This is a genomic window from Pseudomonas sp. MEJ086, from assembly GCF_030209025.1.
Classification (GTDB): domain Bacteria; phylum Pseudomonadota; class Gammaproteobacteria; order Pseudomonadales; family Pseudomonadaceae; genus Aquipseudomonas; species Aquipseudomonas fulva_A.
Genome location: NZ_JARVSV010000026.1, coordinates 169249 through 222696, shown reverse-complemented (window position 1 = coordinate 222696; position 53448 = coordinate 169249). Strand labels below are relative to the sequence as shown.

61 protein-coding genes and 1 tRNA gene are annotated in these 53448 nt (G+C 63.0%); 21 read left to right on the top strand and 41 right to left on the bottom strand.

All coding sequences use genetic code 11. The features are described from left to right. The first annotated feature begins 156 nt into the window (after positions 1-156). The 4 genes from QRN22_RS18110 (at position 157) to QRN22_RS18095 (ending at position 2134) form a co-directional block, all read left to right on the top strand. Positions 157-996, top strand: a complete 840-nt coding sequence (locus QRN22_RS18110) for a CvfB family protein (RefSeq protein ID WP_042554406.1) — start codon at positions 157-159, stop codon at positions 994-996. 68 nt (positions 997-1064) lie between these two features. Further along, a tRNA-Thr gene (locus QRN22_RS18105) sits at positions 1065-1140 on the top strand. 98 nt (positions 1141-1238) lie between these two features. Then, positions 1239-1676, top strand: a complete 438-nt coding sequence (locus tag QRN22_RS18100) for a VOC family protein (protein ID WP_042554405.1) — start codon at positions 1239-1241, stop codon at positions 1674-1676. Positions 1677-1855: 179 nt separating this feature from the next. Further along, positions 1856-2134 carry a hypothetical protein gene (locus tag QRN22_RS18095; protein ID WP_042554404.1) on the top strand — a complete coding sequence of 93 codons (279 nt, stop codon included), beginning with the start codon at positions 1856-1858 and terminating at the stop codon, positions 2132-2134. 165 nt (positions 2135-2299) lie between these two features. Here QRN22_RS18095 and QRN22_RS18090 read toward each other — a convergent pair whose 3' ends face one another. Further along, positions 2300-2680, bottom strand: coding sequence for a winged helix-turn-helix transcriptional regulator (locus tag QRN22_RS18090; RefSeq protein WP_042554403.1), 381 nt, complete (start codon positions 2678-2680; stop codon positions 2300-2302). Between the two features lie 97 nt (positions 2681-2777). On the opposite strand from QRN22_RS18090, the gene QRN22_RS18085 reads away from it, so the two are divergent. Both QRN22_RS18085 and QRN22_RS18080 read left to right on the top strand, forming a co-directional pair. Next, the gene (locus QRN22_RS18085; protein WP_042554402.1) at positions 2778-3185 is read left to right on the top strand and encodes a DoxX family protein; all 408 of its coding nucleotides are present in this window, start codon (positions 2778-2780) and stop codon (positions 3183-3185) included. Positions 3186-3200: 15 nt separating this feature from the next. After that, a complete protein-coding gene (locus QRN22_RS18080; protein WP_042554401.1) occupies positions 3201-3944 on the top strand; it encodes an SDR family NAD(P)-dependent oxidoreductase in 744 nt (247 codons plus the stop codon). 44 nt (positions 3945-3988) lie between these two features. Here QRN22_RS18080 and QRN22_RS18075 read toward each other — a convergent pair whose 3' ends face one another. Together QRN22_RS18075 and QRN22_RS18070 are read right to left on the bottom strand one after the other, a co-directional pair. After that, entirely contained in the window at positions 3989-5200 is a 1212-nt protein-coding gene (locus tag QRN22_RS18075) for an MFS transporter (RefSeq protein WP_042554400.1), read from the bottom strand. A gap of 182 nt (positions 5201-5382) precedes the next feature. Continuing rightward, complete coding sequence (locus QRN22_RS18070) at positions 5383-6348, bottom strand: alpha/beta hydrolase (protein WP_231570174.1); 966 nt, start codon at positions 6346-6348, stop codon at positions 5383-5385. 311 nt (positions 6349-6659) lie between these two features. On the opposite strand from QRN22_RS18070, the gene QRN22_RS18065 reads away from it, so the two are divergent. After that, complete coding sequence (locus QRN22_RS18065; RefSeq protein ID WP_042554398.1) at positions 6660-7604, top strand: AraC family transcriptional regulator; 945 nt, start codon at positions 6660-6662, stop codon at positions 7602-7604. 6 nt (positions 7605-7610) lie between these two features. Here QRN22_RS18065 and QRN22_RS26485 read toward each other — a convergent pair whose 3' ends face one another. The 7 genes from QRN22_RS26485 to QRN22_RS18035 form a co-directional block, all read right to left on the bottom strand. Then, entirely contained in the window at positions 7611-7757 is a 147-nt protein-coding gene (locus QRN22_RS26485; protein ID WP_156152715.1) for a hypothetical protein, read from the bottom strand. 141 nt (positions 7758-7898) lie between these two features. Next, positions 7899-8036, bottom strand: coding sequence for a hypothetical protein (locus QRN22_RS26480; RefSeq protein ID WP_156152714.1), 138 nt, complete (start codon positions 8034-8036; stop codon positions 7899-7901). 45 nt (positions 8037-8081) lie between these two features. Then, the gene (locus QRN22_RS18055; protein WP_042554397.1) at positions 8082-8762 is read right to left on the bottom strand and encodes a DsbA family protein; all 681 of its coding nucleotides are present in this window, start codon (positions 8760-8762) and stop codon (positions 8082-8084) included. A 129-nt stretch (positions 8763-8891) separates the two neighbouring features. Beyond that, entirely contained in the window at positions 8892-9818 is a 927-nt protein-coding gene (locus tag QRN22_RS18050) for a cation diffusion facilitator family transporter (protein ID WP_042554396.1), read from the bottom strand. Between the two features lie 340 nt (positions 9819-10158). Continuing rightward, complete coding sequence (locus tag QRN22_RS18045) at positions 10159-10473, bottom strand: AzlD family protein (RefSeq protein WP_042554395.1); 315 nt, start codon at positions 10471-10473, stop codon at positions 10159-10161. After that, complete coding sequence (locus tag QRN22_RS18040; protein WP_179540091.1) at positions 10470-11183, bottom strand: AzlC family ABC transporter permease; 714 nt, start codon at positions 11181-11183, stop codon at positions 10470-10472. Before QRN22_RS18040 ends, QRN22_RS18045 begins: the two co-directional genes overlap by 4 nt. 304 nt (positions 11184-11487) lie before the next feature. Continuing rightward, positions 11488-13200 (bottom strand): amidase, encoded by a 1713-nt coding sequence (locus QRN22_RS18035; RefSeq protein WP_042554394.1) that lies wholly within the window; start codon positions 13198-13200, stop codon positions 11488-11490. 191 nt (positions 13201-13391) lie between these two features. Here QRN22_RS18035 and QRN22_RS18030 point away from each other — a divergent pair, with 191 nt between their 5' ends. From QRN22_RS18030 to QRN22_RS18015, 4 genes are all read left to right on the top strand, one after another. Beyond that, positions 13392-13964 carry a flavin reductase family protein gene (locus QRN22_RS18030; RefSeq protein WP_042554393.1) on the top strand — a complete coding sequence of 191 codons (573 nt, stop codon included), beginning with the start codon at positions 13392-13394 and terminating at the stop codon, positions 13962-13964. Positions 13965-14042: 78 nt separating this feature from the next. Then, positions 14043-14384 carry a hypothetical protein gene (locus tag QRN22_RS18025; RefSeq protein WP_042554392.1) on the top strand — a complete coding sequence of 114 codons (342 nt, stop codon included), beginning with the start codon at positions 14043-14045 and terminating at the stop codon, positions 14382-14384. A gap of 123 nt (positions 14385-14507) precedes the next feature. Further along, the gene (locus QRN22_RS18020) at positions 14508-14819 is read left to right on the top strand and encodes a DUF485 domain-containing protein (RefSeq protein WP_042554391.1); all 312 of its coding nucleotides are present in this window, start codon (positions 14508-14510) and stop codon (positions 14817-14819) included. Next, the gene (locus tag QRN22_RS18015) at positions 14816-16471 is read left to right on the top strand and encodes a cation acetate symporter (protein ID WP_042554390.1); all 1656 of its coding nucleotides are present in this window, start codon (positions 14816-14818) and stop codon (positions 16469-16471) included. Before QRN22_RS18020 ends, QRN22_RS18015 begins: the two co-directional genes overlap by 4 nt. 153 nt (positions 16472-16624) lie before the next feature. On the opposite strand, the gene QRN22_RS18010 is transcribed toward QRN22_RS18015, so the two are convergent. The 9 genes from QRN22_RS18010 to QRN22_RS17970 all read right to left on the bottom strand — a co-directional run bounded on the left by QRN22_RS18010 (position 16625) and on the right by QRN22_RS17970 (position 23077). After that, positions 16625-17656, bottom strand: a complete 1032-nt coding sequence (locus QRN22_RS18010) for a GGDEF domain-containing protein (RefSeq protein WP_042554389.1) — start codon at positions 17654-17656, stop codon at positions 16625-16627. 174 nt (positions 17657-17830) lie between these two features. Beyond that, complete coding sequence (locus QRN22_RS18005; protein WP_042554388.1) at positions 17831-18229, bottom strand: GNAT family N-acetyltransferase; 399 nt, start codon at positions 18227-18229, stop codon at positions 17831-17833. Positions 18230-18301: 72 nt separating this feature from the next. Continuing rightward, on the bottom strand, positions 18302-18634 hold the full coding sequence (locus tag QRN22_RS18000; protein WP_042554387.1) for a DUF2025 family protein: 333 nt from the start codon (positions 18632-18634) through the stop codon (positions 18302-18304). A gap of 177 nt (positions 18635-18811) precedes the next feature. Beyond that, a complete protein-coding gene (locus tag QRN22_RS17995; protein ID WP_042554386.1) occupies positions 18812-19066 on the bottom strand; it encodes a hypothetical protein in 255 nt (84 codons plus the stop codon). 123 nt (positions 19067-19189) lie between these two features. Further along, positions 19190-19594, bottom strand: coding sequence for an NUDIX hydrolase (locus QRN22_RS17990; protein ID WP_042554385.1), 405 nt, complete (start codon positions 19592-19594; stop codon positions 19190-19192). Positions 19595-19599: 5 nt separating this feature from the next. After that, positions 19600-20187 carry a hypothetical protein gene (locus QRN22_RS17985; RefSeq protein ID WP_042554384.1) on the bottom strand — a complete coding sequence of 196 codons (588 nt, stop codon included), beginning with the start codon at positions 20185-20187 and terminating at the stop codon, positions 19600-19602. A 165-nt stretch (positions 20188-20352) separates the two neighbouring features. Next, positions 20353-21054 carry a YebC/PmpR family DNA-binding transcriptional regulator gene (locus tag QRN22_RS17980; protein WP_042554383.1) on the bottom strand — a complete coding sequence of 234 codons (702 nt, stop codon included), beginning with the start codon at positions 21052-21054 and terminating at the stop codon, positions 20353-20355. 159 nt (positions 21055-21213) lie between these two features. Further along, positions 21214-21726 (bottom strand): hypothetical protein, encoded by a 513-nt coding sequence (locus tag QRN22_RS17975; protein WP_042554382.1) that lies wholly within the window; start codon positions 21724-21726, stop codon positions 21214-21216. A 94-nt stretch (positions 21727-21820) separates the two neighbouring features. Further along, positions 21821-23077 carry a serine hydrolase domain-containing protein gene (locus tag QRN22_RS17970; RefSeq protein ID WP_042554381.1) on the bottom strand — a complete coding sequence of 419 codons (1257 nt, stop codon included), beginning with the start codon at positions 23075-23077 and terminating at the stop codon, positions 21821-21823. A 155-nt stretch (positions 23078-23232) separates the two neighbouring features. Between QRN22_RS17970 and QRN22_RS17965 the strand changes: the two genes are divergently transcribed. Continuing rightward, positions 23233-23478 (top strand): DUF2789 domain-containing protein, encoded by a 246-nt coding sequence (locus QRN22_RS17965; RefSeq protein ID WP_042554380.1) that lies wholly within the window; start codon positions 23233-23235, stop codon positions 23476-23478. 119 nt (positions 23479-23597) lie between these two features. Here QRN22_RS17965 and QRN22_RS17960 read toward each other — a convergent pair whose 3' ends face one another. Further along, complete coding sequence (locus tag QRN22_RS17960) at positions 23598-24218, bottom strand: LysE family translocator (RefSeq protein WP_042554379.1); 621 nt, start codon at positions 24216-24218, stop codon at positions 23598-23600. A gap of 65 nt (positions 24219-24283) precedes the next feature. Here QRN22_RS17960 and QRN22_RS17955 point away from each other — a divergent pair, with 65 nt between their 5' ends. Then, entirely contained in the window at positions 24284-25213 is a 930-nt protein-coding gene (locus QRN22_RS17955; protein WP_042554378.1) for a LysR family transcriptional regulator, read from the top strand. Between the two features lie 36 nt (positions 25214-25249). On the opposite strand, the gene QRN22_RS17950 is transcribed toward QRN22_RS17955, so the two are convergent. Further along, positions 25250-25444, bottom strand: coding sequence for a hypothetical protein (locus QRN22_RS17950; protein ID WP_042554377.1), 195 nt, complete (start codon positions 25442-25444; stop codon positions 25250-25252). A 118-nt stretch (positions 25445-25562) separates the two neighbouring features. Between QRN22_RS17950 and dgt the strand changes: the two genes are divergently transcribed. Next, on the top strand, positions 25563-27035 hold the full coding sequence (gene dgt / locus QRN22_RS17945) for a dGTPase (protein WP_042554376.1): 1473 nt from the start codon (positions 25563-25565) through the stop codon (positions 27033-27035). A gap of 4 nt (positions 27036-27039) precedes the next feature. On the opposite strand, the gene QRN22_RS17940 is transcribed toward dgt, so the two are convergent. Beyond that, complete coding sequence (locus QRN22_RS17940; protein ID WP_042554375.1) at positions 27040-27774, bottom strand: sulfite exporter TauE/SafE family protein; 735 nt, start codon at positions 27772-27774, stop codon at positions 27040-27042. Positions 27775-27871: 97 nt separating this feature from the next. On the opposite strand from QRN22_RS17940, the gene QRN22_RS17935 reads away from it, so the two are divergent. After that, entirely contained in the window at positions 27872-28702 is an 831-nt protein-coding gene (locus tag QRN22_RS17935) for an inositol monophosphatase family protein (protein ID WP_042554374.1), read from the top strand. A gap of 7 nt (positions 28703-28709) precedes the next feature. Here the strand turns inward: QRN22_RS17935 and QRN22_RS17930 are convergent, their stop codons facing one another. From QRN22_RS17930 to QRN22_RS17915, 4 genes are all read right to left on the bottom strand, one after another. After that, positions 28710-29126 carry a GFA family protein gene (locus QRN22_RS17930; protein WP_042554373.1) on the bottom strand — a complete coding sequence of 139 codons (417 nt, stop codon included), beginning with the start codon at positions 29124-29126 and terminating at the stop codon, positions 28710-28712. Between the two features lie 53 nt (positions 29127-29179). Further along, complete coding sequence (locus tag QRN22_RS17925) at positions 29180-30328, bottom strand: zinc-binding metallopeptidase family protein (protein ID WP_042554372.1); 1149 nt, start codon at positions 30326-30328, stop codon at positions 29180-29182. Between the two features lie 145 nt (positions 30329-30473). Continuing rightward, positions 30474-30755: a peptidylprolyl isomerase gene (locus QRN22_RS17920; protein ID WP_042554371.1), complete on the bottom strand. Its 282-nt coding sequence runs from the start codon at positions 30753-30755 to the stop codon at positions 30474-30476. Between the two features lie 115 nt (positions 30756-30870). After that, positions 30871-31794 (bottom strand): LysR family transcriptional regulator, encoded by a 924-nt coding sequence (locus QRN22_RS17915; protein ID WP_042554370.1) that lies wholly within the window; start codon positions 31792-31794, stop codon positions 30871-30873. A 148-nt stretch (positions 31795-31942) separates the two neighbouring features. Here QRN22_RS17915 and QRN22_RS17910 point away from each other — a divergent pair, with 148 nt between their 5' ends. Further along, positions 31943-32209: a DUF2798 domain-containing protein gene (locus QRN22_RS17910; RefSeq protein ID WP_042554369.1), complete on the top strand. Its 267-nt coding sequence runs from the start codon at positions 31943-31945 to the stop codon at positions 32207-32209. A gap of 121 nt (positions 32210-32330) precedes the next feature. Then, a complete protein-coding gene (locus tag QRN22_RS17905; protein ID WP_042554368.1) occupies positions 32331-33380 on the top strand; it encodes a DUF2167 domain-containing protein in 1050 nt (349 codons plus the stop codon). A gap of 104 nt (positions 33381-33484) precedes the next feature. Here the strand turns inward: QRN22_RS17905 and QRN22_RS17900 are convergent, their stop codons facing one another. The 4 genes from QRN22_RS17900 to stpA all read right to left on the bottom strand — a co-directional run bounded on the left by QRN22_RS17900 (position 33485) and on the right by stpA (position 37270). After that, positions 33485-34045 (bottom strand): MFS transporter permease, encoded by a 561-nt coding sequence (locus tag QRN22_RS17900; RefSeq protein ID WP_042554367.1) that lies wholly within the window; start codon positions 34043-34045, stop codon positions 33485-33487. Between the two features lie 163 nt (positions 34046-34208). Then, positions 34209-34535 (bottom strand): hypothetical protein, encoded by a 327-nt coding sequence (locus QRN22_RS17895; protein WP_042554366.1) that lies wholly within the window; start codon positions 34533-34535, stop codon positions 34209-34211. A 485-nt stretch (positions 34536-35020) separates the two neighbouring features. Then, positions 35021-35917 (bottom strand): bestrophin family protein, encoded by an 897-nt coding sequence (locus QRN22_RS17890; RefSeq protein ID WP_042554365.1) that lies wholly within the window; start codon positions 35915-35917, stop codon positions 35021-35023. 84 nt (positions 35918-36001) lie between these two features. Next, positions 36002-37270 carry a glucosylglycerol 3-phosphatase gene (gene stpA / locus QRN22_RS17885; RefSeq protein WP_042554364.1) on the bottom strand — a complete coding sequence of 423 codons (1269 nt, stop codon included), beginning with the start codon at positions 37268-37270 and terminating at the stop codon, positions 36002-36004. A gap of 108 nt (positions 37271-37378) precedes the next feature. Here stpA and QRN22_RS17880 point away from each other — a divergent pair, with 108 nt between their 5' ends. After that, positions 37379-38257, top strand: a complete 879-nt coding sequence (locus QRN22_RS17880) for a CAP domain-containing protein (protein WP_042554363.1) — start codon at positions 37379-37381, stop codon at positions 38255-38257. Positions 38258-38467: 210 nt separating this feature from the next. Here the strand turns inward: QRN22_RS17880 and QRN22_RS17875 are convergent, their stop codons facing one another. The 11 genes from QRN22_RS17875 to napE all read right to left on the bottom strand — a co-directional run bounded on the left by QRN22_RS17875 (position 38468) and on the right by napE (position 50208). Next, on the bottom strand, positions 38468-40351 hold the full coding sequence (locus QRN22_RS17875) for a M48 family metallopeptidase (RefSeq protein ID WP_042554362.1): 1884 nt from the start codon (positions 40349-40351) through the stop codon (positions 38468-38470). Between the two features lie 14 nt (positions 40352-40365). Beyond that, complete coding sequence (locus QRN22_RS17870; RefSeq protein ID WP_042554361.1) at positions 40366-40962, bottom strand: LemA family protein; 597 nt, start codon at positions 40960-40962, stop codon at positions 40366-40368. Positions 40963-41066: 104 nt separating this feature from the next. Continuing rightward, the gene (locus QRN22_RS17865) at positions 41067-43268 is read right to left on the bottom strand and encodes a mechanosensitive ion channel family protein (protein WP_042554360.1); all 2202 of its coding nucleotides are present in this window, start codon (positions 43266-43268) and stop codon (positions 41067-41069) included. Between the two features lie 49 nt (positions 43269-43317). Then, the gene (gene lpcA, locus QRN22_RS17860) at positions 43318-43905 is read right to left on the bottom strand and encodes a D-sedoheptulose 7-phosphate isomerase (RefSeq protein WP_042554359.1); all 588 of its coding nucleotides are present in this window, start codon (positions 43903-43905) and stop codon (positions 43318-43320) included. Between the two features lie 7 nt (positions 43906-43912). Further along, the gene (locus QRN22_RS17855) at positions 43913-45202 is read right to left on the bottom strand and encodes a M18 family aminopeptidase (RefSeq protein ID WP_042554358.1); all 1290 of its coding nucleotides are present in this window, start codon (positions 45200-45202) and stop codon (positions 43913-43915) included. 200 nt (positions 45203-45402) lie between these two features. After that, positions 45403-46125, bottom strand: a complete 723-nt coding sequence (locus QRN22_RS17850) for a 4'-phosphopantetheinyl transferase family protein (RefSeq protein WP_042554357.1) — start codon at positions 46123-46125, stop codon at positions 45403-45405. Between the two features lie 21 nt (positions 46126-46146). Beyond that, positions 46147-46743, bottom strand: a complete 597-nt coding sequence (locus QRN22_RS17845) for a cytochrome c3 family protein (protein WP_042554356.1) — start codon at positions 46741-46743, stop codon at positions 46147-46149. A 9-nt stretch (positions 46744-46752) separates the two neighbouring features. Continuing rightward, positions 46753-47238, bottom strand: a complete 486-nt coding sequence (locus QRN22_RS17840) for a nitrate reductase cytochrome c-type subunit (RefSeq protein WP_042554355.1) — start codon at positions 47236-47238, stop codon at positions 46753-46755. Between the two features lie 11 nt (positions 47239-47249). Beyond that, positions 47250-49754: a nitrate reductase catalytic subunit NapA gene (napA, locus tag QRN22_RS17835; RefSeq protein ID WP_042554354.1), complete on the bottom strand. Its 2505-nt coding sequence runs from the start codon at positions 49752-49754 to the stop codon at positions 47250-47252. Beyond that, positions 49751-50011: a chaperone NapD gene (locus QRN22_RS17830; RefSeq protein ID WP_042554353.1), complete on the bottom strand. Its 261-nt coding sequence runs from the start codon at positions 50009-50011 to the stop codon at positions 49751-49753. Before QRN22_RS17830 ends, napA begins: the two co-directional genes overlap by 4 nt. A gap of 29 nt (positions 50012-50040) precedes the next feature. Next, complete coding sequence (gene napE / locus QRN22_RS17825) at positions 50041-50208, bottom strand: periplasmic nitrate reductase, NapE protein (protein ID WP_042554417.1); 168 nt, start codon at positions 50206-50208, stop codon at positions 50041-50043. A gap of 299 nt (positions 50209-50507) precedes the next feature. On the opposite strand from napE, the gene QRN22_RS17820 reads away from it, so the two are divergent. The 3 genes from QRN22_RS17820 (at position 50508) to QRN22_RS17810 (ending at position 53323) form a co-directional block, all read left to right on the top strand. Further along, the gene (locus tag QRN22_RS17820; RefSeq protein WP_042554352.1) at positions 50508-51116 is read left to right on the top strand and encodes an outer membrane protein; all 609 of its coding nucleotides are present in this window, start codon (positions 50508-50510) and stop codon (positions 51114-51116) included. A 162-nt stretch (positions 51117-51278) separates the two neighbouring features. Continuing rightward, positions 51279-51956: a response regulator gene (locus QRN22_RS17815; protein ID WP_042554351.1), complete on the top strand. Its 678-nt coding sequence runs from the start codon at positions 51279-51281 to the stop codon at positions 51954-51956. Beyond that, a complete protein-coding gene (locus tag QRN22_RS17810) occupies positions 51953-53323 on the top strand; it encodes an ATP-binding protein (protein WP_042554350.1) in 1371 nt (456 codons plus the stop codon). Before QRN22_RS17815 ends, QRN22_RS17810 begins: the two co-directional genes overlap by 4 nt. Positions 53324-53448: the final 125 nt, after the last annotated feature.

Genomic DNA, 53448 nt, shown 5'->3' with positions numbered 1-53448 from the left:
CGAGAATCAAGATGGCCGCCTATTGTACCACCGTGAGGCGCTTCGCTGTTCATTCAATGACCAGTGGGCAGAAAATGCGTCGCACCTGGTCCGCACAGCCGAGAATCCGGCGGGCGAGTCGGGTAAACTGCCGGCCTGAAAATGAGGGTAGGCACCATGGCTGTTATCGGACGTATGAATTCCTTGCAGGTCGTCAAGCACACCGACTTCGGTCTGTATCTGGATGGCGGGGCGGATGGCGAAATCCTGCTGCCCAAACGCTACATCCCCAAGGAGACGCCGAGCGAGGTGGAAGACTGGCTCAACGTGTTCGTCTATCTGGACAGCGAAGACAAGCTGATCGCCACCACCGAGAAACCCAAAGTGCAGGTCGGCGAGTTCGCCAGCCTGAAGGTGGTCGACATCAATCGCGTTGGCCTGTTCCTCGACTGGGGGTTGCCCAAGGATCTGCTGCTGCCACACTCCGAAGAAAAGCGCCCGCTGCAGATTGGTGATTACTGCGTGGTCCACGTGTTCGTCGACAAACGCAGCCGTCGCATCACTGCGACCGCACGCCTGGACCGCTATCTGGACAAGCTGCCGGCCACCTACAAGGCTGGCGAGGAAGTCGATCTGCTGGTGGTCGAGCCCACCGACATGGGCTTCAAGGCGATCATCAACGGCAAGCACTGGGGGCTGATCCACAAGAACGAAGTGATCGGCTTCATGCGCCCCGGCATTCGCCAACCCGGCTTCATCAAGGAGATGCGCGGCGACGGCAAGATCAGCCTCAGCCTGCAACCGATCGGTCAGCAGGCAGCCGGTGGCCTCAGTGAGCAGATTCTCGATCGCCTGCGCGAAAGCGGCGGCGTTCTGGAGCTCAGCGACAAGAGCTCGCCGGAACGTATCAGCGCCATGTTCCGGGTCAGCAAGGGCAACTTCAAGAAAGCCATTGGTGGCCTGTACAAGCAGGGGCTGATCCATATCCACGAAGACCGTATCGAACTGGTCGGCTGATAGCAGGTGCCGTGCCGGCGAAAAAGCGCTTGAGTGGCGTGCTTGGCCTGCTGAATAATGCGTCTCCCGCCGGTGTAGCTCAGTCGGTAGAGCAGCGCACTCGTAACGCGAAGGTCGTAGGTTCGATTCCTATCTCCGGCACCAGACATTGATCTCCATTGAAACCCGCATGAAGCGGGTTTTTCTGTTTCTGGAATGCCCCGCGAGTGTGACGATCGCCCTTGATGGCATGGAGGCCGCTCATGTTTCATCGCAACAAGCTGGTCCCCGAACTGATGGTCACCGACCTGCAAAGCAGCCTGGCGTTCTGGGTCTCCTGCCTGGGGTTCAGGGTGGCGTACCAGCGGGCCGAAGACGGATTCGCCTATCTGGATCTGGATGGCGCTCAGGTCATGCTCGAGCAGGTTGACGTCTCGGCAGGCCAATGGCTCACAGCGCCATTGGCCAGGCCATTCGGAAGGGGCATCAATCTGCAGGTGGACGTTCCCGCAGTCGGCCCCGTCATCCATCGCCTTGGCCTGGCGGGCTGCAGCCTGTTTCGAGGCTGCACCGATACCTGGTACAGGGTTGACGCCCTGGAGGTCGGCCAGCGCGAGTTGCTCATCCAGGACCCCGACGGCTACCTGATCAGGCTGGTAGAGCGGTTGGGGGAGCGGCCTTTGCATCCCGCCATAAGCTAGCGTGGTTCAGGCCAGGTCGACGTCTCGAACGCCTGATGGCCCCACATATGTCGATACAAAGGCGGGCGCCTCGGACCGGCTGTTTTAACGAATTTTTTACATTCGCCATCGCCATAATCGCCGCGTTTTCGAGGGCTGCACGAGCAGCTTCGTTTCGACTATCGATGAGTGAGGCGTATATGAAGTTCGCAATGAAGTATCTGGCTATCGGTGCCATCAGCGTCATCGTGCTCAGTGGCTGCGATGCCGCGGAAAACGCGGCGAACAAAGCCGTTGAAGACGCCAAGGAAAGTGCCGCGCAAATTGCCAAGGACACCTTCAGCGATTCCGCGAAGCAACTCAGCGAGCAGATAGACAGTGCTCAGGAGTCCACCCAGTCGTGGCTCAATGGCGAGAAAGCCGAGGATGAAAAGTCCGAAGACAAGGAAGCCGCGACCCAGGACCGCGATGAAGCCTGAAGGCACGGATTCGCTTCCGATTCAGTGATCGTCACGGCCCGAGCAGGGGCTGATTGGCATTGTCGATGGATAGGGAGCTTCAGCTCTCAATCCGTTAGTCCACCTGCTGGCTTGCAGCCCCCGTAGGATGGGCTTCAGCCCGCCGACCGCACTGCCATACGCGTTTCAAGCATCCCTCGGCTTGCGGCCTCTAGGGTTGGGCTTTACCGGCACGCTGTTGCCGTATTCGCTCCACCATTGCATCAGTGCCTCCATGGTCGGGCCGAGGGCGCGTGCCTTGGTGGTCATTTCGTATTCGACTCGGGGTGGCACTTCCGCGAACACGGTGCGTGTCACCAGCCCGTCGCTTTCCAGCTCGCGCAACTGCGCTGTCAGCATGTGCTGGGTGATACCGGGGATGGCTTTGCGCAGCTCGCCAAAGCGATAGACACGCTGGTTCAGCAGCCACATGACTTCCAGTTTCCACTTGCCCGAGAGCAGCGCGAATGCGCGGCGCATTTCCTCGTGCATGTTGACCTGTTCGGCGTCTTTAGTCTGGTTTTCCATACTAACTATCACTTTTTCATCCTACTTGTGGCTTTTCATCTTAGACGACATCGTAGCCCCGGTTCGATGCGAAAACCCTATCCAGGAATGAAATAGCATGATCGAAAGTTACCTCTATTGGTTCAGCACCGCGCTGCTGTCTCTGCTCTACCTGGCTTCCGCCACGCTGTACATCGTCAAGCGTGACTGGGTTCGTCAGGCCCTCGCTGATCTCGGTTACCCGGCCTACCTGGTGCCGCTGCTCACCGCCGTGAAGCTGCTGGCGGTGGCCACGATGTTGTCGCGTTTCAGTGTGGTGCTCAGTGATCTTGCCTATGCCGGCATGTTCTTTCATCTGTTGCTGTCCGGGCTTGCGCACATCGGTGTGCGCAAGCCCGGTGGCGCGCTGCCGGCACTGATCGGTCTGCTACTGCTGGGTGCTTCCTTCGTCACTCAGAACGCTGCCCGCGAGCTTGCATCCCCCTACGGGCCGATGGTTGTCGCCCAGCAAACTTCCCCCAACTGAATTGGAGATCGAGCTATGTCCCGGCTCAACGGAAAAGTTGCCATCGTCACTGGCGCTGGTCGCGGCATCGGCCGCGCCACCGCCAAGCTGTTCGCTGCAGAAGGTGCCAGTGTCGCGGTGCTGTCGCGCACACCTGAAAACGTCGAGCGCGTGGTCGCCGATATTCGTGCGGCTGGCGGCGTGGCCCTCGGTGTGGTCTGCGACATCGCCGATGCCGGGCAGGTCAGCGCAGCGGTGGACAAGGTGGTAGCGGTCTATGGCCGTATCGATATTCTGGTCAACAACGCCTTCGACCCCGCGGCAGTGACGTCATCGGTGCTCGAACTCTCGGTCGAGAAATTGCAACGCAACTTCGCCATGGGGCCGGTCGCCTACCTGTGCACCATGCAGGCCTGCTATCCGTACCTCAAAGCCAGCGGGGAGGGGCGGGTCATCAACTTCGGCTCGTTGGCCGGTGTGGTCGGCCTGCCGGGCTATGCGCCCTACAACATGGCCAAGGAGGCGGTGCGGGCCCTGACGCGTTCGGCGGCGCGGGAATGGGGGGCAGACAGGATCACCGTCAACAACGTGCTGCCGATTGCAGACACCTGGGGAGCTGCGGTCGATGTGCCCACGCCTAGCAATGCGCTGGCCCGTCATGGCTCGCCGGAACAGGACATCGCACCGGTGGTGCTGTTTCTCGCCAGCAAGGATGCGCAGTTCCTGACTGGTTACAGCCTGACACCCGATGGTGGCCAGATCATCGACAGCGCCCGTTGAGGGTCGAGGCAAGGCACGCAGGCGTGTGCCTTGCCTCGATTGCGTCACGCCGCAGTACGCGATGCCATCGATGGTGCCTGTAGCGCGGCACGCCCCGCCAGGCAGGCGAGAACAGCGGCGACCACCAGCAGTGCTGCACTCGATTCGAAGGTTGCCCGATAGCCACTCAGGTCGAACACCAGCCCTCCAACGGTGGCGCCCAGGGCTATCGCCAGCTGGATGATCGCCACCATCAGCCCTCCGCCCGCTTCGGCATCGTCTGGCAGGTTTTTCGCCAGCCAGGTCCACCAGCCGACTGGCGCAGCCGTCGCCACCAGCCCCCAGAGGCCAAGCAATAGGGTCGTGGTGGCGGCCGAGCCACCGAAATGAATCAGCGCCAGTGCAATTGCCGCCATCAGCAGCGGGATGGCGATGAGCGTGCGATACAGGCCTCTTTTCAGAAATACCTCGATCACGAAGGTGCCCACCAAACCGGCCACGCCCAGTACCAGTAGCATGAGCGACAGTATGCTGATACCGACCTGAGTGACGGTTTCCAGAAACGGGCGCAGGTAGGTGAACAGCACGAACTGGCCCATGAAAAAGACACTCACTGCGACCATGCCCAGCGCCACGGGCAGGTTCTTCATCAGCCGAAAGACATTGCTGCTTTTGCCGCTGCGCTCCGTTTTGATCGAAGGCAGGCTAAGCAGCAGCCAGACAGCGGCAAGTGTGGCGACCGGCACGATGCAGAAAAATGCGCCGCGCCAACCGATCAGCGAGCCGAGAAAACTGCCCAGGGGTGCTGCAACGACTGTCGCCAGAGCGTTGCCGCCGTTGACGATGGCCAGTGCCCGGGGCACCTGATCCTTGGACACCAGGCGCATCGCCGTCGCCGCCGACAACGACCAGAAGCCACCGATGGCCACGCCGATCAGGGCGCGGCCCAGCATGAAGATCAGGTAGTTCGGTGCGAACGCCACCACCGTTCCCGAGACGATCATCAGCAGCGTCAGTGAGAGCAGCAGCCTTTTGCGATCGACACGTGCTGCTATGGCCGCGATGACCAGGCTGGTGAGCAGGGCGAACAGCCCCGACACGGCGATACCCTGGCCAGCCTGGCCCTCGGTGATCTGCAGATCCGCTGCAATCGGCGTGAGCAGGCTGACCGGCATGAACTCGGAGGCGACCAGGGCGAATGCGGCGAGCGACATGGCAAGCACTGCGCCCCAGCCGTGTGGAGCCTGGGGCGGTAACGAAATGGGTGTAGGGGACATAAGTGAGTCCTGTGTTTCGTGAACGCTATTCGGTAGGGCAGTGTTCAGCCGCAACGGGCCGGCGAATGGCGTATTCGGGGTGGATCGAAGGCTGGGGCGGGCGCACTGAGAGGGCGTTTGCAACTGAAACGTGAAGCCTGGCCGGGCGCAGGCATGTTGCGCTCGGTCAGGCTTGGCAGTGGTTACTTGAGATTCTTGTCGAAGAAATGGGTGATCGTCTCGAAGGGGATTTTGTCCATGCGGTCATAAAGATCTACATGGTTGGCGTCCCTGACGATCAACAGATCCTTGGGGTGTGCAGCCGCCTTGAAGGCGTCCTCGCTGAAGTAGCGCGAATGCGCATGTTCACCGGCGATGATCAGAATCGGCCGTGGTGAAATGTCCGCGATGTTGGTCAGCAGCGGCAAATTCATGAACGGCAGCGGTGTGGTGGTGGTCCAGGCGCCATTGGAGTTCGGCGAGTTCTTGTGGAAGCCGCGTGGCGTGCGGTAATAGTCGAAGAACTCCTCGATGACCGCGCCGTCGCTGCCGCTGAGCTTCTCAGGCAGGATGCGCGGCCCCGGCATTGCAGTGCCATTCTGCGCGTCGACCCAGCGCTGCTGGCTCAGCTGCTCCAGCGTTTGTGCGCGTTGTTCTGGCGTCAGGCTGTCGTTCAGGCCCTTGGCCATGACACGGGACATGTCATACATGACGGTGGTGACCACGGCCTTGATACGCGTGTCGACTGCCGCTGCACTAAGGCCCATACCGCCCCAACCGCAAATCCCGATGATGCCGATGCGTTCGCGATCAACCGACTTCTGTAACCCCAGAAAATCGACCGCGGCGCTGAAGTCCTCGGTATTGATGTCCGGCGAGGCCAGGTCGCGGGGCTCGCCGCTGCTTTCGCCGGTATAGGAGGGGTCAAACGCCAGCGTCACGTAGCCGCGCTCGGCCATGGTCTGCGCATACAGGCCGGACGACTGCTCTTTCACCGCACCGAACGGGCCACTTACAGCCAGTGCCGGGAGCGGCTGGCTGCCGCGCTCCCTGGGCAGGTACAGATCGGCTGCCAGGGTGATGCCATAGCGGTTCTTGAAGGTCACTTTCTGATGGTCGACCTTGGTGCTTTGCGGGAACGTCTTGTCCCACTGCTGGGTAAGCGTCATGGTCTTTTCTCCTGGCTCGCGTTGCGCTTCCTGGGCCAGTGCGGCCGACACGCTGGCGAAAGCTGTGATGCCGGCAAAAAGGGCGCTCTGGATCAGCCCCAGGCGTGAAAACGAGTTGTTCATTGAATGCACTCCGGTGGTGATGCGATCGCTGTTCTGTCGCAGTCCGTGCCATTCTGCGCAGCCGCCCACGCGGTCTGTAGCGCATTTCGCTGGATTACTTGCCCGATCCGATGGGCTTGCCGGCTTTCGATGGGAAGGGCGGAGCGAGCGGGTTAGAGTGCGATGACGAAGCAGATACAGGCTTGACGATGAACAGACACAACGCGCCAATCGCATCGCTACATGAGTCGCTCACGCAGCATATTGGAGCGCGCATTGCCCGCCCGGGTGATGAGAAAACCGCTATTGCCGGGCTCGGCTTCTTCAGGCGAGAAGAGCCCTCGCCGCCGGTAGTGTGCATGGTCGAGCCGAGCATCATCCTCGTCGCTCAGGGAGAGAAGCGCCTGTGGGTCGGCGGCGAAGGCTACCCGTATGATCCTTCGCGTTTCCTGGTTACTTCGCTGAACCTGCCCGCCAATTCCGAAGTGCTGGTGGCGAGCCCGCAGCGGCCCTGCCTGGGGCTGACCCTGAAGCTCGATCTGCGCGTGTTGGCCGAGCTGATCGCCGAGGGCGGTCTGCCGACCAGCCGTGATCGATCTGCGGGCACGGGGGTGGGGATCGGCGGGGTCACCGCGCCGCTGCTGGCATCTTTCGAGCGGCTGCTGGCGTTGCTCGATGAGCCGGAGGCCATCCCCGTACTCGCACCGTTGATCCAGCGTGAGATTCACTACCGGCTGTTGATGAGCGATCAGGCTGGCAAGCTGCGCCAGATCACCTCCGTCGATGGCCAGGGTTACCGCATCGCCAAGGCCATCGACTGGTTGAAACTCAATTTCGCCATGTCACTGCGTGTCGAGGAGCTGGCCGCCCGCGTGCAGATGAGTTCACCGACCTTCCATCATCATTTTCGCCAGCTCACCGCCATGAGCCCGCTGCAGTACCAGAAGTGGCTACGCCTGAACGAAGCCAAACGGCTGATGCTCAACGAGCATCTGGACGTTTCCAGCGCTGCTTTCAAGGTCGGCTACGAAAGCCCCTCACAATTCAGCCGCGAATACAGCCGCCTGTTCGGCGCGCCGCCCAAGCGGGATATCGCCGTGTTGCGCGGGCTGGCAGATAGGCAAGCGTCTGAACAGGGCCAGCTCGCTGGCTAGAGAGGCTTAACTGTCGCGTGCTCCAATCAGCGGAAGCCTGGCCAGCATCGTTTTGAGCGCCAGGGCGTCCCAGGGCAGATGTTCGGCGATTCCGATGCCGACTACATCGGCGTTGGCTGAGAGATCACTCAACACCTCGACGACCTGCGCCATGCTCAGTTGGCCTTGCGCTACGCCATCGAAGGTGCCTTTGGGCATTGCGGGGTTAGCGAACAGCAGCCCTCGGAAAAGCGCTGGATCCAGCGCATCGAGGTTGAAGTGAATGGCCAGGTGCCTGGCGCCTGTGGCCTTGAATCATTCGATCACCGGCTGGCTGCCTGGCTCGGCGAGCGAAGAGGGGCTGACAGTGCCGAGCCCCATGAGATCCGGTTGGGGGCCGCCCTGCCATTGCGGCAAAGGCAGGCGCAGCGTCTTGCCGGTGAAGTCGGGCATGGGATCTCCCGAGGTTCGTGGGCTCGAAAACGCGCAGAGGCGCGATCAGCCCAGTGCGCTTCCAGCCACTTTGCGCAGCTCGCCCAGCAGTACGTCACGCCCTTGATACAGCGCCGCCGAGGGAATGGCGTGAAGCGTCTCATCGACCTGTACCAGCAGTTGCGGTACGCCACGGATGCCAAGTCTGTTCATCAATTGTTGAGTGGTGTCGATGCGTGTTTGCGTCTGTCGGGTCAGCGCGTCATCCGTTTCCAGGCGCTGACCCAGCTCCGTGGCGTCGATGGTGTGGCCGGCGTCGCCGAGAAACCCTGCCGTCACGTCGGCGACGACCTGAACGATGGCGGTGTTGCTGCCCGCCACGTACCTGGCGACCTGCAGCTGCCTGAGCAGGCCGGGCTCCAGCTCGGCGCCGATCTGCTGGACGGCGGTCAGCGCCCGGTTGATGTATGTCGAGTCGAATGGCGTGGCGTCATCCATCAGCACCTTGTCGCGGTATGCCTCGCTGAACGCTTCGCCGGTCGCCGCGGCAATGCGTTGATCGTTGCTCCACGCGTAGCCCGCCCACTCGGCGGACATCGCCCGCGCACCCGGGCCGGAAAACAGACCACTGGGGCGCATTTCGAGGCGTTCAGGCCAGGCCTGTGCCAGCGTGGCCAATGCAGGGGAGCTGGCGTAGCACCAGCCACACAGGGGGTCGAAGATGTACTGGAAGCGAACGGATGCCATGGCCAAAGCCCTCGTGGAATGCTAGTGGCCGCACCTTAATAGCTGGCTCGGGAGTGATCTACAGCCCCGAGGTTGACGCTTTGTTGCTTGGAGCGTGCATATCGATCTGCTCACTCGCCAGCAGGGCCGCTACCTGGCCCATTGCGGATCGGTGGTGAAGGCGATGGTCAGCCAGCGGTTGGGGCCTTCGTCGCCAATCGCTTCGCCGATGGCGTCGCGCAGCCGGTCCCAGTCGTCCAGGGTCTGGGCTGGCCAGTCGGCAGGCACGATGAAGTACAGCTCGACCTGCAGGGCACGGCCCACCTTGGCGACGTAGGCTTCATAGCCGACGAAGCCCTGTTGGGCGACCACGCCGGAGGCTACCTCGTCGACGTGCATCTTCAGCGCTGGCGGCGTGACCAGCAGGATATCGGCCATTGCCTGGCGGATGGTCAGCAGCGGCATGGGCAGAATCACCAGGCAGATGATCGCCAGCACCGCCGGGTCGATGTAGGGGCCAAGCCAGCCATAGGTGGTCGAGGCGGTAACCTCGCCCAGCATGAAGGCGATCAACAATGCCAGCGAGATGCTCCCGGACATCACCCAGGCCTTGGCATCCAGGGCCACGAAGTCCGAGCGGATGAGTTTGTTGGCGCGAAACTCCAGGGCGGCCAGGCTGAAGCAGGCGATGGTTGCCACGAGCGCGTAGATGATCGCGAAGCCGAAGTCGAGAGGTTTGCCGCCTGCCAGCAGGCTGCCGACCGCATTGATCAGCGCGTACAGCGTCACGCCGCACAGCAAGGTGCCGTTGAGCGCCAGCACCATGGGCTCCAGGTGCCAGAACCCCATATTGAAGCGCTCGGCGAGGCGGCGGTTGGCGTCGCTGTTGGACGTGTGCTTGCGGATCAGCGTGGCGACGATCAGTGCCAGGCCACTCATGCTGGCATCGGCGAGCGAGTAGACCCCGTCGAAGACGATGGAGAAGGACCCCGACAAGAGACCAAAGAGGATACCGCCACCCGCTAGCAGCAGGGTGACGGCGATGGATAGGCGCAGGATGCCTTGTTCTGTTTTCATGATCGATTACCGGATACTGGGACGAGATGCCAGGCGTGGCCTGTCATTTCGGAGACTCAAAAAACTATCTTTCGGCTGGCCTGAGCGATGGCGCCTGGCGCCTGGCGCCTGGCGCCAGGAACTGGGCCTGGAGTGGCTTGTGACGGGCTCTGACTGAGCAGTTCCTGCCCCTGCATTGCAGGAGTCCGGGAAGGCGAGAGTGACCAGCACGATGATATTCGTCAGCCAGTATAGGTGAGCGCTCGCGCATAAAAAATTGGCGAATTGGCAAGTATTCAATGCGCTGGCGCAATGTTGGATGCCGCGCTGACCACGCGTGATGGCAGCGCCAGGCTGCGGTTTAAAGCCCCGTTTGCCTGACGAGAGCGGCAACCAGTATCCCCGCGGCAATCGCCGGCAGTGGTTTCTTGACCAGCAGCATGACAACCGCCGTGCTCGCCAATGCCAGCCGTGCACCGTTGTCGCCTTCAAGTGCCAGGGGCGCCAGCAGTGCCACCAGTACCGAGCCGGACATGGCACTGATGAACTGCTGGGTTCTGAGGTTTATCGGCACGAACGACATGACGAAAATACCGCCCCAACGGGTGGCGAGCGTCACCACCGCCATCACGATGACGACGATCATGGCGCCGGAACCCGTCGATTCGATCATCATGCTTGCTTCTCCATCCACAAGGCACCGAGCACGCCGCCCGCCAAGGCACCGACCACCACATGGCTGTTGCTGGGCAAATACCAGTAGGCCAGCAGCGAGGCGCACGCAGCGACCGTCCAGATGATCAAAATCCGCAGATCCTTCTTGCCACCGACCACCATGGCCAGCAGGAAACAGCCCATGACCATGTCCAGGCCAAAGCTCACGGGGTCGTCGATTGCACTGCCAAAATAGATACCCAGCCAGGTTCCCAGCAGCCAGGCTGACCACAGCGCCAGGCCGCCACCGAGCAGCAGCCCCAGTCCTGGCTTGCCAGAACCGAAGGCCTGCATGGACATGGCCCAGTTGGCATCGGAGGCGACCAGCATGACGCCGTAGCGTTTGGCTGGCGGCAGGTTGCTCAGCCAGGGGTACAGCGTGGCACCCATCAGCAGGTGACGGGCATTGATCGCGAACACCGTCAGCGCCAGAGGCACTAGTGGTATGTGCGTGCCCCACAGATCCAGCGCCGCGAACTGCGATGCCCCGGCGAAGACCAGTGCGCTCATGACGAGGCTGGTCTCGGTGCTCAGCCCGGTCTGCGTGGCGGCCAGCCCGAAAGCCAGCCCGAACAGCACGACGAAGGCCGAAATGGGCAGGAATGCCTTGAATCCATCCCAGGCGATCGAGACATTGATCGCTTCCAAGTTCTTATCGCTGTTCGACAACATATCGTTCCTGTTCATGCATCCGTTGCGCTTATCGACAGCATTCGCGATGTCCGAAAAGGCGGTTAATGCGAGTTTCTCCACCCGGGGTGTAGTGAGCCTATGGCGAAAGTATGTGTCGGGTGCATTCTTCCGTAAAACGCATAATTCGCCGGTCTATCATTCGAATTGCGAATGCAGTGATGAGGGGGATGGGCTCCAGCCCGAGCTTATCCCGCTAGCCACGCTGGCAGGCCAGTTGCTGCTCGGTCAGGCGATACAGCGTGAGCGTGATTGTCGCTTGCAGCTCGACAATCACGCGGGCTCATCACTCGGCTTTCGACAGCGGCGGGGTGCGCGGTGGAATCTGGCGTTGCGAACCTGTCGACTCATAGGCGCAGGCCAGTCGCAGCAGCGCCGAGTCATCGTAGGCGCGGCCGGCGAAGGTCAGCCCGACGGGCATGCCGATATCCGCCATCACACCCATCGGCACGGTCACCGTGGGCACGCCGAGGTGGCGAATGGCGAGGTTGCCGTTGGCGACCCAGATGCCGTTGCTCCAGGCGATATCGGCGGAAGCCGGGTTGATGTCGGCATCCGCTGGGCCCACGTCGGCGACGGTAGGGAAGAGCACGGCGTCGAGCCCGAGCGCGTCCATCCACTGTTCGAGATCGATCTGCCGGGTCTTCTCCAGCCCTCGCAGGCCATCGGGCAGCGTGGCGATCTCGTTCCACGGCGTGATGCCGCGTTCGGCCATGCGCACGTACTCGTCCATCCCGGCGGCCAGATCGTCCTCGCGGTTGGGCAGGGTGCCTGGGTCGTGGGGGAAAATCTGCGGCCCATCGACGTCCGCCAAACGGTTCAGTTTCGGATCGCCATTGGCACGCAGGAAGTCGTCGAAGGCCCAGGCTGACAGTTCCCAGAGTTCGTCATGCAGAAACTCTTTGGAAACCAGGCCACGGTTGAACACCGTCGAGGCGCCAGGGCGGTCGCCCTCGCAGTTGGAAACCAGCGGGAAGTCCACCTCGATCACTTCGGCGCCGGCACTTTCCAGCGCCTTACGGGCGTTCTCCCATAGCGCGATCACCGAGGCACGGGTGTTGATACGCTGCCCGGTTGGCCCGCCGATGCCTGGCGAGTCGCTGGTGCCTGCGTCCGGGTCGGCATTGATGAACATGCGTGGCACGCCGAAGCGTTTGCCGGCCAGTGCGTCCGCACCCACAGCCAGTGCCTGATAGCGGTCGGGTCTTACCGAGGAGGCGGCGGGGATCGGCACCCAGGGCTGCAGGCGCCACAGGTCGCCCCGAGTGTCGGGGTCATCGGCGACGACCACGTCCAGCACTTCGAGCAGATCGACCATGCTTCGCGCGTAGGGCACCACCACGTCCATGGTTGGCGTCAGCGGCCAGTTGCCGCGCACCGAGATCACCCCGCGCGACGGCGTATAGGCGCACAAGCCATTGTTCGAAGCCGGGCCACGACCGCTCGACCAGGTTTCCTCGGCGAGGCCAAAGGCGGCGAAACTGGCAGCCGTCGCAGTACCAGCCCCGTTCGAGGAGCCCGAGGCGAACGGGGCGGTCAGGTAGCTGGCGTTGTACGGGCTTTCGGCGCGGCCATAGACGCCACGCTGCATGCCACCGTTGGCCATCGGCGGCATGTTGGTCTTGCCCAGGCAGATGGCGCCGGCAGCGCGCAGGCGTTCGACGGTGAAGGCGTCGCGGTGGGCGAGCAGGTCCTTGAAGGCCGGGCTGCCCGAGGCGGCGGTCAGCCCCTTGACCAGGTAGCTGTCCTTTGCGGTGTAGGGGATGCCATCGAGCGGGCCGCGGGTTTCGCCACGGGCGCGGCGGGCGTCGGATGCCTCTGCCTCGAGCAGCGCGTCCGGGTTGCGCACCACCACGGCGTTCAGCGCGGTGGCCGTCTGCGGGCCGTCATAGGCGTCGATCCTGGCGAGGTAGGCTTTGACCAGTTCGACCGCTGTGGTGCGGCCCGCCTCAAGCGCAGCGCGCAGTTGGGCGATGGAAACTTCGGTTACCTCGATCATGGTGTCACCACTGTTAGCTGGCAGGTGGACGACGCCTGGCGTCATGCTGCACCTGAATGGGATGGAGGGCTCGAGCAAAGCCTGCACGGGCGCCGATTCTAGCGCGCGAGTGGCCGTCCGGGCGATCACGTCGTGGCTCGCGAGGTGCGATGTTGTACATTGCCGTTTTCGAGTTTCGCAGAGGCGCAACGATGGACAACCCGATCAAGCCCGTGAGCCTGGACAAGGCCTACCGGTTGCTCAACCACGGCCCCACGGTGCTGGTATCCGCACGCCATGACGGCGTCGACGGGGTGATGGCCGCCGCCTGGGCTTGTGCCCTGGATTTCGACCCGCCCAAGCTGACCGTGGTACTGGACAAGATCACCGCCACCCGTGCGCTGGTCGAGCGTAGCGGTCGATTAGTCATTCAGGTGCCCACTGCCGCGCAGCTGGAACTGACTCACCAGGTCGGTTCGCGCAGCTTGAACGATGAGCCCGACAAGCTGGCCACTACCGGCGTCGAACTCATCGCCCTGGGCGATCAGAATCTGCCATTCGTCGCGGGCTGCTCGGCATGGCTGGCCTGCCGCCTGATCGTAGAGCCGCACAACCAGCAGACCTACGACCTGTTCATCGCCGAGGTGACCGCTGCGTGGGCCGATTCGCGGGTGTTTCGTGACGGGCGCTGGCACTTCGAGGAGGCCGATCCCGCCTGGCGCAGCATCCATCACGTAGCCGGCGGTCACTTTTATGGGATCGGCGAGGCATTGAGTCGCAAATGATCCGCGCTGCGCGCTGTCTCAGCTAGACATGGGGCGAGGGCGTGATCACCTGGCGCCTGAACGCTATCGGAGTTCGAGATGAAATCACTGATCGGTTTTACCCTGATGCTGGCTGTGCTGACCGCCACCGGTGCATCTGCCGACGAGCGCGCGCCGCAGACCATCCGCGTGATTCCCAAGGCTTACGTCAGCCCGGGTGCCAGTGGCAGCGTCGACACCTATGAGCGTCAGGAGCGTTACAACCTGTATGGTGGCCAGCGCATACCGCAAGGCATCGATTCAAGCCGTTATGAAAGCGGCCAGCGCAGCTCGACCTTCGAGACCCGTGGCGGCATTCGCCAGAGCACCGAGTACCCGAACGGTTACCAGATTCAGCGATATCCGGGGCAGGGCACGCAGCAGTACCAGCAGCGGCGCTGAGTGCGCCGGGCATTAGACTTTGGTCTAAAAGGGAGGGGGTTTCGACTAAGGTCGTCTGTCGGAAGTTGAATGCTGACTTACAGTTATCCATACCAGCATCCTGCTGTGGAGGATAACAATAAAATGAACGACAGCATCTACCGGCGGATCGAGCAAAGTCCGCACTTCAAGGAGCTAGTAGCCAAGCGTGAAAAATTCGCCTGGATACTTTCCGCCATCATGCTTGGCATCTATATCGGCTTCATCCTGCTCATCGCCTTCGTGCCCGGCTGGCTGGGAACCCGCATCACCGAAGGTTCTCCGATCACCTGGGGCATTCCAGTGGGCCTCGGCGTAATCCTCTCGGCCTTCGTGCTGACCGGCATCTACGTGCGCCGCGCCAACAGCGAATTCGACAACCTGAATCAGGTGATCCTGGATGAGGTGGGCAAATGATCGGCCGTATCCTCTCCACGTTGGCCCTGATGGCCCTGGCCCCGACCTTGTGGGCCGATGCATTGACCGGCGACGTTCAGCGTCAGGCAGTCAATACGCCCGCGATCCTGATGTTCCTGGCTTTCGTCGGTGGCACCCTGTGCATCACCTACTGGGCCTCCAAACGCAGCAAGTCGACGTCTGATTTCTATACCGCGGGGGGCGGTATCACAGGCTTCCAGAACGGCTTGGCAATCGCTGGTGACTACATGTCGGCGGCGTCCTTCCTGGGTATTTCCGCCCTGGTGTTCACGTCCGGCTACGACGGCCTGATCTACTCGATCGGCTTCCTGGTCGGCTGGCCGGTGATCCTCTTCCTGATCGCCGAACGCCTGCGCAACCTGGGCAAATACACCTTTGCCGACGTGGCGTCCTATCGCCTCAAGCAGAAGGAAATCCGTACCCTGTCAGCCAGCGGGTCGCTGGTGGTGGTGGCTTTCTACCTGATCGCGCAGATGGTCGGTGCAGGCAAGCTGATCGAGCTGCTGTTCGGCCTGCAATACCATGTGGCGGTCGTGCTGGTCGGTATCCTGATGGTGATGTACGTGCTGTTCGGCGGCATGCTGGCCACCACCTGGGTGCAGATCATCAAGGCGGTGTTGCTGCTTTCCGGTGCGTCGTTCATGGCGTTCATGGTGATGAAGCACGTCGACTTCAACTTCAACACCCTGTTCACCGAAGCGATCAAGGTTCACGCCAACGGCGAGAGGATCATGAGCCCCGGTGGCCTGGTGAAAGACCCGATCTCGGCGATCTCCCTCGGCCTGGCGCTGATGTTCGGTACTGCCGGTCTGCCGCACATCCTGATGCGCTTCTTCACCGTTGGCGATGCCAAGGAAGCCCGTAAATCGGTGTTCTACGCCACCGGCTTCATCGGTTACTTCTACATCCTGACCTTCATCATCGGTTTCGGCGCGATCCTGCTGGTCAGCACCAACCCGGCCTTCAAGGACGCTGCTGGCGCTCTGCTGGGCGGTAACAACATGGCGGCGGTGCACCTGGCCAATGCCGTGGGTGGCAGCATCTTCCTGGGCTTCATCTCGGCCGTGGCCTTCGCCACCATCCTCGCGGTGGTTGCCGGTCTGACCCTGGCGGGCGCTTCGGCGGTTTCCCACGACCTGTACGCCAGCGTGTTCAAGAAGGGCAACGTCAACGAGAAGGACGAGCTGCGCGTATCGAAGATCACCACCGTGTGCCTGGGTATCCTGGCCATCGGCCTGGGGATTCTCTTCGAGAAACAGAACATCGCCTTCATGGTGGGTCTGGCGTTCTCCATCGCGGCGAGCTGTAACTTCCCCGTACTGTTCCTGAGCATGTACTGGAAGAACCTGACCACCCGTGGCGCGATGGTCGGTGGCTGGCTCGGCCTGATCACCGCCGTGGTACTGATGGTGCTCGGCCCAACCATCTGGGTCACGGTGCTCGGTCACGAGAAGGCGATCTTCCCGTACGAATACCCGGCGCTGTTCTCCATCATCGTGGCCTTCGTCGGTATCTGGTTCTTCTCGATCACCGACAAGTCCGAATCGGCTGCAGAGGAACGTGCGCTGTTCCTGCCGCAGTTCGTGCGCTCGCACACCGGCCTGGGCGCCAGTGGCGCTTCGTCTCACTGATCGGTCCTGCAGTACTGAAAAGGGCGGCCCTCGGGCCGCCCTTTTCTTTTCTGGCGATCGGCAATCCGCGGTGGCGGACCAGGCGCATATGCAGCGTTTGCTACTCGGGCCAAGGTTGGGTCCTGCAACAGGTCGCTGCGCTCGGGGTTGACCCTAGCTTGGTTCGAGCGCTGCGCCGCCATCGATGTGGATGCGGTCACGGCCCGCGCCCTTGGCCTGGTAGAGCTGCTGGTCCGCGCGCTGCAGCCAGCTTTCCCATTGCTCGCCAGCCCTTAGCACAGCGCCACCCATGGAAACGGTCACCAGGCCGCTAGGGCTGCTCAGGTGCTGGGCTATCTGCGCCTGCAGGTGTTCCGCCGCGGAGAGCAGCCCCTGTTCATCGGTATTGCCCAGCAACAGCAGAAATTCTTCGCCACCAAAGCGAAACAGCCGATCTTCCTGGCGGACGCTGCGCTGGGCCAGTGCGACGAAATCCACCAGCACCTGGTCGCCGGCCTGGTGACCGAAGCGGTCGTTGATCTGCTTGAAATGGTCGAGGTCGATCAGCAGAACCGAGGCATTGATATCGTGCCGGCGCCGGTTGGATACGGCGATTTTCAGTTCATCGTTCATTACCCGGCGGTTGCGGGCGCCGGTCAGCGGGTCGCGCGTGGCCCAGGCATGCAACTGGTCACGCTGGTGCTGGGTGCGGTAGGCAAAGATGAAGGTCAGCACACTGGCCAGCAGTGCGGTGACCAGAAACGACAGCATCTGGTAACGGCTTTCGAATACCGTGCCCGGCACCAGCAGGGAATAGATCGCCAATGCGGCGACCACCAGTACGGTCGCGAGCAGTGCCCTGGGCGGTGACACCATGAAGAAGTTGAAGAGGATCAGCGGGTAAATCCAGAACAGCCCGTTGACGCCCAGATTGAGGGTGATCAGTGTGGCGCACAGCGAGAAGATACCGGCCAGCCAAACCCCGGGTCGGACCGTGTCGCCGGTGCGCCAGGCGTGAATGACGGCCAGGATGGTCGACAGCACGATCACCGTATCGGCGACGCTGACCAGATAGTTGCCGTGCACGGCGCGGTAGACGGCATAAGGCGAAATGCCCAGTACACCGAACAGCCCCATGAGGGTAATGATCGAAAGTTGGAAATCCTTGCGCAGCCGCGCAAGCAGACGCTTCACGTGAATAGCCATGGTGCTTTCATTCTGGTTGTGGGCGCGCGTGCTCGATTGCTGCAGATAGGTCGCTTGCAGATGAGCGTCTCGACCTCAGGCAGCCGTTCACATTGGCGGGGTCGCTGGCGGACCGCAAGTGAGGAAAGTGGTCAAAGTGCCAGCATATGCGCCAGGATGCACGAATGGCGTGTTTCAGCGCCGCATGGCGTCCAGTGTCTTGCTGCGTCGGTAGCGGGCCAGGCGTTCGGCAAGCGGTGAGGGCAGTTCGTGGCACGCTTGAAAACCCTGGCGCTCGTAGAACGGTTGCAAGTCGGGATGGCAGAACAGCCAGGTGGGCGTCTGCGCATCCTGCAGCGCAGCGTCGATCAGGGCGCTGGCCAGGCCCTGTTGGCGCCGTGCCGGCGCGACCAGCAGGCTGGTCAGCCACTGGCCGTGAGCGGCCTCCTGCAGGCACAGCGCGGCAACGATCTCGCCATCTCTGGCGACCCAGACCTGATGGTCGCTGCGGGTACGCATGGCGGAGCGATGGCTGCGATAGAACTTGTCCGCCAGTGGGCGCAGATGATCGGGCAACAGGCAGAACACGGGCATGGCAAACGGCCGCGTTGAATGGCCGGCCAGTCTAAGTGGCGGGCGAGGGTGAAACCAGTGGTTCGCGCCAGATCAGCCGCTCGGTTGCAACTGCCTTTGCGCGCTGATTTCCGGCAGATCCTCGCGGCGCAGGTAGATACGCAGCGGCTCGCCGATGTTCAGGCGCTCATCGATACGCAGGCCGGAGAGCAGGCCCAGGCGCTCGCGTTTCAGGGTCATCAGTTCGGGTGTCTCGCCAGTTGCCCAGACGAACTCGCTGGTTGGCGTGATGCTGTTTTCGGCGACGTCGAGGCCAAAGGCGTCTTCGCTGAAACGCACGATGTGTTGACCGGTCTTGACGTTGAAGCCGACGAAGCCTTTCAGCTGGTCGGCGGCGGCGCAGATGTCGGCAGAAGTGATAGCCATGTGAACCCTCGCGTATGAGAAGCGGATCGCCACAGGCTAAGGGCTGTGAACACACAGGCCTTGCCGTAGATCAATGGAGGGTGGGTGGCGCGGTGGACAGCTTGTCGCAGGCGGTTGGCGGTAACCGTGCATGACGGACAGCCGCCAGAGTCGAGTCCGTCGACGGGTTCGCTGCACTCAGCCTTCGGGATCGATACCACGCAGTGGGCCCACGTCGCGAATCGAGTTGGAGACCCGGTAGTTCGGCGCTTGCAGTGCGCTGCGGATCTTCTCGTAATCTTCGTAGGGCAGACCACTGCGGCTGAGCATCTCCAAGGCGAATTGCTTGACCTCTGCGTCCGTGTAGGGGCGTTCGGCTGCCGATTGCGGGCTGGCACAGCCGGTCAGGAACAGGATGAAAACCGTGAGCAGGGGGAGCAGGGAGCGTGGCATGGGAGCACCTGTGAACGAGGCCGTTTGTATGCCTCATAGGCTATTCACTGGCTGCCGCCGGAAGAAATCATTCGCTTCGATAGTGGCTATCGTCGCTTCCGCTCGAATGGCGGGGTCGTACGCTCAGGCGCTTGGCCAGAGCAGGGGCAGGACGTGTCGGCGCAGCAGCGGCGCCAGGTCGTCCGTTCGCGGGTCGCAGGCGCTTAGCCAGCGCAGCTCTTCCAGTTCGGCTGCGGGGTGCACCGGGTGTGGCAGCATGCCGCTGAAGATATCGGCTTCGACCCGGGTATTTGCCTCGTTGGCGGCGACTTCGCTGAAATGGCCCAACGGCGTGAAGGCTGACTCGGGCACGCGCAGCTGCAGCTCCTCGTGGAGTTCGCGCAGCAGGGTCTGCATCGCTGTCTCACCCTCGTCACGCTTGCCGCCTGGCAGCATGAACCTGTGCGTGCCGCGCTTGCGTACCAGCAGCAGGCGGCCGGTTTCGTCGAACAGGCAGGCTGCTGCGATGTGCAGAGTACGAGGAGGCATGGCTATCAGTGCAGGTTCTTAGGCTGCATCAGGCCATCGAGCAGGCCGACCTTCACCGCCATCAGTGGCGAGTTGTTGATCCACACGTCGTCGATGACGATGGTGCGGCCGATGTCTTCCTTGTCAGCTGCCACGAGCAGGTAGTAGGTGCCGTCTTCCGGTGCCTCACCATCCCAGCCCAGGGTGCTCATGCCGATCACCGTGGCAGGACGGGCGGGCTTGTTGGGGATTACCGTGCCGTAGGCGTCCATCAGGACTGCGCGGGGCTTCAGGGAGAACTTGTTGATGCCCATGCAGGTGTGATCGCACAGCGAGTTGACGTTGAGGCGATAGCGCTCGCCTTGCTTCAATTGCAGGGAGTACACGCGGTAGTTGGACAGCGAACTGCCGAACTGCATGCTGGCATTGCCGGCCTTGCCACGTGGCAGGCTGGAATGCGGGTTGAGTGGCAGCGGAACGACCTGGGCATTGTGGATCGCCTCCAGGTTGCTGCGAACGATACTGTTGTGGTCGGTCGTGGTGGTGGACGACTGGGGGGCGCTACTGCAAGCTCCAAGCATTAAGCAGGCGGCGAGAACGAGATATTTGTGCAAGATGCAGCTCCTGTGCGGCAATGTTCCGCTCTGCGATTGATCCGCAAAGAAGGAAGCCGGACAGTATACCGGGTTATTGCGGCAATACCGTGATGGAATGCCGCAATTCGCCCCAGCCTGCTTCAACGCCGCGGTACCGGCGCGCAGCAGGCGTTGATCGGGTGCTTAGCCGGCCAGACCCACGTAGACGTTCTGTACATCGTCGTGGTTGTCGATGGCTTCGAGGAAGGCTTCGACTTCTTCGCGCTGTTCGGGCGTCAGGTTCGCGACCGGGTTTTTCGGGCGGTAACCGAGGTTCGCCGAGTTCACCGTGAAGCCCTGTTCCGGCAGCGCACGGCTGACCAGATCGAGATCGGTCGGCTCGGTGATGAACAGAGTGTTGCCTTCATCGGCTTCGTCGAAGTCCTGAGCGCCGGCTTCGATAGCCGCCAGCTCCGGGTCGGCACCGCTCTCGCTGGAGGCCTCGATCAGCCCGACATGATCGAAATCCCAGGCTACCGAACCGCTGCTGCCGAGCTGGCCCTTGCGGAAGAGCACGCGAATCTCCGCCACGGTGCGGTTGACGTTGTCGGTCAGGCACTCGACGATCAGTGGCACCTGGTGCGGCGCGAAGCCTTCGTAGGTGGTGCGTTCGAAGTTGACCGTCTCGCCGCTCAGGCCTGCGCCTTTCTTGATCGCGCGATCCAGGGTGTCCTTCGGCATCGAGGCCTTTTTCGCCTGATGGATGGCCAGGCGCAGCTTGGGGTTCATGTCCGGATCGGCGCCATTGCGCGCGCAGACCATGATCTCCTTGACCAGGCGACCGAAAATCTTGCCCCTGGCGTTGGCGGCGGCTTCTTTAGGTTTGGCTTTCCACTGGGCGCCCATGTCTGTTCTCTCGACTATGCGGATGATGGATAGGCGCAGCCTTGCGTTGGCGGGCAAGGGCTGCGCGGCGAATCTGGTGGCGGATTTTAATCCGTCGCCGCCGCGCTGGCACCCTGCAAATTGCTTAACAGCCCGATAACGCGCGCAGCAACGCCGGCGTCAGGGCGACTGCACCAGTTGATTGACCAGGTTCAGCGCCTTTTCGAAGGACGGATAACCGCTCTTGGCCACGTCCAGCTCGGCATAGTCCGCGCGATACTCTTCGGCGCGAATGGGATCGGCCTCGTCGACCAGATAAGGCTCCGACCAGATCTTGTAGAGCAGCGCCACGGCGTAGGGTTGCTGTTGCGCCGCAGCGTCCTCCAGCTTGCTCAGCACCTCGTCGGTCTGCGGGCCCTCGCGAATCATCAGAATCGCCTGATAGAACTCGACCTCTCCGCGTTCATCCAGGCTTTCCGAGCGGCGCAGCAGGGCACCGGCCAGCTCATGGCTTTCCATGTCGCCGGACACCACCAGCATCTTGGCCTGCAGCATGTCGTTCTGATAGAGCAGTTGGCGGTCGCGACAGCTGTCTCCACTCAGGGGCTCGTCGCAGGACGTCGAAGAGGCGCAGCCGCCGAGCATCAGGACGCTCAGCAGCAGACAGCCAATGCCGTGTCGGCAATCAATCATGGGTATCCCTCAGGCAAATCTGATGTATCGACCAGCAGGGCGCCGTCGGGTTCGACCAACCGACGATCTTTCTGGGGTGGGCGAGTCGGTCCGATCAACGCAATGCCTTCACCGCCGCGCCGATGAAGGCGTAGGTTTCCATCTCCCGCTCATCCATCTCCGGCTTTGGCCAGGTACTCCACACCACCGCCACGATGTTCTCCTTGGGGTTGATGTAAAGGAATTGCCCAAAGATGCCCTGCGCCTCGAAGGCCCCGCCGCCATGCTCGGGCAGTGCTGCGGCACCGGTGGGGAACAGCCACCACTGGTAGCCATAGCCGAGCGCGTACTCACCGTCGTACAGCTTGCCGGGTTCAAGGTGGGAGCCCGGTGTGGCGCGGGTGGCACTCGCCAGCCAGCCGGCAGGCAGGATGCGCTCGCCGTCGATCACCCCGTCATCGAGGATGAACTGGCCGAAGCGGCCGTAATCGCGTAGAGTCGCTGACAGGCCGCTGCTGCCTATTTCCTGGCCGGCACGGCTGTCCAACTGCCAGAAGGCGTCGCGCTCCATGCCCAGGCGTGCCCAGATGCGTTCGGACAGGTAATCACTGGTGGTCATGCCGGTCGCAGCGCGTACCAGCTCACTCTGCAGGTGGGACTCGCCGGTGCTGTAGGCGAATGCCGTGCCAGGGGCGTGGGCCCTCTTCAGGCCTGACATCTGCTTGAGCAGGGCGCCCGGGTTGTTGGCCAGTTGCAGCTCGAACATACGGCGGCGGTCGGATTTCGGGTCACGATACGTTTCGTCCCAGGCTGCGCCCGAACTCATCTGCAGCATCTGCTCGACGCTCACGCCGTCATAGGCGCCGCCCTTGAGTTGCGGCAGGTAGCGGGTCAGTGGGTCTTTCACGCTGGCGATACTGCCTTGTTGCACGGCAGCGCCCACCAGTGTCGAGGAGATCGACTTGACCACGCTGAACGAGGTCCAGCGGGTACTGGCGTCGTTACCCATGGCGTACTTCTCCAGGGCGATCTTGCCGTCCTTGATGATCAGCACGCCGCCGACCTGATTGCGGCGCATGAACGCCTCGACGCCCACTAGCTGGCCGTCGACGCTGTACTTCACCGGCACCTCGGCACCGGCTGGCAGCGGATAGACCTTGGGGCCACGGTGCACAGTCCGGGTGAAGAACAGCTCGTCCATGTGCCGGTAGGTGCCGGGCTGGTAGGCCGGGCTCAACTCGTAGAGATCCTGAGCGCGCCCGATTCGCTCTGGCTTGTCGGGCGCAGGTGTCTGCGAGCTGGCGCAGGCACCGAGCAGCAGGGCGATTGCGGGTAGGACGAGGGCGTTGCGGCATGCGGCTCTGGTGCTCATGGTGCGTTCCCGATCATGGCTGTTGGCTTCAACCATAGCCGATAACGGCAGCGAGCAGCCGGCCAACCGTGGGCCGGAGAGGTTGAACTGTCGTTCGTCGATGTCGCTCTACTGGGCACGTGCATGAAAACCGACCCACCTGATGGAGACCCCACATGGAACTTCCCAACAAAGACCTCGGCACCCTGTTCCAGCAACTGGGCCTGGACTCCGACCCGGCCAGCATCGACGCGTTCATCGCCGAGCACTATCCGCTGGCCGATGAGGTCAAGGTGTCCGAAGCGTCATTCTGGACCGAATCCCAGGCGGCCTTCTTGAAAGAAGAACTGCTCGAAGACGCCGAATGGGCGCCGGTGGTCGATGAGCTCAACGTGCGCCTGCACGAGAGCAAACCGGCATAAACGCATGTGCGCCACCGTGGCAGCTGGCGTGCCGTGAATGGCATCGCCAGCGCGCACGTCGCTTCAGCGCACCTCGCACACCCTGAGCATGGTGCTACGGATCCCTGGACCCATGCCACTCAACTCCCTTGACTGGTCATCGCCAGCATCGCCCCCAGGCCTACCAGCAGGCAGCCGAATACGCGGTCGATCAAATGCCTGACCGCTAGCAGCCTCTGCCTTATCGCCCCCACCGAAAAACACAGTGCCACCAGGCTGAACCAGCCCACATGCGCCAGTGAGATGAACGCGCCATAAGCGATCTGGGTCGCCAGGGAGGCGCTCGGCTGCACGGCCTGCATGAACAGGCTGACGATGAAAATCGAGGTCTTGGGGTTCAATGCATTGGTCAGCAGGCCTGTGCGCAGGGCGATCAGGTTCGACAGTGGCTCGGTGGTGGGAGCGGCGGATGCTTCGGAGGCCGGCCTGGCCAGCAGCATTCTGACGCCGAGGTAGATCAGGTAGGCCGCACCAGCCAGCTTCAGCAGGTTGAACAGCCATAGCGACTGCTGCAGTAGCAGGCCAATGCCGAGCAGGGTATAGCTCAGGTGGATCACTACCCCCAGGCCAATCCCCAGAGCAGTGAACACACCCGCCTGCCGCGACAGCAGCAGGCTGTTGCGGGTGACCAGGGCGAAGTCAGCACCAGGGCTTATCACCGCCAGCAACGTTATGCTGACTACAGCTATCCACTCGCTCATGGCTTATCCTTTTGTTCATTTGGAAATAAGCCAATTATTCAGCTTGTTAGCCTTGGTGGATAACGATGAGTTCTGACATAGGTAGTGAGCTAGACTCACAACTTGGTGATTCCCGGCTGCCGTCTTTGATGGCACTACGGTGCTTCGAAGCGGCGGCGCGGCTGGAGAACTTCAGCAAGGCTGCGCAGGAGCTTCACCTCACCCACGGCGCCATCAGCCGCGCTGTGCGGCTGCTGGAGCAAGACCTTGGGGTGTCGCTGTTCGAACGGCGCAGGCAGCGGGTTTTTCTCAACGAAGCGGGGGGCAAGCTGGCGCGCGCAGTCACTGAAGGTCTTGGCGTGATGCGTCGGGCCGTGCGCGAGCTGCGCGACAGTGCCCTGCGGATACGGCCGCAGGTGCTGTCCTGCGAGCCAACCTTGTTGATGCGTTGGTTGATTCCGCGCTGGAGCGACTTTCAGGCTTCTCATTCCGGGCTGGAACCGCATCTGCTCGCCGGTGGTGGCTCGTTCAGCTTCGATAACGGAATCGACCTGGCTATCCGTCGTGACGATTTTTCCTGGCCCGACGATTATCACGCCGAGATCCTGTTTGCGGAAAAGGTAGGGCTCGTCTGTCGACCAGATAGAGTCGGCGACTGGTTCGTCGAGGATGATGGCGGATTGTCGTTGCAGTCGCAGGCACCGCTCTTGCAGACCCGCACGCGACCTGCCGCCTTCGAGGAGTGGGCCGCAGCCACCGGCAGGCGTTTGCCAGCTGGCCCGGTGCGGGCCTTCGAGCACTTTTACTTCAGCTTGCAGGCCGCGGTTGCAGGCTTGGGCGTGGCCGTCGGCCCATGGCATTTGGTGCGCGATGACATCGATGCCGGTTTGCTGGTGGCGCCGCTGGGTTTCATTGAGGATGGTTCGCACTACTGCCTGCTGGCCCCCAAGCCGATGCGGGTGGATAGCCTGGAGGCCAGGCTGGTCGAGTGGCTGCGGGTGGCGGGTAGCGCTTAGCGCAGATACGGCCTGGACGCTTCGGCAGTGGCTGCCTCAGGGGCGCCCGCTGTCCAGGCGCTGCAGTTCGCGCCTGACCATGGCTGCGTACTCGGCAGGTGACAGGCTGTAGAGTTCGCTGGCCACCCAGCTCAGCCAGCGAGGCCCGAGCGCCGCCCGCTGGGCCAGCAGGCGCTGGGCTTCGGCGGTCGCCTGTTCGGCTTGTTGCTGATGAAAGTCGGCGCGGCTCATTGCGAGGTCTCTTGCGGTTCGATGGGCGTGGCGCCCATTCTCGCCACGCACAGGTGCTTGGTAAACCGCTGCTTGCGCGTTAGGCTCGCGGTCTATGCGCCTGGTCGAGACTCTAGCGATGCCCTCAGTGGTGAATTTCAAAGACAGGATCGTTGCGTTGCGCCCTGGTGATCAGGTTGGCGCAGCGGCCGATGTCGATCTGCTCTATGCCTACGAAAGCGACCGTGGGCGCATCATCAATTCCGCGGCCATCCGCCGCCTCCAGCAGCGCACCCAGGTGTTTCCGCTGGAGCGCAACGCTGCGGTGCGCAGCCGCCTGACCCATTCGATGGAGGTGCAGCAGACCGGGCGCTTCATCGTCCGTACCCTGTATGCGCAGCTGGGTGATCGCGCTGCCGATTACGGTCTCGATGGTTTGCAGGGCGCTTTGGAAAGTCTGGTGGAAATGACCTGCCTGATGCATGACATCGGCAATCCGCCTTTCGGTCACTTCGGCGAGTTCGCCATCGGTGAGTGGTTCGAACGCGGGCTGGACGGGTTGTTCGCCGTCGCCCTGCCGCAGCCGTCGGACAACCACGAACTGCACGCCCGGATGCGCGCCGACCTGCGCAATTTCGAAGGCAATGCCCAGGCCGTGCGGCTGGTGGTCAGCCTGCAGCGCCTGCGCCTGACCTACACCCAGACCGCCGGCCTGCTCAAATACCTGCGCCCCGCTTATCAGCCGAAGCCGGCCAAAGGTACCGCCAACGCTTACCTGAACAAGAAGCCGGGTTTCTATCTTGCCGAGGAAGACTTCGTCACGGGGCTGCAGCAGGCGTTGGGTCAACAGCCGGGAACCCGCCACCCGGTGGCCTACATCATGGAAGCGGCCGACGACATTTCCTACTGCCTCGCCGATATCGAAGATTCGGTGGAGAAGGGCATCCTCAGCGTGGCCGAGCTTGCGCCGCTGCTGATCGAGACCTTCGCGGGCATGCAATCGCCCGATGTGCAGATTCCCGGCTCGCGTCACTCGTTCCGCAGCCTGGTCGAACAGGCGCTGGAGAGCTATCACCAGGAAGAAATCAACAAGGCTGGCGAGTTCTTCGTCAAGCTGCGGGTCAGCATGATCCACCCGCTGGTGCAGCATGCGGCCCGCCAGTTCATCGACAACATCGAAGCGGTCCACGCTGGCACGCTGGACCGTGCGCTGATCGAAGACGACAGCCTGCCCCATGCCATCGTGCAGACTTTCAAGGATGTCGCCATGGCGCGGGTGTTCTGCCATCGCGAGGTGGAAACCTTGCAGTTGCAGGGCTACCGGATCATCCACGGCTTGCTGGACAGCTATGGCGCACTGTTGCGCGTCGATGCGCAGACCTTCGTGGAACTGACCGAGGGGCGATGCCGCCGTGAGGCCTATCTGCAGATGCTCGTGCGGCGCCTGCCGGGCCAACTGCTCAAGGCCTATCGTCAGGCCGTGCGCGAGTCTGCCGAGAGCGATCAGGCTGCCTGGGAGTTCTACCACCGCTGCCGTTTGCTGCAGGATTTCATCAGTGGCATGACCGATCAGCACGCCCATGACGAGTACCGCAGCCTGTCGGCGCTGTAGCGCTCTAGATGTTCTTCCAGATCAGTTGCAGCCCCGCGATCAGCATGCCCAGGCGCGCGATGCGGTAGAACCAGGTGTGATTGATGCGCGGTTGCAGCCACAGGCCCGCCCATACGCCGAGCGGCACGATGGGCGCGAGCATCAGGCTGAGCAGCAGGTTCTCCTGGGTGAACTGACCGAGCCAGGTGTAGGGAATCAGCTTCATGGCGTTGGTCAGCAGGAAGAACATGTTGATGGTGGCCACGTAGCGCACTTTCTCCAGCTGCTGCGGAAGCAGGTGCATCATCACCGGTGGCCCGCCTGCGTGGGCGATGAAACTGGTGAAGCCGGCCAGCGACGACAGCGTCAGGCCGCGCCCGGAGCGCAATGGGCGTGGCGTCGGGTCGCTCTTGAGCAAGCCCATCAGCACGAAAGATATGGCGATGATGCCGATCAGCAGGCCGATCAGGTTCTCGTTGAACAGTTCGAAGGTCAGTGAGCCGATGACGATGCCGATCAGTGCGCCGGGCAGCATGACCTTGAGGTTGGCCACGTCCCACTTGCCCCAGTAGGCCTTGAGCCCGACCACGTCGGCCAGGCAGAGTATCGGCAGCATCACCGCCACGGCCTGCATCGGTGAAGTGGCCAGGGCCAGCAGTGGCACCGCGATGCCGCCCAGCGCACCACCAAAGCCGCCTTTGGAAAGACCGGTGAGAAAAACCGCCGGAATGGCGAACAACAGGAGGTCGACGAGGGTCATTGCACTGCAGCCCGATCAGGAAGCGCGCAGGGTAGAGGCTGTTGCCGCCGCACCGCAAGTCGGCTGATTCCCTTCTTCACTCAGGAGTGCCCCGAGCATGTCGAGCCCCCACCCTGCACCCGACCGCAACGATGGTCTGATCGCTCGCTACGCGTTCGCCAGACGCGTCGCCCTGGCAGCCGCAGCGCGCGGCATGGCCTACTACGCACGGCGCAACAGCCTCGCCGTACAGCACAAGGGCGATGACCTGCAGGACGTGGTGAGCATCGCCGATCAGGACGTGGAGGCCTTCATCCGCGCCGAGCTGGCCGCACATTTTCCCGAGGATGGCGTCGTTGGCGAGGAGGGCGGCAGCGCCGGACTGCAGGCCCGCTGCATCTGGGTGATCGATCCCATCGACGGTACCGCGTGCTTTCTCAACGGTCTGCACAACTGGTGTGTGTCCATCGGCCTGCTGGTGGATGGGCAGCCACTGCTCGGCGCGATTGCCGATCCCAATCACGATGAGCTGTTCCACGGTTTCATCGGCCACGGTGCGTTCGTCAACGACACGCCGCTGGCGGCTCATGGCGCTGGCCATGTGCGTGAGGGGCTGGTGGGTGTGGGCACCACTCACCGGGCGGGCAAGGAGAACTTCCTGCCCTTCATCGGCGCGCTGCTGGAGGAGGGCGGTATGTTCCTGCGCAACGGTTCCGGCGCCCTGATGACCGCCTACGTGGCAGCCGGCCGCCTGATCGGCTATTACGAAACTCACTTGAAAAGCTGGGACTGCCTGGCCGGCCTGGTGCTGGTGCGCGAGGCCGGTGCTCGCCATAACGAGTTTTTGCGTGGCGATGGGCTGCTCGGCGGCAACCCCTATCTGGTCGCCGCGCCGGGTGTCTACGAACAGCTGGCGGCCATGGTCGGGCCGTCGCTGGATGGCGATTGAGGCAGCGTCAGGTGGCCTTGTAGTGCGCGAACAGCTGTTCGCCGGTCAGCTCCCGCGTTTGGTTGGCGAAGCAGTAGTAAGCGGGTTTGGCATCGATGAATACCTGGCTTTCGAACTGCCAGTTCTCGTCGCCGTCGAGCAGGCCCACCGGCACTGCATAGAACCCACCATTGGTGAGGCGATAGAACAGGTGGGTGCCGCATTCCACGCAGAAGGCACGTTCGGCCCATTCTGAGGACGCGTAGGTGCGCAGATGCCGTTGCCCGGTGAAATGCGCGGTTTCCCCTTCGACCACCAGCAGCGGTCCGCCGCCCCATTTGCGGCACGTTGTACAGTGGCAGGCGCTCACGTTTGTGGCGGTGACATGCAACGTGAGGCTGACCGCCCCGCACAGGCAACTGCCGTGTTTCTCCAGATGAGCCATGCTGCGCGCTCCTGAAAATGAGTCGATGGTTCGGTGGTGCAGCCATTGCCCGCCTACTGGGTGGGAGAGGCTGCCTGCACCACACGATGAATGAACTGTAGCTTGCCGATCACCGCGGCGGGCAGCACGAAGGGGTAGAGATCCTTCTGGCCCATGCTGCGTGCCAGTTCGTTGAGCATGGCGGCGAGTTCGATCCAGGCATTGACGAACTGCAGGAACTCGTCTGCCAGCGGATCGTTCGGGTCGTACAACGCCGCTCGGGTGAAGGGCCGGAATTCCAGCTCCACGTCACCGGCACGCATGCCGAAGCTCAGTGCGGTGTCCAGGGTGTCCATCATGTGCAGGTAGTGAGCCCAGGTTTCCGCCCAGTCTTCCCAGGGGTGCATGGTGGCGTAGGCGCTGACGAAGGAAGCCTGCCAGTCGGCCGGTGCGCCCTGCTCATAATGACGCTGCAGGGCGGCGCCGTAGTCGGCTCGTTCGTCACCGAACAGCATGCGGTAGTCGTTCAGCCACTGGCTGTTGGCGATCAGCCGGTCCCAGTAGTAATGGCCGACCTCGTGGCGGAAGTGGCCGAGCAGGGTGCGGTAGGGCTCGCGCAACTGGATGCGGGTCTGCTCGCGCACGTCGTCGTCGGCTTCGGCGATGTTCAGGGTGATCAGGCCATTGGCGTGGCCAGTGGTGGGCTGCTTGCCTTCGGCATCCGGGCCGAGAAAGTCGAAGGCCAGGCCATTGATCTCGTCCTGGGTCTTGCTGACAAGCGGCAGACCCATGGTCAGCAGCTGCGCCACCAGGCGACGCTTGGCGGTTTCGAAGCGCGCCCAGCGCCTGTCGTTATCGGGCACCGACAGGTCGGGGATGGTGCGGTTGAGCTGGCAGGCCGTGCACAGGCCTGCGCCGTACATGGCGGGCAGCAGCCAGTTGCAGCCCGCGGCGGTGTGCAGATTGTCACAGCGCCGGTAGCGCCAGCCCTGTGGATCACCTTCCACCCGCCATACATCGGTTTGCTCGCTGGCCACGAGGGTTACCACCTGACCGCGCTCGGGCTCGTAGCCCAGCGGTGACTGGCAGGCCAGGCACTGGCTGTTGCGGAAGAAGATCGGCTGGCCACAGGTGCATTGTCCCAATGCCTTCTGGCTGGGCGTGCGTGCCTGCTTTGCCGAGTCGCCAATGCGCAGGCCGAGGGCCTGGAAGAACCGGTTCATATCATGGCCTCGCGGAAGGTGGGAACTACCGGAGCGATAGAGTGGTGCGGTGGTGGGGCGGTTCCGGCATTTTCTGTGGCCTGGGGCGGCGTACCGGGAAAAGCGGGCGAGCGGCCTGGTGCCGAGGGCACCAGGCGCGGTGCGATCAGTCCTGGCGGCTGGTCACTTCGAGCAGGTGATAACCGAACTGGGTTTTCACCGGGCCCTGAACCACGTTGACCGGTGCGCTGAACACCACGGTGTCGAATTCCTTGACCATCTGGCCCGGGCCGAACGAGCCGAGGTTGCCGCCGTCGCGGCTGGATGGGCAGCTGGAGTTGTCTTTGGCGACCTGGGCGAAGTCGGCACCGCCTTCGATGGCAGCTTTCAGTTCGTTGCACTTGTCTTCGGTAGCAACCAGGATGTGACGGGCAGTGGCTTTGGCCATGGGGGGAACACTCCATTCAAATGAGCTGCCGAGCCTACCGGATTCGTCTGGCGAGTCAAATTCGCTGCCCGATTTCGCTGCCCTGTGGTCGACGCGCAGCAGACTTCGAGCAGGCCTAAGGGCGCCAGTCGGCGCGCAGGCTGTTTTGCAGATGATCGACGAAAGCGCGCACCTTGGCCGTCAGCTCGTAGCGGTCACGCACGCACAGGTAGTAGTCCAGCGGCTCGACAATTGCCTGGCTGCCCGAGCTCTGTGGGCTGGCGAAGAGCTGCTGCAACTGACCGCTGGCCAGCAGTGGCTCGGCGACGAAGGCGGCGAGGCGGGTGATGCCACCGCCGTTGACGGCCACCCGGGCCAGGACGTCGATATCGTCGCTGACCAGCGCCACCCGTATCTGCGCGTCGAAGCGCACTCCATCGCGGGCGAAACGCCAGGGCATCAGGCGCCCGTCCACGGCGACCCTGAAAGCCAGGCAATCGTGCTCGCGCAGCTGTTCCGGGGTGACCGGCGTGCCGGCCTTGTGCAGGTAGGCCGGCGAGGCGCAATAGATCGACGGTACGCTGGCGATATGCCGCGCTACCAGGCCGTCCTCGAGCTGCTGTGGGATGCGGATGCTGATATCCACCGATTCCTGAATGTGATTGACGCTGCGGTCGGTGGTGATCAGCTCGCAGGCGATACGTGGGTAGCGTGCGGTGAAGGCGGGCAGCAGTGGTGCCAGCACATAGCGGCCGAATGCGGCGCTGGACGCGATTCGCAAGCGGCCCTGAGGAGCGTCGTGTGCTTGCGTAGCCGTGCTGCGTGCCAGTTCCAGGTCGCGCAGCACATCACGCACCTGCTCGAAATACAGCGTGCCGCTTTCGGTGAGCGCCAGGCTGCGGGTGGTGCGCGTCAGCAGACGTACGCCGAGGGATGATTCCAGGCGGGCAATATTCTGGCTGGCCGCTGCGGCGCTGATGCCCAGCAGGCGAGCGCCCGCAGCGATGCTGCCGGTTTCCACCGCCTTCACGAAACTCTCGATGCCGCGCAGGGTATCCATGCTGAAGCTTTCTACTGATGGTCGGATTGATAAGGTTAGCTTGGTACTGACCTTACCCGCGGCCCGCTACCCCTGGCAATGAGCGGTCGCGATAATGGCTGCGTTCGCCACACGTTGGCGTGTCGCTCTTACCTCGAAGGATCTGCCCATGCCTGACACAACGCTCAGCCGTAGCCGCCGAAGCTGGAAGCTGCCAGCCAGACTATCGCCGGTGGCCTTCGCCTTTTTCATGTCCGGCATCATGGCGTTTCTCATGTGCCTGGTGATCACCGCCACCAACCGCGGCCTCAGCGACGGCTACCTGGGCGCGGTACTGGAGGCCTACCAGTTGGCGATGCCGGTGGCGTTCGTCTGCGTGATGGGCGTTCGGCCAGTGGTGCTGCACCTCGTTCGGCTTACCGTACGGGCCTCTTAACGCCGGGAGTTCGGGCGCTTCTTTGTGAGATGTATCCAGAAATGACAGGAAGTTACAAAATGATTCCGTCGTCGATGGTAGGCTAGTGCCCGAAATTCAAGCCGATCTCATGGAGCGTTACATGTTGTTCAAGGAGTTGATGCTGGCCAGCCTGTTGGCCACGGTAGTTCCCCTGACCTGGGCCGACCAGGCCCCCGCCGCGCAGGATGCGCAAGAAGCCCCCGCCGCTGAAGTCGCCGACGGTGATTCCGTCAGCGAAGAGCAGTTTCTCGACAGCCTCGATTTCCGTTCCGGCAAGGTGGTGGTCGGCAGCAACCTGGCGACCCTCGATCTTCCGGAAAACCTGGTATTCCTCGACGGTGCCGACGCCGAGCGCGTGCTGGTCGAGGCCTGGGGCAATCCGCCAGACGACAAGCTGCCGCTGGGCATGATCCTGCCCAAGGGCGTATCGCCCCTGGCGGACGAGTCGTGGGCCGTCACCGTGGAGTACGAAGAAAACGGCTACGTGTCCGACGAGGACGCCGCGGACATCGACTACGCCGACATGCTCAAGGACCTGCAGGACGGCGCCAAGGCCGAGAACGAGTGGCGTACCGAAAACGGTTACGAGCCCATCGCCATCGTCGGCTGGGCATCCGCCCCGCATTACGATGCCGCAGGCAAGAAGCTGCACTGGGCCAAGGAAGTGAAGTTCGGCGACAGCGACGAGCACATCCTCAACTACAACATTCGCGTGCTGGGCCGCAAAGGCGTACTGGTGCTGAACTTCATCGCCGGCATGCATCAGCTGCCGCAGATCGAAGAGAACCTGCCGGCAGTGCTGGCCATGACCGACTTCAACGACGGCAACCGCTACGCTGATTTCAACCCGGATATCGACGAAGTCGCGGCCTATGGCCTCGGAGCGCTGATCGCCGGCAAGGCAGCTGCCAAAGTGGGCCTGTTCGCTGCGGCGCTGGTGCTGCTCAAAAAGGCGTGGTTCCTGCCGGTACTGCTGATTGGCTGGGTATGGCGGCGCATGACCGGGAAGAAGAAGGAACAGCCGCAGCCGCTGGCGCCTGAACCGCAGGTGCAGCCTGAGGCCAAAGCCGAGACTGACCCACCGCTACCTGTGCAGCGCGTTTCCAGCGTGATGGATCTGAACAATCCGCGCGAAGACGACAAGCGCTGACAGCCCCACCGCGCTGACGAAAGAGCCCTGGCCATTGCCGGGGCTTTTTGTTGGCCGATGGAACTGCGTTTCGGCCCTGACCGCCGTAGCGGCGATGCGGAAAATCAGAGGTAGGAGCCGATGATGATGAGCAGCCAAAGCAGGCCGCCCGGCAGCATGCACAGATAATTCGCGGTGCTGAAGCGACTGTTGCTCTGGCCGGTCGGATCATCGCTGGCCAGGTTGGCTTTCTCCTGGATGATCGACAGCGGCCAAGCCGGCAGGATGGTACCCGCGAGCAACAGCATGATTTCCAGGGTCACGCCGATATGGCCGTCCAGACGCGAAAGACCGTTGCTGGCGAATACCAGAACGATGTACATCCACGCCGCACTCGCATATCGCCAGTCGCCCAGACCCTTGGCTTGCAATTGCGCGAGGATCAGCCGACACAGCGAATGAATGAAGAAAATATGGAAGATCGAGCGCGCTGCGGGGCTGATCTTCTTCGGGCGCATGGTGGCCCGTTGGCTATCCCATTGCTTGTAGGCCCAGTAGACCGCGTAGAACCCAAGCGTCATGAAGAACAGCACATAGAGCTTGCTGGTGGAGGTGACGAAGAAGGTGGTGCGCGGGCGTTCCTCGGCCAGTAGTGGGGCACTGGGTGTCTGATACAGATTTTCCATTGATCTATTTCCATGTAAGTGCCGCGTTATGGCTTGGCACTCGCCACCCGTTGCGTGGTGGCGAACGACTCCTCCAGGAGTAGCGGCAGTTTACAGGGTAATAGCTGATGAGGCAGGGCGAGGCTGGATGCGATGGGCCAGGGCGGCCCATCGCAAAGGGTTTTCAGCAGTAGCGGTCGAGCAGGCGATCCTGCCTGGCCTGCTGGCCTGTCCACTCGTGCTCCAGGGTGCGCAATACGTTGCCCAGGAAGTCGCGGTCGGCAGCGGCACGGCGGCCTACGTAGCCCTGGCCACGACGGTAGGTACGCAGGCGGGTGCGCATGTTCGGCCGCTGGCTGACGAACTCCTGTTCCTCCTGATCCGCCGGCAGGCAGTCGATGCGAACTTCGCCCGATTCACATACCCAGAGGATGTGGTTGTCGAGGCTGTCCTTGCGCTTGGCGAACAGTTGAGCGAGGTCTTCGATGGTGGGTTGTTTATTCAGGTTCATGGCGTGTACCCCTTCATTCTCTGATCTGTCTAAGGCAACCGCTTGCAGTGCGGTGCCGTCGTTGCCCGTGGCGTTTGAGTGCTGCCGAAGACCGTGTAGCGATGTATAGGTAACGCTACGCAGCGGCGGCTAACGGAGGTCGGGACGAAGCGGGGAGAAGAAAGTCAGCGAAGACGGGGCCGGATGCAGGTGATCCGCAGGATCAGCCACAGGCATCATGACAATGTCTCGCTAACGCTCTCGTCCTCGCAGGACGCTCGACTTCATCAATCTGCCTTGTGGGCAGTACATATCGTGGAACGCTCGGCTGGTGTTACCGAGTTTGCCCAAGTGCCCTTGTCAGGGCTCCCGTCAGGGGAGGCAGATCCATCATGCAAAAGCGCGAAGAGGTCGTCAATAGGTTTTGTAGTGATTTTTTTAGATCACTACAAGGCGCGTATGGACCTCGTTGGAAGTGTCTGGCGCGGCGAAAAATGACCGCATGGTCAGTCTTCCAGGAGCCTTCCGTCACGCTCGCGCTGGGCATCGCGTTGCATCGATTCGAGGTTCTTCTCGATGGTCTCGCAGAGCGCATCCATCTGGATCTGGTGCTCGCTGACCTGGAACGGGCTCTGCAGGTCACTGCCCACCCGCTCGATGGCCAGCAGCATGAAGCCGACCACGGTCGAGGCCAGCGGCGTGAACCATTCCAGGGTTTCCACCAGGCCGATGGGCACGATCAGGCAGAACAGGGTGATGAACAGCCGCGGGAAGTACACGTAAGGGTAGGGCAGCGGCGTGTTGGCGATACGCTCGAGGCCGCCCTGGCAGTTGGAAACGTCGACCAGCGTCGACTCCAGGCGTGTCAGGCGAATGCTATCCAGGCGACCGGCCTTGTATTCACTGGCCAGAATGGCTGCAGAGCCATTGAGAATATCGTTGGGAAAGTTGTTGGTGGTATGGCGGCGTTCGAATTCGTCCGCTGCCACGAAAGCCCTGACCTCGTCGGCGCAGGGCTCGTTGCGCAGGGTTGCGGACAGGCTTCTGATGTAGGCCACATGGCGACGCAGCAGGACCGCCTTGACCGGATTGCGGTCGTCGTTGTCGTCGATCAGTGTCAGCACCTGACGGGCGAAGCTACGCGAGCTGTTGATCAGCGCTCCCCAGATGGTGCGTGCTTCCCACCAGCGGTTGTAAGCGCTGCTGTTGCGGAAGCTGATCAGTACCACCAGGGCCGAACCGAGCAGGGTCAGGGGCATGGACGGCAGGCTGATCTTGCGTTCCAGAAACAGCATGTAGTCGACGGTGACGACGATGTCCCAGATCAGCAGCCAGAACAGCGACCAACCGACGTAACCAAAGGTCTTGATGAGGTAGCGATAACCGCGGGTGATGGAGTGCATCGCTTGGAGTTCTCTGCGGGCAATTAAGGCGAAGGCGCAGAGCTTCGGACGTGAAGCGGTGACAAAGGTTCTGAAATTCAGGAATCAGCGGTTACCACGAGCCTTCGCCAGGGCGCAGAAAAACTCGATGTACTGCGCCGGCCCTCCGCTGAAAACGCTGTTCGGGCGCAAGGGATCTTCGCCATCGGTAATCCCCTTCAATGCTGGCCAGGGATCTGCCGGCCGCTCACGCAGATGGCGCGCGTCGACGCCCGGTCGCTGCACTTCGCCACGGCTGCTGTCGATGTACAGCACGCGATTGTCCTGCCCGAATGCCTTGCCGAGCTCCTGCACCAGGGTGAGAAAACCTCGATCGCTACCGCCGCGCAACCAGGTCACAGCGCCGTTTTCGCCCTCGAGTGGCGAGCTGGTCAGGGTATCGCCCACGCCGACGAGGCGCGGCATATGCTGCGGGTCGAAGCGTTCGCGGGCCAGTTGCAAGAGCGCATCCAGATCGGTGGGCGCCTGGCGCACATTGAAGTCTTCGCCCAGCGGACAGTCACCGGTGCGCAGTTGGTAAAAGCGGTTGAGGATCACCAGCACGCCGGCTTCCTTGACGGCGCCACGCAGCATGAACTGCAGGTCCGTGGTGCCTGCATTGCCGGCGTTCGCTGGGCGCATGCGTTCCCGGCCCTCGGCATCGCGGCCCAGGTTGGGCGCGTAGTGGATGAAGAACGATTGCTGCAGGCCTTCTCTGGCGGCGTCGCCTAGCAGGCTCTGCACGAGCGCTGCGGCATCGGCCTGCAGGCCTGCGTAGAGCGCCGGGCGGTCGTGCCAGTGGTGATGGAAGGCGTTCAGGTTGAGGGTCGGCGACAGCGGGTTGTCGAGCACGCTGCTGGCCAGCAATCGATCGATTGTCGGCTGGTCCAGGCCATAGGGTGGCTGGCTCAGCAGCTGTCCGAGCGACTCGCTCAGGCGCTGCGGCACCGCTGCCAGAAAAGCCAGCTCTGTGGCACTGACGCCCGGGTGCGAGACCTGCCCGTAGCGATCCTGCAGTTGCACGCCGCCAGCAGCCAGCCCGGGGAGGTAAAGACCCTGTTCACGGCACCGCTGCGGTGTACCAACGGTCCGTTCGACCAGGCCGTTCACACCCCGACTGCCGATATGCTCACCGTTGGTGAGCACCTGGAAATGGCCATCCAGATCGCGGGCTGCAAGGATGTAGCGATGTTCCAGGGTGCGGGTGAGCGGGTCGCGTACCAGGTTCATGCACACACCATCCAGGTCCTGGATGATCAGCAGATTATCGGTGCCGCAGAGGCTCTCCAGCAGGGATTGAGGGTCGAGGGATAAGGTGGTTTCGGTCACAATCATGGTCCCGAGTTTAACGCGGTTTCGCTTTGATCAGGCGATTGACTGAAGCGTTTGGCCCAAGCCATTGTCCATCAACAGATAGGCAATGCGGATTAAGAGGAAGCATGGATGAGTGATTCACCCAAGCACGTTCGGCAATTGGCCGCTGTGGCGATGTTGCTTTGCGCGAGCGTTGCCGGTAGCGCATGGGCCGACGATGCGGCGCAACTGACCAAGCTGATCAACGGCTACCGGGAAGCAGGGCAGGGGTGCGATGGGCAGCCGAGCCCGGCGGCCGGCCCGCTGGCCCCCGACAGGCGTCTGGCCGGGCAGAAGGTCAACTCGTCCGAGCAACTGCAGCAGGCTTTGCAACAAGCCGGTTATCAGGCGGCGGCCGTGCAACTGATCAGAGTGACCGGGCCGGACAGTGCCGAGGCCGCCATGGCCATGCTGCGCACGTCTTACTGCGCGCAATTGCTGGATGCCCAGTTCGCCGATGTCGGCGTTCTGCACGAGGGCAACAGCTGGCAGGTGGTCCTTGGTCGGGCGTTGCTGCCGGCGCGTCTTGGCGACTGGCAGGAAGAGGGCAAGGCGATTCTGGCGGCGGTCAACGAGGCGCGGGGCACCCCACGGCGTTGTGGCGATCAGCCGTTCGATGCCGCCGAGCCGTTGAGCTGGAACGATTCCCTCGGCCAGGCCGCGCTGACCCACAGTCGCGACATGGCGATGAACAGCCTGTTCAGCCACCAGGGCAGCGACCGCAGCCTGGTCGGCGCCCGCGCTACCGCTACCGGCTATGCCTGGACGGTGATCGGCGAAAACATCGCCGCTGGCCAGGGACGCGCGCAGCAGGTGGTCGAAGGCTGGCTGGCAAGCCCCTCGCATTGCTACAACCTGATGAACCCGGACTTCCGCGACATGGGCGCCGCCTACGCCAGCAACCCGCAGAGCCAGGCGACCATCTACTGGACGCAGGTCTTCGGCGCTGCGGGGCGGTCGGGCCTCTGAGCGGGATACCGCCTAGCCTGCGCCAGTTAATTTGGCATCAAAAGGCAGCTTCGATTTCATTGGGTACGCGGCCCGATCCGTCCGCCAATCGGTAACCGTGGTGGTGGATGAAAACAGCGTCATCCACCCTACATGGCTTGACCCGTAGGGTGGGCTTTAGCCCACCGATCGTGGCTATTGTCGGTGTGAACGGATCATCCCTGCCCGCGCTCAAGCCTGAGCATCGCTCAACAGGGGCGGCATCGGGCAGTCCAGTGTGTCGGCGACCGCACGCATCAGTTCCGCCTCGCTGGCGCTGATGCGGCCATCGTGTTCGATGCAACGGGCCATGGCCTTGAGGAGCTGGGGCTTCTGCAGGGGGCGCATCTGGTTGAGGCGGTTGAGGGCATCGTTGAGCGCGGTGATGCCTGCCTGGGGCTGTTCGGCGAATACCCGCGCGGTGAACGGCAGGGTAGCCCAGGCCGCCTGGAACGCCTCGGTGGCGGCTTCTTCACTGGTATTGCCGGCCCGTGACAGCGCCACCAGCAGCACGCAGCTCTCGTTGCCCAGCGCCGCCAGCGGCAGGCGCCCTTGAACCGGGCGCTGCATACCGAGGTTGCGTTCGACGATGCGCAGTAGCGCCCATTCGATCAGATCCAGCTGCTTGGTGCTGATCAGCAGCGTGCCGATGTCGCGCTTGAGGCTGACGAAATCCTGAGGCTCGAGCTGCTTGAGTGCCGGGATCGCCAACTCCAGCAAGGGCAGGCGTCGACCGGCTGGCAACCGTTCCAGTGCCGTGCCCAGCTCCTGCAGACGGTCCGACAGCAGCGGCGGCAGGTTGGCCTGCATCCAGCTCATGCGCTGCTGGCGTGTGTCTGCATCACGGCCGAGCAGCAGACCGTAAAGGATCGCCAGGGCGCCATGAGGGTCGTGAGCGGCATTGCGCAGGCGGTCGTCGATCTGCGCCAGGCTCTCGCGGGCTTCTTCGATATGCAGGGGCTGCGGTTCACCGATGCTGGCAATGGCGATGCCCGCGGCGGCGGCGCTGAAACCTGCGATTTCTCCGTGGCTTTGCGCAGCGGCGCGCGCAGGGCGCTCGAATACCTCGTTGCCAAGCACCACACCGTCCCAGCTGGGGTCGATGCGGCGGATGCGCTCTTCCAGTGGCGGGTGCGTGGCCATCATCTTGCTCAGCGCCAGGCCCTGGCCGAAATACATATGGCTGTACTCGGCGGCATGCCCGGCTTCGATCTGCGATCCGCCGCCCAGCTTCTTCAGCGCACCCGCGATACCGTCGGGGTTGCGGGTGTACTGCACGGCCGAGGCGTCGGCAAGGAACTCGCGCTGGCGACTTACCGCCGCCTTGATCAGGTTGCCGAAGAAGGTACCGGCGTAGCCGATGATCAACAGTGCCAGGCCGACCACCATGACCAGCGCGACGGCATTGCCTTTGCCCTTGTCGTTGGAACTGCTGCGCGGCGCATGGCGGGTATGGCTGCCGCCACGCAGCACCAGTTCACCGATCAGGCCGAGCAGCAGAATGCCGTGCAGCACCGCCACCAGGCGCGTATTGAGGCGCATGTCGCCATGCAGGATGTGACTGAACTCATGGGCGATCACGCCCTGCAGCTCATCGCGGCTGAGCTTTTCGATGGCGCCACGGGTTACTCCGATCACCGCGTTCTCCGGTCGCAACCCGGCGGCGAAGGCGTTGATCGAGGGCTCCTCGAGCAGGTACACCGGCGGCACCGGCGTACCTGCCGCCAGCGCCATCTCTTCCACCACGTTGAGTACGCGCTGCTCGTGCACGCCCTGGGGCTGCAGATTGAGCAGGCGCCCTCCGAGCCGCTCCGCGACCACCTTGCCGCCAGCCCGCAGCTGCATGGCCTTGAAGGCCCAACCGAGCAGCACCACACCGACCACCACCAGGGCCACGCTGATCAGCAGCTCGTGGCTGAGCGCCTGCAGGCTGTAGTTGCCGTACTGGTAAACCTGCCAGGCAATGGCGATCACCAGCGTGGTGGTGCCGATCAGGGTGATCACCGCCAGTACCAGCAGTATCACCAGGCGGGAACTGTTGCGCCTGGCGCGGTCCTGTTGCTCGAAGAAGTCCATCGGTTTCGCCGTGCTCAGAAGGAGACTTTCGGGGCTTCCTGAATCGCCGCGCTATCGGCGAACTCCAGCAGGGCGGCATCGCTGCCGTGGCCGAAGGCGCCGGCCAGGACCACCGGCGGGAAGCTCTGGCGGTAGGCGTTGTAGGCGGTAACCGCGTCGTTGTAGGCCTGGCGAGCGAAAGCCACCTTGTTCTCGGTGCTGCTCAGCTCCTCGCTGAGTTGCTGCATGTTCTGCGAGGCCTTGAGGTCGGGGTAGGCCTCGACCGTCACGTTGAGGCGGCCCATGGCGTTCTTCAGCACGCCTTCGGCATTGGCCAACAGGTTCATGCTCTGGGCATCGCCGGGATTCTCCGAGGCCTGCTTGAGGCCTTCCACCGCACCGTTACGGGCAGCGACCACGGCTTCCAGGGTTTCGCGCTCGTGGGACAGGTACGCCTTGGCCGTTTCCACTAGGTTGGGGATCAGGTCGTAACGGCGCTTGAGCTGCACCTCGATCTGCGCGAAGCCGTTCTGGTAACGGTTGCGCAGGTTGACCAGGCGGTTGTAGATGCTGATCACGTAGAACACCACCGCAACCAGTACGGCAATGATGATGAGGGTGGAAATATCCATGGGATGTCCCTATCGATTGGAAAGTGTGGTGCCATGGTAGCGGAAACTACCCCAGCCGGTGTGCATGCCGGCTGGCTTGCGTTGCGGATGTGAGCGCGGTCGCGTTATCGGTCGGCGTCCGGTTGCTCCGCCTGGGCGCTGTGGCCGTTCGGGCTGACGGCGCTCATCTGGATGTTCAGGCGCGGCGTTGCCAGGCTCAGGCCGGATTCGTCCAGGTGCCGCTTGAGCGCCAGGTTGAAGGCACGGGACACCTCCCACTGCTTGATCGGCGCGGTCTTGAAGCGCGCACGCAGTACCGCGTTGCCCGAATCGAAGCTCTCCACACCCTGGATCTCCAGAGGCGACCAGATGTTGCGGCGCATCAGCACGTCGTTGCGCAGCTCGCTGGCGACGTCGCGCAGCAGCTTGATGGCATCGTCGATATTCATGTCGTGGGGCACCGCGACGCGGAAAATGGCGTAGCCGAACTCCCGCGAGTAGTTCTTGATGCTCTTGATCTCGCTGAACGGGATGGTGTGCACGATGCCGTCGATGTCACGCAGGCGCACGGTGCGAATGGTCAGGCCCTCGACAGTGCCCAGGTGGCCGCCGACGTCGACGTAATCGTCGATGGCCAGGGAGTCTTCGATGATGATGAACAGTCCGGTGATCAGGTCGGCAACCAGCGACTGCGCGCCGAAGCCGATGGCCAGGCCGATGACGCCGGCGCCGGCGAGCAGCGGCGTGACGTTCATGCCCATGTTGGCCAGGGCGACGATCAACGCGATGATGAAGATGCTGATGAACAGCACGTTGCGGATCAACGGCATCATGGTCTGTGCGCGGGCGTTGGTCTGGCCCTTGCGTGAGCGCGTCAGGGCGTGATGCACCGCCGTGTCGCTGAGAATCCACACCAGCCAGCCGCACGCCAGGGTGGCGCCGAGGCCGAACAGTTTCATGCTGATTTCGTGGCCGTCGCCCTCGGCGAAACGGATCAGCGAAAGGCCCCACACGCGCAGCCCCAGTTCGATGAAGAACAACCAGATGATCAGGCTCAGCAGGAAGTGGAAGAAACTCTGGAAACGCTCGAAATAGGCGGCATGGCGACGATGGCGCAAACGGGCCTTGTGCATGCGCCGGCGAATCAGCCCATTGATGACCATGCAGGTCACCAGCAGCACTGTGCAGACCAGCGATTGCCGAAAGGCGGTGCTGGTGTCGCCAGCGGACACGAAGGTGGCCGCCAGTGAAATGCCCACCAGCGCCAGGGCCGGCAGGTACCAGAAGCTGCCGAGCAGTTCCACGGTCTCGCTGATACCGCGCTGCCGGAGGCGACGGGCCAGCGGTTGGTTGCGCATCAGGTGGGCGATTGGCCGGCGGAAGCGCAGGATGAACAGACCGGTGCACAGCGCCGCCAGCACGTTGGTCAGGGTCGCGGTGGTGTGTGCCAGGTTGGCGCCCAGGCTGGCGACCAGACGCGGGTCGCTGAGCGCTTCGCCAAAGGCCGCGAAGCTGCCGATCAGCCACAGCGGGTGGAACGCGCGACGGCGCAAAATGTTCAGCGCCGTGCGCCGGTGCGGGCCGTCGAGCAGGGAAAAGGCGATCACGCAGATCGCCGAGAAACAGGTACCGATCACCAGAGCGTAAGCCAGCACCATGGCCAGGTCGCGGCCCAGCGAGGCGGGCAGCACGTAGCTCAGGTAACCGGTGATCAGCAGCGCCGCGAACCAGGGGCCGAGCTTGCGCAACGCGAAGCGCAGCAGGTCGGTGGGCCGCGGGTTCTGTGGCAGTTCTTCGGCCAGGCCGAAACGCAGGCGCACCTGATGGCTGAGCGCCCGCAAGCCGAAGGCCAGCAGGCTCCAGATACCGAGAATCAGGGCGAAGTTGCTGACCAGGGCCAGGCGTTCGCCGGCCTCCGGCATCAGCGCCGCCAATTCGTCCTGGCTGCGGGCGATCTCCAGTTGCCAGCGCGCCAGCGGGCTATGCTCGCCGGAAAATTGCTTCTCGATGCCCGTCAGGGTGCTGCCGATCAGCCCGAGCACGCCATCGGGGGTGTCGGGCTGGGTTTTCTGCGTGCTGTCGCGCAGGGTCTTGAGGTCATTGAGCAGTTGCGCGCGCTGCTTGTCGTTCTCCAGCGACTGGATTACCTCGTCGAGCGAGCGATCCAGCGGCTGATCCGCCTGAGCCTGGGTACTGCCGCTGCCACCCGTGCCGAACAGCCCGGGTATGCCTGCCGCTTGAACGGCAGAGCAGGGCAGGGCCAGAAGGAGCAGAACCAACAGACGAGGCAGCAGATCATTGAGGCGGATCACGCGCGAGTTCTCCATCACGCGGGCGGGGTTTGAAGGTGCGTCGTCAACCGACGGCGCACCTCGCTCACGCGTAGTTTTCGGGGCTGAGGTGGCGCTCTACCAGCTCGATGAGGATGTGGATGACCTTGATGTGCAGCTCCTGGGTGCGGTCGGCGAAATCGCCGCCCGGCGCGCAGATGCTGACGTCGGCCAGGCTCTCCAGCAGCGAGCCAGGTTTGCCGGTCAGGGCGATGACCTTGATGCCCAGCGCCTTGGCCGCTTCAGCCGCCTTGACCACGTTGGGGCTCTTGCCGCTGGTGCTGATGGCCAGCAGCACATCACCCTCACGGCCGTGGGACTCCACGTAGCGCGAGAAGATGTGGTCGTAACCGAAGTCGTTGGCCACGCAACTGATGTGGCTGGCGTCGCTGATCGACACCGCGGCGATGCCCGGACGATTCTTGCGATAACGCCCGGTGAGCTCCTCGGCGAAATGCATGGCGTCGCACATGGAGCCGCCATTGCCGCAGGAGAACACCTTGCCCTTGGCTTCGAAGCTGGTCACCAGCAGGCTGGCGGCCCGCTCGATATTGGCCAGGGTCTGCTCATTGCCTAGAAATGCATCGAGCGCACGCTGGGCTTCGAGCAGGCTGTTGCGGATATGTTCGATCATGCTGGCCTCAGGGCAGGTCATGGCTGTTGTAGAAGGCACCGAGTACTTTCACCAGGTGTGCCAGATCCTGGCTGCCGGCCAGTTCGCGAATCGAGTGCATCGCGAAGGTCGGCAGGCCGATATCCACCGTGCGCACGCCAAGGCGGCTGGCGGTGATCGGGCCGATGGTCGAGCCGCAACCCATGTCGCTGCGGGTCACGAAACTCTGCACCGGCACTTCGTTTTCCAGACACAGGTGGCGGAAGAACCCGGCGGTTTCGCTGTTGGTGGCGTAACGCTGGTTGCTGTTGATCTTGATCACCGGCCCGGCATTGAGTTTGGGGCCGTGGTTGCCGTCGTGCTTGCTCTCGTAGTTCGGGTGCACGCCGTGGGCGTTGTCGGCGGACACCAGCAGCGAGCGCTGGATGGTGCGCACGAAACCGTCACCTTCCGGCAGCACACGGCGCAGCACCTGTTCGAGCATCGGGCCGTCGGCACCGCAGGCCGAGCAGGAGCCGACTTCCTCGTGGTCGGTGCACACCAGCACGCAGGTTTCTTCGTCGCTGGCGTCCAGCAGGGCCTGCAGACCGGCGTAGCAGGACAGCAGGTTGTCCAGGCGTGCACCGGCGATGAAGTCCTGATTGAGGCCGACTACCGCGGCGCTCTGGGTGTCGTAGAAGCTCAGCTCGTAATCGAGCACCGCATCGGCGTTGAAGTCGTGTTCCATGGCCAGCTGTTCGCTGAGCAGGGCGCGGAAGTCCGCGCTTTCACTGCTTGCCAACTGGGCGAGGATCGGCGGCAGTTCGTTCTGCGCATTGATCGCCCAGCCCTGATTGGCCTCGCGGTTGAGGTGGATGGCCAGGCTGGGGATCACGGCGATGGGCTGGTAGAAGTCGATCAGGTCGCTTTCCACCTTGCCATCGCGACGATAGGTCACGCGGCCGGCCAGGGACAGGTCACGGTCGAACCAGGGGGCGAGCAGAGCGCCGCCGTAGACTTCCACGCCGAGCTGGAAGAAGCCCTGGCGTTGCAGCTCGGGGTTCGGCTTCACGCGCAGGCAAGGGCTGTCGGTGTGGGCGCCAACCAGGCGGATACCACCCTCGACAGGCGAACGATGGCCCAGCTTGAAGGCGATGATCGAGGAGTCGTTACGGGTCACGTAGTAGCGGCCACCGGGCTCGGTGTGCCAGGTCGCGCGCTCGTCGAGGTGACGATAACCGGCAGCCTCGAGGCGCATGGCCAGGCTGGCGGTAGCATGAAAGGGGGTAGGTGAGGCGTTGAGAAAATCGATCAGGCCTTGGTTCAGTTCTTCGCGCATGGGGCACTCCGGACGGCAATGTGCCGAGTTTATCGGATTTGCCCCCGGCGCTGTTGGCGTTTCCTCGCGGATTGCTGGACCCATGTCGGGTGGAGCGAGGCACGTAGCTGACTGCCACTCCGCAGGATGGCGTTGAGCGAAGCGATACCCATCAGGGGTAATGGCTCGCGTTGCTGCGCTCCTCGACCTACGCGGCCCCGTCAGGCCTCGATGGCCACCAGGCTGAGTACCTGATTGTCTAGCTCGGCATACAGGCCGACCAGTTTGCTTCCGGCTGGCCACTCTTCGCTCAGCTCGACCAACAGGCGCAGGCGCGCCCCGCCTGGCTCGGCGTTTAAGTCGAGCAATTCGGCGTCCTGAAAATAGAAACGCTTGAGCACGAGCGGATAGAGCGCCTTGAACAGGCTTTCCTTGAGGGAAAAAGTCAGACTGATCTGCCTAGCTCGCTGCTCGGGCGTTAGATGCGCGATGCGGCCCAGCTCGTCTGGGGTGAGAATTTCACCCACTAGCCGCTCGGCACGCTCGCTGGACAGCAGTCGCTCCACATCCAGACCCAGGCCGCGCCATAGCTGCGTTGGCGCAACGATAGCGGCTGCCCAGTCCTGGCCGTGGGTGATCGAGCCGCTGACCTGCGCTGGCCATTGGGGCGCGCGATCCTCGCCCACGGCTGGCACGCTTGCCACACCCGTTACCCGATACAGCGCCTCGCGAGCACAAACCCGTCCGGCCAGGTGCTCGGCCTGGCGCTTGGCGACGCCGCGAACCGGGGGCACGCCAGCGGCCAAGTAGTCGGCATCATCGACCAGCGCGGAGTCGAAATGCGTGCTGATCAGTTGAGCACCGAGCAATGGCCGGGCAAACGGCCAGTGATCGTCGAGGGCGCTGCAGCAGCGTGGCAGATGGGCTGTATTCATGGCGGGCATTCTGCCGCGCCAGCGAGCTCCTTACCAGCCGTGCACGCCGCTCATGTCGGGCAACTTGTGGGCGATCCCCTTGTGGCAGTCGATACAGGTGGCCTCGCCATTGGCCAGGGCGGTGGAATGCATCTGTGCGGCGCGCTTGCTCTGCCGAGTGAAGTCCATGAAGTCGAAGTCGTGGCAGTTGCGGCATTCCAGCGAGTCGTTGGCCTTGAGGCGGGCCCACTCGTGTTCGGCCAGTTCGCGACGTTTCTCGAGAAACTTTTCGCGGGTGCTGATGGTGCCGAAGATCTTGCCCCACACCTCCTTGGAAGCCTGCATCTTGCGGGCGATCTTGTCCGTCCACTGATGTGGCACGTGGCAGTCGGGGCAGGTGGCGCGCACCCCGGAGCGGTTGTTGTAGTGGATGGTTTCCCGCAGTTCGACATACACGTTGTCGCGCATTTCATGGCAGGTAATGCAGAACTGTTCGGTGTTGGTGGCCTCCAGCGCGGTGTTGAAGCCGCCCCAGAAGATGATCCCGGCGATGAAGCCGCCCAGGGTCAGGAACCCCAGGCTGTAATGCACGCTCGGGCGGCGCAGCACGTTCCAGTAAGTGCCCAGCAGGGAGAGCAGGAATTTCATGGTGCCTCCTCAGCGACGCCCGGCAGGGTTGGCTTCTTTCAGCAGAATCTGGTCGATGTTCTCGAAGACGTTCTCCACCAGCGGGCTCACCTCGGCCTGGGTCACATGGCATTGGGTGCAGAAGTAGCGACGCGGCGACATGGCCGCCAGGGGCTGGCCTTCACGGTCCATGTAGTGAGTGATGCTGATCATCGGCGCCTGGCTGCGCGCGCTGTTGGCGCGGCTGTGGCAGGTCAGGCAGCGGTTGCCGAACCTGTCCACCTGATAGCCGACGATGGTGTGGGGAATGGTGGGAGGCTGTTCGGGGTAGTTGCGCTCGCGGCGCATGTCCCTGTTTTCCTCGGCCGCGATCGGTGGCGCGGGAAACGCCTGGGTCAGCGTGCCGCCGGGGCGGCGACCATCCGGCGCGGGAGCGTCGAGGGGGTAGCCGAGGTCGGCGGCCAGGGCCGCACCGAAGGCAGCGAGCATTAGCAGGGGCAGGTAACGCAATTTCATGACCGTTCTCCTCAGGCCGCGCTGATCAACTGGATCTTCACCGCACACTTCTTGTAATCGGTCTGCTTGGAGATCGGATCGGTGGCGTCCAGGGTGACCTTGTTGACCAGTTTGTTGGCGTCGAAGAAGGGCACGAAGACCAGCCCCCGAGGCGGCTTGTTACGCCCGCGCGTCTCGATGCGCGCGCGGATCTCGCCGCGTCGGCTGATGACTTTCACCTCGCTGCCACGGCGTGCATTGAGTGCCCGGGCATCGTCCGGGTGCATGTACACCAGGGCATCTGGCACGGCGCGGTGCAGTTCCTCGACACGCTGGGTCATGCTGCCGGTATGCCAGTGCTCCAGCACGCGGCCGGTGCTCAGCCAGAACGGGTAGTCGTCGTCCGGTGCCTCGGCTGGTGGCTCGTAGGGCAGGGCGAAGATGATCGCGCGGTTGTCCGGGTAGCCGTAGAACTGCACGCCACTGCCCTTGGCCACATAGGGGTCGTGGCCCTCGCGGTAGCGCCAGCGGGTTTCCGAACCGTCCACGACCGGCCAGCGCAGGCCGCGTTCGCTGTGGTAACGCTCGAAGGGCGCGAGGTCGTGGGCATGGCCGCGGCCGAACTGGGCGTATTCCTCGAACAGGCCTTTCTGCAGGTAGAAGCCGAATGCCTTGGCCTCGTCGTTGCGCAATCCACCCTCCGGCTGTTCGGCCGCAAAGGCGTCGACGTTGCCGTTGCGGTACAGCACCTCGAAGAGGGTCTTGCCCTTGAGTTCGGGGGCCTTTGCCAGCAGCTCGGCCGGCCACACTTCATCGGTGGTGAAGCGCTTGGAAAATTCCACCAGTTGCCAGAGGTCGGATTTCGCCTCGCCCGGCGCGCCCACCAGTTGGTGCCAGAACTGCGTGCGACGCTCGGCGTTGCCGTAAGCGCCTTCTTTCTCGACCCACATGGCGCTGGGCAGGATCAGGTCGGCAGCCTGGGCAGACACGGTCGGGTAGACGTCCGATACGATCACGAAGTTGTCCGGCTTGCGCCAGCCCGGCAGTACTTCCTGCATGATGTTGGGGCCGGCCTGCATATTGTTGCTGACCTGCGTCCAATAGACCTTGAGCACACCGTCCTTGAGCATGCGGCTCTGCTCCACGGCGTGGAACCCGGGCTTTTCCTGAATGGTGCCGGCGGGCAGCTTCCAGATCTTCTCGGCGGTGGCGCGGTGTTTCGGGTTGGTCACCAGCATGTCGGCAGGCAGGCGATGGGAGAAGGTCCCCACCTCGCGGGCGGTGCCGCAGGCCGAAGGCTGGCCGGTCAGCGAAAAGGGGCTGTTGCCCGGCTCGCTGATCTTGCCGGTCAGCAGATGGATGTTGTAGATCAGGTTGTTGGCCCACACGCCACGGGTGTGCTGGTTGAAACCCATGGTCCAGAACGACACGACCTTGCGTTGCGGGTCTGCATACAGCTGCGCCAGTGCCTCTAGGCGCTCGGCGGGGACGCCGGTTTCCCTGGCGGCGCGCTCCAGGGTGTAGGGTTTGACGAAGGCCGCGAACTGCTCGAACGACATGTCGCTCCAGGTGTTGGCCTTGTCGGCGTTGGCTGCCTGCCGTTCCAGCGGGTGATCCGGGCGCAGGCCGTAGCCGATATCGTCGGCACCGAGGGCGAAGCGCGTGTGGCGTTTGACGAATTCCTGGTTCACCGCGCCGCTCTGGATGATGTGGTTGGCGATGTAATTGAGGATCAGCAGATCCGTCTGTGGCTTGAACACCATGGGGATGTCGGCCAGGTCGAAGCTGCGATGCTCGAAGGTCGACAGCACCGCAACCTTGACGTCGGGCTTGCTCAGGCGCCGGTCGGTGACTCGGCTCCACAGCACCGGGTGCATCTCCGCCATGTTCGAGCCCCAGAGCACGAAGCTGTCGGTTGCTTCGATATCGTCATAGCAGCCCATGGGCTCGTCCATGCCGAAGGTGCGCATGAAGCCCATCACCGCCGAGGCCATGCAGTGGCGCGCGTTGGGGTCGATGTTGTTGCTGCGAAAGCCGGCCTTCATCAGCTTGTTGGCAGCGTAGCCTTCCCAGATCGTCCATTGCCCTGAGCCGAACATGCCCACCGCTTGTGGGCCTTGCTCGCGCAGTGCCTGCTTGAACTTGTCCTCCATGATGTCGAAGGCCTGCTCCCAGCCGATCGGCTGGAACTCGCCCTGCTTGTCGTAGACACCGTTCTTCATGCGTAGCAGCGGTGTGGTCAGGCGATCGACGCCGTACATGATCTTCGACAGGAAGTAGCCCTTGACGCAGTTCAGGCCACGGTTGACCTCGGCCTTGATATCGCCGTGGGTGGCGACCACGCGGTTGTCGCGGGTCGCCACCATGACGCTGCAGCCCGTGCCGCAGAAGCGGCAGGGCGCCTTGTTCCAGTCCAGACGGGTGGATTCCGCGTCGGCCACCAGGTTGCTGGCGGTCGAGGCGAACGGCAGGCCGGCGGCGGCTGCGGCGATAGCAGCGGCCTGGGCCTTGGTGAATTCGCGGCGGGTCATGCTCATTGGGCGGCTCCTTCCGAGCTGAGGCATTCGTGGTAAATCAGTGCGGCATTGAGTACGCCGGGCAGGGCGTTGATCTGCTCGATGCGCTGCATGATCAGGTGCTCGTCGACGGCTTCGATCACCACGACCAACTTGCCCTCTGGGCTGTGCTGGTGCACTTCCAGGTCGGCGAGCAGGCGCAGGTTGGCGAGCACCGCCGCGAAATGTTCGGGGCGTGCGTGCACGATGAAGCTGGCGATATGCAGGGGGGCGTCCATGGCGGATTCCTGTAAGCGGGGTAGGGCGATCAGTTCGGCGGGCCGGGCGGGCCGAAGAGCATCTGCAGGAACCACACGGTGAATCCGTAAGCGCCGACGAGGGTCACGCTAAGCAGTGGGAAGAGGAATATCACCAGGAACAGAAACAGCCGGCGTTCGCGGCGTTTGCCCCCGGCGTCTTCGGATGGGCTGGGCATGGGCAGGTCTTCATCGGTCAGGCTGATCGGGTGTGCCGTCACTGCAGGGATTCACCGATCTGTTGGGGTGAACCCGACGGCATCTGGTCGTTATGCCTCGACCTTAGTCTCAGGAGCGAACGAGGTATTGATCTGCGTCAATATTCAGACGCTTTTTTCATGGCAGCGGGCCGGGCCCAGGTTTTCCAGGCTCGTCGTTCAGGTCGGGTTCAGGAGGGGTTCAGGGGAGGTTCAGTCGACGGCAGGCAGGATGGTCCTCGAGTTATTCATCAACCCACTGCCATTCGAGAGGCATATCCATGAAAACGACTCTTACCAAGCTGGCTCTGGCGACTTCCCTGGTGTTCGGCGCTGCGACCGCCGCTCATGCCGACAACAACTTCGCCGGTCTGACCTGGGGTCACACCAGCAACAACATCCAGAAATCGTCGGCACTGAACGCCAATCTGGGCAATCCGAATTTCGACAGCGTCATCAATAGCACCAGCACCTGGGGTATCCGTGCCGGTCAGCAGAACGATGCCGGCCGTTACTACGGCACCTACGAATACATCTCCGGTACCAACAACGGCTACAAGCTGCGCCAGCAGAACCTGCTCGGCAGCTACGATGCCTTCCTGCCGCTGAACCAGAACGGCACCAAGCTGTTCGGTGGTGGCACGCTGGGCCTGGTCAAGCTGGAGCAGAACAGCCCAGGGGTCTCCCGTGATACCAATGTCGGGTATGCTGCCGGTCTGCAGGCTGGCCTGCTGCAGGAAGTCAACGAGAATGCCTCCGTCGAAGGTGGCTACCGTTACCTGCGTACCAACGCCAGCACCGAGTTCGCGCCGCACGAGCAAGGCAAGGTCGGCTCCCTCGACCTGCATAGCAGCGGTCAGTGGTATCTGGGTGCCAACTACAAGTTCTAACCAGGGCCTGCGTGCTCGTATCGGGCTGCACCGCCGCCCGATACGAGCCGATAACAACCACAACGGGCTTTACGCTGTAGGTTGAAGCCAGATCGTGCACCATGGCTTCCAACTTGCCGCTGAAGCTTGCGGTTTGAAGCTTATGTTGGAGGGCATGCAACGATGAAATTGCTGGTCGTGGAGGATGAGGCGCTGTTGCGTCACCATCTGTATACCCGACTCGGCGAGCAGGGCCACGTGGTGGACGCGGTCGCCAACGCCGAAGAGGCGCTGTATCGCGTCGATGAGTACCACCATGATCTGGCCGTGGTCGATCTCGGTCTGCCGGGCATCAGCGGGCTGGATCTGATTCGCCAGCTGCGCAGCCGTGACAAGACCTTTCCCATCCTGATCCTGACTGCCCGTGGCAACTGGCAGGACAAGGTCGAAGGCCTGGCTTCGGGCGCTGACGACTACGTGGTCAAACCGTTCCAGTTCGAAGAACTGGAAGCACGCCTGAATGCCCTGTTGCGCCGGTCATCCGGTTTCATTCAGTCGACCATCGAAGCCGGCCCTCTGGTGCTGGACATGAATCGCAAGCAGGCACTGATCGATGGTGCCGGCATGGGCCTGACCGCCTACGAATACCGCATCCTCGAATACCTGATGCGCCACCACCAGCAGGTGGTGCCCAAGGAACGGCTGATCGAGCAGCTTTACCCCGATGACGAAGAGCGCGACCCCAACGTGATCGAAGTGCTGGTTGGCCGGCTGCGCCGCAAGCTGGAAAGCAGCAACGGCTTCAAACCCATCGAAACGGTACGTGGCCAGGGTTACCTGTTCACCGAGCGCTGCCGATGACGTCAGGCTTCAGGCGATTGCGAGGCCGCTGGATTTCCTCCCTGCGTCTTCGCCTGATGTTCGGCAGCACCGTACTGGCGGTGCTCTTCATGCTGGCACTGCTGCCAGCCCTGCGGGGCGCCTTCCTGATCGCCCTGGAAAAATCCGTCGAGAAACGCCTGGCCGCCGATGCGGGCGCGCTGATCTCCGCCGCTCGCACCGACGACGGCCAGCTACGGATGCCGAGCAAGCTTCCTGACGAGGAGTTCGACATTCCCGACGCCCAGTTGCTGGGCTTCATCTATGACCGTGACGGCCGCCTGGTCTGGCAATCGCCTTCGACACGGGACATTTCCGTGTCCTACATGCCGCGTTACGACGGCCGCGGCGATGAGTTGCTGCGCGTTACCGACCGCCAGGGCCGCGAGTTCTATATCTATGACGTGGAAATCAAACTGCTGCGCGGCGAGAGCGCGGCCTTCAGTATCGTCACCATGCAGCCGGCCAGCGACACGCAGGCCCTCTACAACGATTTCATGACGCAGCTCTACCTGTGGCTCGGGGGCGCCCTGTTGCTGCTTCTCGGCTTGCTGTGGTTCGGCCTGACCTGGGGCTTTCGCAGCCTGCGCGGGTTGCGCGAAGAGCTGGACGAAGTGGAGGGCGGTACCCGTGAGCGCCTCAGCGACGAACATCCTCGCGAACTGCTGCGCCTCACCGGCTCGCTGAACCGCCTGCTCGACAGCGAACGCCAGCAGCGCGAGCGCTACCGTCACTCGCTGGACGACCTGGCGCACAGCCTGAAGACTCCGCTGTCGGTGCTGCAGGGGGCGGCCGAGGTGATCGCTGCCAAGCCGGATAACCGTGAGCAGTCGCAGATCCTGCAGGGGCAGATCGAACGCATGAGCCAGCAGATCGGATATCAGCTGCAGCGCGCCAGCCTGCGCAAGAGCGGTCTGGTGCGCCACCGGGTATCCATGACGGGCGTGGTGGACAATCTCTGTGGTGCCCTCGACAAGGTCTACCGCGACAAGCAGGTGACCGTGCTGCGCCAGTTCGAGCCCTGGCTGGAAATTCCCATGGAGCGCGCGGCGCTGCTCGAACTGCTCGGCAACCTGCTGGAGAACGCCTACCGCCTGTGTCTGGGCCAGGTGCGGATTTCCGCCAGTATCGAACATGGCGCCTGCCTGCTGTGCGTCGAAGACGACGGCCCGGGCGTACCGGTCGACCAGCGCGAACGCATTCTGCGCCGGGGCGAGCGCCTGGATGCCCAGCATCCGGGGCAGGGTATCGGCACCGCGGTGGTCAAGGACATCATCGAGAGCTACGAAGGCGAGCTGTTTCTCGAGGATTCAGAGCTGGGCGGCGCGGCGTTTCGGGTACGCATCTAGAGTCACCGAGGGCGGGGGCCTGGTTCGGCGAGCGAGAGTCCGTCGAAGAAAGCCCGAGCGGCTTCGAGACGTTCTTCAGCTGCTTTGGTGGGAATCCGCCACGCCTGCCTGAGGCGCCGTGCGGA

Excerpts from the sequence above, each read along its gene's own strand:
- QRN22_RS17830 (WP_042554353.1), bottom strand. The coding sequence starts at position 50,011 with ATGGACGCCCCCCTGCATATCGCCAGCTTCATCGTGCACGCACGCCCC.
- QRN22_RS17815 (WP_042554351.1), top strand. The coding sequence starts at position 51,279 with ATGAAATTGCTGGTCGTGGAGGATGAGGCGCTGTTGCGTCACCATCTG.
- QRN22_RS17850 (WP_042554357.1), bottom strand. The coding sequence starts at position 46,125 with ATGCCCGCCATGAATACAGCCCATCTGCCACGCTGCTGCAGCGCCCTC.
- QRN22_RS18050 (WP_042554396.1), bottom strand. The coding sequence starts at position 9,818 with ATGAAAACAGAACAAGGCATCCTGCGCCTATCCATCGCCGTCACCCTG.
- QRN22_RS17980 (WP_042554383.1), bottom strand. The coding sequence starts at position 21,054 with ATGGGCGCCCAGTGGAAAGCCAAACCTAAAGAAGCCGCCGCCAACGCC.
- QRN22_RS18070 (WP_231570174.1), bottom strand. The coding sequence starts at position 6,348 with ATGACGCTTACCCAGCAGTGGGACAAGACGTTCCCGCAAAGCACCAAG.
- QRN22_RS17870 (WP_042554361.1), bottom strand. The coding sequence starts at position 40,962 with ATGGATATTTCCACCCTCATCATCATTGCCGTACTGGTTGCGGTGGTG.
- QRN22_RS17855 (WP_042554358.1), bottom strand. The coding sequence starts at position 45,202 with ATGCGCGAAGAACTGAACCAAGGCCTGATCGATTTTCTCAACGCCTCA.
- QRN22_RS17900 (WP_042554367.1), bottom strand. The coding sequence starts at position 34,045 with ATGGAAAATCTGTATCAGACACCCAGTGCCCCACTACTGGCCGAGGAA.
- QRN22_RS17975 (WP_042554382.1), bottom strand. The coding sequence starts at position 21,726 with ATGATTGATTGCCGACACGGCATTGGCTGTCTGCTGCTGAGCGTCCTG.
- dgt (WP_042554376.1), top strand. The coding sequence starts at position 25,563 with ATGCCCTCAGTGGTGAATTTCAAAGACAGGATCGTTGCGTTGCGCCCT.
- QRN22_RS18040 (WP_179540091.1), bottom strand. The coding sequence starts at position 11,183 with ATGTTGTCGAACAGCGATAAGAACTTGGAAGCGATCAATGTCTCGATC.
- lpcA (WP_042554359.1), bottom strand. The coding sequence starts at position 43,905 with ATGATCGAACATATCCGCAACAGCCTGCTCGAAGCCCAGCGTGCGCTC.
- QRN22_RS17915 (WP_042554370.1), bottom strand. The coding sequence starts at position 31,794 with ATGGATACCCTGCGCGGCATCGAGAGTTTCGTGAAGGCGGTGGAAACC.
- QRN22_RS17940 (WP_042554375.1), bottom strand. The coding sequence starts at position 27,774 with ATGACCCTCGTCGACCTCCTGTTGTTCGCCATTCCGGCGGTTTTTCTC.
- QRN22_RS18015 (WP_042554390.1), top strand. The coding sequence starts at position 14,816 with ATGATCGGCCGTATCCTCTCCACGTTGGCCCTGATGGCCCTGGCCCCG.
- QRN22_RS18035 (WP_042554394.1), bottom strand. The coding sequence starts at position 13,200 with ATGATCGAGGTAACCGAAGTTTCCATCGCCCAACTGCGCGCTGCGCTT.
- QRN22_RS18085 (WP_042554402.1), top strand. The coding sequence starts at position 2,778 with ATGATCGAAAGTTACCTCTATTGGTTCAGCACCGCGCTGCTGTCTCTG.
- QRN22_RS18025 (WP_042554392.1), top strand. The coding sequence starts at position 14,043 with ATGAAATCACTGATCGGTTTTACCCTGATGCTGGCTGTGCTGACCGCC.
- QRN22_RS17960 (WP_042554379.1), bottom strand. The coding sequence starts at position 24,218 with ATGAGCGAGTGGATAGCTGTAGTCAGCATAACGTTGCTGGCGGTGATA.
- QRN22_RS18100 (WP_042554405.1), top strand. The coding sequence starts at position 1,239 with ATGTTTCATCGCAACAAGCTGGTCCCCGAACTGATGGTCACCGACCTG.
- napE (WP_042554417.1), bottom strand. The coding sequence starts at position 50,208 with ATGCCCAGCCCATCCGAAGACGCCGGGGGCAAACGCCGCGAACGCCGG.
- QRN22_RS18055 (WP_042554397.1), bottom strand. The coding sequence starts at position 8,762 with ATGGCATCCGTTCGCTTCCAGTACATCTTCGACCCCCTGTGTGGCTGG.
- QRN22_RS17840 (WP_042554355.1), bottom strand. The coding sequence starts at position 47,238 with ATGAAATTGCGTTACCTGCCCCTGCTAATGCTCGCTGCCTTCGGTGCG.
- QRN22_RS17930 (WP_042554373.1), bottom strand. The coding sequence starts at position 29,126 with ATGGCTCATCTGGAGAAACACGGCAGTTGCCTGTGCGGGGCGGTCAGC.
- QRN22_RS17920 (WP_042554371.1), bottom strand. The coding sequence starts at position 30,755 with ATGGCCAAAGCCACTGCCCGTCACATCCTGGTTGCTACCGAAGACAAG.
- QRN22_RS18030 (WP_042554393.1), top strand. The coding sequence starts at position 13,392 with ATGGACAACCCGATCAAGCCCGTGAGCCTGGACAAGGCCTACCGGTTG.
- QRN22_RS17865 (WP_042554360.1), bottom strand. The coding sequence starts at position 43,268 with ATGGAGAACTCGCGCGTGATCCGCCTCAATGATCTGCTGCCTCGTCTG.
- QRN22_RS26485 (WP_156152715.1), bottom strand. The coding sequence starts at position 7,757 with ATGGCGCAGGTCGTCGAGGTGTTGAGTGATCTCTCAGCCAACGCCGAT.
- QRN22_RS17990 (WP_042554385.1), bottom strand. The coding sequence starts at position 19,594 with ATGCCTCCTCGTACTCTGCACATCGCAGCAGCCTGCCTGTTCGACGAA.
- QRN22_RS17875 (WP_042554362.1), bottom strand. The coding sequence starts at position 40,351 with ATGGACTTCTTCGAGCAACAGGACCGCGCCAGGCGCAACAGTTCCCGC.
- QRN22_RS17880 (WP_042554363.1), top strand. The coding sequence starts at position 37,379 with ATGAGTGATTCACCCAAGCACGTTCGGCAATTGGCCGCTGTGGCGATG.
- QRN22_RS17820 (WP_042554352.1), top strand. The coding sequence starts at position 50,508 with ATGAAAACGACTCTTACCAAGCTGGCTCTGGCGACTTCCCTGGTGTTC.
- QRN22_RS17965 (WP_042554380.1), top strand. The coding sequence starts at position 23,233 with ATGGAACTTCCCAACAAAGACCTCGGCACCCTGTTCCAGCAACTGGGC.
- QRN22_RS17925 (WP_042554372.1), bottom strand. The coding sequence starts at position 30,328 with ATGAACCGGTTCTTCCAGGCCCTCGGCCTGCGCATTGGCGACTCGGCA.
- stpA (WP_042554364.1), bottom strand. The coding sequence starts at position 37,270 with ATGATTGTGACCGAAACCACCTTATCCCTCGACCCTCAATCCCTGCTG.
- QRN22_RS18080 (WP_042554401.1), top strand. The coding sequence starts at position 3,201 with ATGTCCCGGCTCAACGGAAAAGTTGCCATCGTCACTGGCGCTGGTCGC.
- QRN22_RS17810 (WP_042554350.1), top strand. The coding sequence starts at position 51,953 with ATGACGTCAGGCTTCAGGCGATTGCGAGGCCGCTGGATTTCCTCCCTG.
- QRN22_RS18010 (WP_042554389.1), bottom strand. The coding sequence starts at position 17,656 with ATGGCTATTCACGTGAAGCGTCTGCTTGCGCGGCTGCGCAAGGATTTC.
- QRN22_RS18000 (WP_042554387.1), bottom strand. The coding sequence starts at position 18,634 with ATGGCTATCACTTCTGCCGACATCTGCGCCGCCGCCGACCAGCTGAAA.
- QRN22_RS17895 (WP_042554366.1), bottom strand. The coding sequence starts at position 34,535 with ATGAACCTGAATAAACAACCCACCATCGAAGACCTCGCTCAACTGTTC.
- QRN22_RS17970 (WP_042554381.1), bottom strand. The coding sequence starts at position 23,077 with ATGAGCACCAGAGCCGCATGCCGCAACGCCCTCGTCCTACCCGCAATC.
- QRN22_RS18020 (WP_042554391.1), top strand. The coding sequence starts at position 14,508 with ATGAACGACAGCATCTACCGGCGGATCGAGCAAAGTCCGCACTTCAAG.
- QRN22_RS18075 (WP_042554400.1), bottom strand. The coding sequence starts at position 5,200 with ATGTCCCCTACACCCATTTCGTTACCGCCCCAGGCTCCACACGGCTGG.
- QRN22_RS17910 (WP_042554369.1), top strand. The coding sequence starts at position 31,943 with ATGCCTGACACAACGCTCAGCCGTAGCCGCCGAAGCTGGAAGCTGCCA.
- QRN22_RS18090 (WP_042554403.1), bottom strand. The coding sequence starts at position 2,680 with ATGGAAAACCAGACTAAAGACGCCGAACAGGTCAACATGCACGAGGAA.
- QRN22_RS17890 (WP_042554365.1), bottom strand. The coding sequence starts at position 35,917 with ATGCACTCCATCACCCGCGGTTATCGCTACCTCATCAAGACCTTTGGT.
- QRN22_RS18005 (WP_042554388.1), bottom strand. The coding sequence starts at position 18,229 with ATGCCCGTGTTCTGCCTGTTGCCCGATCATCTGCGCCCACTGGCGGAC.
- QRN22_RS18095 (WP_042554404.1), top strand. The coding sequence starts at position 1,856 with ATGAAGTTCGCAATGAAGTATCTGGCTATCGGTGCCATCAGCGTCATC.
- QRN22_RS17950 (WP_042554377.1), bottom strand. The coding sequence starts at position 25,444 with ATGAGCCGCGCCGACTTTCATCAGCAACAAGCCGAACAGGCGACCGCC.
- napA (WP_042554354.1), bottom strand. The coding sequence starts at position 49,754 with ATGAGCATGACCCGCCGCGAATTCACCAAGGCCCAGGCCGCTGCTATC.
- QRN22_RS17995 (WP_042554386.1), bottom strand. The coding sequence starts at position 19,066 with ATGCCACGCTCCCTGCTCCCCCTGCTCACGGTTTTCATCCTGTTCCTG.
- QRN22_RS18110 (WP_042554406.1), top strand. The coding sequence starts at position 157 with ATGGCTGTTATCGGACGTATGAATTCCTTGCAGGTCGTCAAGCACACC.
- QRN22_RS18065 (WP_042554398.1), top strand. The coding sequence starts at position 6,660 with ATGAACAGACACAACGCGCCAATCGCATCGCTACATGAGTCGCTCACG.
- QRN22_RS18045 (WP_042554395.1), bottom strand. The coding sequence starts at position 10,473 with ATGATGATCGAATCGACGGGTTCCGGCGCCATGATCGTCGTCATCGTG.
- QRN22_RS17935 (WP_042554374.1), top strand. The coding sequence starts at position 27,872 with ATGTCGAGCCCCCACCCTGCACCCGACCGCAACGATGGTCTGATCGCT.
- QRN22_RS17845 (WP_042554356.1), bottom strand. The coding sequence starts at position 46,743 with ATGAAATTCCTGCTCTCCCTGCTGGGCACTTACTGGAACGTGCTGCGC.
- QRN22_RS26480 (WP_156152714.1), bottom strand. The coding sequence starts at position 8,036 with ATGCCCGACTTCACCGGCAAGACGCTGCGCCTGCCTTTGCCGCAATGG.
- QRN22_RS17955 (WP_042554378.1), top strand. The coding sequence starts at position 24,284 with ATGAGTTCTGACATAGGTAGTGAGCTAGACTCACAACTTGGTGATTCC.
- QRN22_RS17905 (WP_042554368.1), top strand. The coding sequence starts at position 32,331 with ATGTTGTTCAAGGAGTTGATGCTGGCCAGCCTGTTGGCCACGGTAGTT.